This window comes from Sphingobium sp. WR1, from assembly GCF_059693745.1.
On record NZ_JCATID010000001.1, the window covers coordinates 332,826 to 387,415 of the forward strand.

General features: G+C 64.6%; 57 protein-coding genes (1 of these 57 only partly in view). 34 read left to right on the forward strand and 23 right to left on the reverse strand.

Features of this window, described 5'->3' with window-relative positions; translation table 11 throughout:
• Positions 1 to 367, forward strand: partial view of an XdhC family protein gene (locus AC58EF_RS01685; protein ID WP_497273961.1) — the 3' end only. It extends 551 nt beyond the left edge of the window; 367 of the gene's 918 nt are visible here — the last part of the coding sequence; its start codon lies beyond the left edge, outside the window; its stop codon occupies positions 365 to 367.
• Positions 368 to 537: 170 nt separating this feature from the next.
• Here AC58EF_RS01685 and AC58EF_RS01690 read toward each other — a convergent pair whose 3' ends face one another.
• Together AC58EF_RS01690 and AC58EF_RS01695 are read right to left on the reverse strand one after the other, a co-directional pair.
• Positions 538 to 723, reverse strand: coding sequence for a YbdD/YjiX family protein (locus tag AC58EF_RS01690; protein WP_497273962.1), 186 nt, complete (start codon positions 721 to 723; stop codon positions 538 to 540).
• Positions 720 to 2,768: a carbon starvation CstA family protein gene (locus tag AC58EF_RS01695; protein WP_497273964.1), complete on the reverse strand. Its 2,049-nt coding sequence runs from the start codon at positions 2,766 to 2,768 to the stop codon at positions 720 to 722. The genes AC58EF_RS01690 and AC58EF_RS01695 overlap by 4 nt, the downstream gene beginning before the upstream one ends.
• Positions 2,769 to 2,899: 131 nt before the next feature.
• Here AC58EF_RS01695 and AC58EF_RS01700 point away from each other — a divergent pair, with 131 nt between their 5' ends.
• Positions 2,900 to 3,673: a nucleotidyltransferase family protein gene (locus AC58EF_RS01700; RefSeq protein WP_497273965.1), complete on the forward strand. Its 774-nt coding sequence runs from the start codon at positions 2,900 to 2,902 to the stop codon at positions 3,671 to 3,673.
• Entirely contained in the window at positions 3,657 to 4,388 is a 732-nt protein-coding gene (locus AC58EF_RS01705; protein WP_497273967.1) for a metallophosphoesterase family protein, read from the forward strand. Before AC58EF_RS01700 ends, AC58EF_RS01705 begins: the two co-directional genes overlap by 17 nt.
• A 99-nt stretch (positions 4,389 to 4,487) precedes the next feature.
• On the opposite strand, the gene AC58EF_RS01710 is transcribed toward AC58EF_RS01705, so the two are convergent.
• Positions 4,488 to 4,934 carry a pyridoxamine 5'-phosphate oxidase family protein gene (locus AC58EF_RS01710; RefSeq protein ID WP_497273969.1) on the reverse strand — a complete coding sequence of 149 codons (447 nt, stop codon included), beginning with the start codon at positions 4,932 to 4,934 and terminating at the stop codon, positions 4,488 to 4,490.
• Between the two features lie 96 nt (positions 4,935 to 5,030).
• Between AC58EF_RS01710 and AC58EF_RS01715 the strand changes: the two genes are divergently transcribed.
• On the forward strand, positions 5,031 to 5,615 hold the full coding sequence (locus tag AC58EF_RS01715) for a 2'-5' RNA ligase family protein (protein WP_497273971.1): 585 nt from the start codon (positions 5,031 to 5,033) through the stop codon (positions 5,613 to 5,615).
• A gap of 213 nt (positions 5,616 to 5,828) precedes the next feature.
• On the forward strand, positions 5,829 to 8,138 hold the full coding sequence (locus AC58EF_RS01720; protein WP_497273973.1) for a TonB-dependent receptor: 2,310 nt from the start codon (positions 5,829 to 5,831) through the stop codon (positions 8,136 to 8,138).
• Between the two features lie 9 nt (positions 8,139 to 8,147).
• On the opposite strand, the gene AC58EF_RS01725 is transcribed toward AC58EF_RS01720, so the two are convergent.
• Together AC58EF_RS01725 and AC58EF_RS01730 are read right to left on the reverse strand one after the other, a co-directional pair.
• Positions 8,148 to 8,555: an endonuclease domain-containing protein gene (locus AC58EF_RS01725; RefSeq protein ID WP_497273974.1), complete on the reverse strand. Its 408-nt coding sequence runs from the start codon at positions 8,553 to 8,555 to the stop codon at positions 8,148 to 8,150.
• A gap of 72 nt (positions 8,556 to 8,627) precedes the next feature.
• A complete protein-coding gene (locus AC58EF_RS01730) occupies positions 8,628 to 10,148 on the reverse strand; it encodes a fumarate hydratase (protein WP_497273975.1) in 1,521 nt (506 codons plus the stop codon).
• A 737-nt stretch (positions 10,149 to 10,885) separates the two neighbouring features.
• Between AC58EF_RS01730 and AC58EF_RS01735 the strand changes: the two genes are divergently transcribed.
• The 6 genes from AC58EF_RS01735 to AC58EF_RS01760 all read left to right on the forward strand — a co-directional run bounded on the left by AC58EF_RS01735 (position 10,886) and on the right by AC58EF_RS01760 (position 15,769).
• A complete protein-coding gene (locus AC58EF_RS01735) occupies positions 10,886 to 12,784 on the forward strand; it encodes a ribonucleoside-diphosphate reductase subunit alpha (RefSeq protein ID WP_497274177.1) in 1,899 nt (632 codons plus the stop codon).
• A gap of 61 nt (positions 12,785 to 12,845) precedes the next feature.
• Positions 12,846 to 13,214 carry an endonuclease domain-containing protein gene (locus AC58EF_RS01740; RefSeq protein WP_497273976.1) on the forward strand — a complete coding sequence of 123 codons (369 nt, stop codon included), beginning with the start codon at positions 12,846 to 12,848 and terminating at the stop codon, positions 13,212 to 13,214.
• Between the two features lie 64 nt (positions 13,215 to 13,278).
• On the forward strand, positions 13,279 to 14,328 hold the full coding sequence (locus tag AC58EF_RS01745) for a ribonucleotide-diphosphate reductase subunit beta (protein ID WP_497273978.1): 1,050 nt from the start codon (positions 13,279 to 13,281) through the stop codon (positions 14,326 to 14,328).
• Between the two features lie 81 nt (positions 14,329 to 14,409).
• Positions 14,410 to 14,649 carry a hypothetical protein gene (locus AC58EF_RS01750; RefSeq protein ID WP_497273980.1) on the forward strand — a complete coding sequence of 80 codons (240 nt, stop codon included), beginning with the start codon at positions 14,410 to 14,412 and terminating at the stop codon, positions 14,647 to 14,649.
• Positions 14,650 to 14,684: 35 nt separating this feature from the next.
• Positions 14,685 to 14,885 (forward strand): hypothetical protein, encoded by a 201-nt coding sequence (locus AC58EF_RS01755; protein ID WP_497273982.1) that lies wholly within the window; start codon positions 14,685 to 14,687, stop codon positions 14,883 to 14,885.
• Positions 14,886 to 15,184: 299 nt separating this feature from the next.
• Positions 15,185 to 15,769, forward strand: a complete 585-nt coding sequence (locus tag AC58EF_RS01760) for a glycine zipper 2TM domain-containing protein (RefSeq protein ID WP_497273983.1) — start codon at positions 15,185 to 15,187, stop codon at positions 15,767 to 15,769.
• A gap of 4 nt (positions 15,770 to 15,773) precedes the next feature.
• On the opposite strand, the gene AC58EF_RS01765 is transcribed toward AC58EF_RS01760, so the two are convergent.
• A complete protein-coding gene (locus AC58EF_RS01765) occupies positions 15,774 to 16,382 on the reverse strand; it encodes a thermonuclease family protein (RefSeq protein WP_497273984.1) in 609 nt (202 codons plus the stop codon).
• Between the two features lie 143 nt (positions 16,383 to 16,525).
• On the opposite strand from AC58EF_RS01765, the gene AC58EF_RS01770 reads away from it, so the two are divergent.
• The 7 genes from AC58EF_RS01770 to AC58EF_RS01800 all read left to right on the forward strand — a co-directional run bounded on the left by AC58EF_RS01770 (position 16,526) and on the right by AC58EF_RS01800 (position 21,154).
• On the forward strand, positions 16,526 to 16,906 hold the full coding sequence (locus tag AC58EF_RS01770) for a RidA family protein (RefSeq protein WP_497273985.1): 381 nt from the start codon (positions 16,526 to 16,528) through the stop codon (positions 16,904 to 16,906).
• 29 nt (positions 16,907 to 16,935) lie between these two features.
• Positions 16,936 to 17,292: an ArsC family reductase gene (locus AC58EF_RS01775; protein WP_497273987.1), complete on the forward strand. Its 357-nt coding sequence runs from the start codon at positions 16,936 to 16,938 to the stop codon at positions 17,290 to 17,292.
• A complete protein-coding gene (locus AC58EF_RS01780) occupies positions 17,289 to 18,335 on the forward strand; it encodes a glycerophosphodiester phosphodiesterase (RefSeq protein WP_497273989.1) in 1,047 nt (348 codons plus the stop codon). The genes AC58EF_RS01775 and AC58EF_RS01780 overlap by 4 nt, the downstream gene beginning before the upstream one ends.
• A gap of 115 nt (positions 18,336 to 18,450) precedes the next feature.
• Entirely contained in the window at positions 18,451 to 19,185 is a 735-nt protein-coding gene (locus AC58EF_RS01785; RefSeq protein ID WP_497273991.1) for a class I SAM-dependent methyltransferase, read from the forward strand.
• Between the two features lie 97 nt (positions 19,186 to 19,282).
• Positions 19,283 to 19,708, forward strand: coding sequence for an RrF2 family transcriptional regulator (locus tag AC58EF_RS01790; protein ID WP_179044284.1), 426 nt, complete (start codon positions 19,283 to 19,285; stop codon positions 19,706 to 19,708).
• Between the two features lie 136 nt (positions 19,709 to 19,844).
• Positions 19,845 to 20,369: a hypothetical protein gene (locus tag AC58EF_RS01795; protein ID WP_497273992.1), complete on the forward strand. Its 525-nt coding sequence runs from the start codon at positions 19,845 to 19,847 to the stop codon at positions 20,367 to 20,369.
• 125 nt (positions 20,370 to 20,494) lie between these two features.
• Positions 20,495 to 21,154, forward strand: a complete 660-nt coding sequence (locus AC58EF_RS01800) for an MBL fold metallo-hydrolase (protein ID WP_497273994.1) — start codon at positions 20,495 to 20,497, stop codon at positions 21,152 to 21,154.
• Between the two features lie 145 nt (positions 21,155 to 21,299).
• Here AC58EF_RS01800 and AC58EF_RS01805 read toward each other — a convergent pair whose 3' ends face one another.
• On the reverse strand, positions 21,300 to 21,728 hold the full coding sequence (locus AC58EF_RS01805; RefSeq protein WP_497273996.1) for an MAPEG family protein: 429 nt from the start codon (positions 21,726 to 21,728) through the stop codon (positions 21,300 to 21,302).
• Positions 21,729 to 21,936: 208 nt separating this feature from the next.
• Here AC58EF_RS01805 and rpmF point away from each other — a divergent pair, with 208 nt between their 5' ends.
• The 5 genes from rpmF (at position 21,937) to AC58EF_RS01830 (ending at position 25,001) form a co-directional block, all read left to right on the forward strand.
• Positions 21,937 to 22,116, forward strand: a complete 180-nt coding sequence (rpmF, locus tag AC58EF_RS01810) for a 50S ribosomal protein L32 (RefSeq protein WP_066864328.1) — start codon at positions 21,937 to 21,939, stop codon at positions 22,114 to 22,116.
• Positions 22,117 to 22,183: 67 nt separating this feature from the next.
• Positions 22,184 to 23,209, forward strand: coding sequence for a phosphate acyltransferase PlsX (gene plsX / locus AC58EF_RS01815; RefSeq protein ID WP_497274179.1), 1,026 nt, complete (start codon positions 22,184 to 22,186; stop codon positions 23,207 to 23,209).
• Entirely contained in the window at positions 23,206 to 24,186 is a 981-nt protein-coding gene (locus AC58EF_RS01820; RefSeq protein ID WP_497273998.1) for a beta-ketoacyl-ACP synthase III, read from the forward strand. Before plsX ends, AC58EF_RS01820 begins: the two co-directional genes overlap by 4 nt.
• 101 nt (positions 24,187 to 24,287) lie before the next feature.
• On the forward strand, positions 24,288 to 24,572 hold the full coding sequence (gene ihfA / locus AC58EF_RS01825) for an integration host factor subunit alpha (protein ID WP_497274000.1): 285 nt from the start codon (positions 24,288 to 24,290) through the stop codon (positions 24,570 to 24,572).
• A gap of 87 nt (positions 24,573 to 24,659) precedes the next feature.
• Positions 24,660 to 25,001 (forward strand): MerR family transcriptional regulator, encoded by a 342-nt coding sequence (locus AC58EF_RS01830; RefSeq protein WP_497274002.1) that lies wholly within the window; start codon positions 24,660 to 24,662, stop codon positions 24,999 to 25,001.
• Between the two features lie 119 nt (positions 25,002 to 25,120).
• On the opposite strand, the gene polA is transcribed toward AC58EF_RS01830, so the two are convergent.
• Genes polA through AC58EF_RS01850 form a run of 4 tightly spaced genes read right to left on the reverse strand, consistent with a single transcriptional unit; the run spans position 25,121 to position 30,450 of the window.
• Complete coding sequence (gene polA / locus AC58EF_RS01835) at positions 25,121 to 27,907, reverse strand: DNA polymerase I (protein WP_497274003.1); 2,787 nt, start codon at positions 27,905 to 27,907, stop codon at positions 25,121 to 25,123.
• A gap of 41 nt (positions 27,908 to 27,948) precedes the next feature.
• The gene (locus AC58EF_RS01840) at positions 27,949 to 28,674 is read right to left on the reverse strand and encodes an anti-sigma factor family protein (RefSeq protein WP_497274004.1); all 726 of its coding nucleotides are present in this window, start codon (positions 28,672 to 28,674) and stop codon (positions 27,949 to 27,951) included.
• A complete protein-coding gene (locus AC58EF_RS01845; RefSeq protein ID WP_497274005.1) occupies positions 28,664 to 29,185 on the reverse strand; it encodes a sigma-70 family RNA polymerase sigma factor in 522 nt (173 codons plus the stop codon). Before AC58EF_RS01845 ends, AC58EF_RS01840 begins: the two co-directional genes overlap by 11 nt.
• An 8-nt stretch (positions 29,186 to 29,193) precedes the next feature.
• Positions 29,194 to 30,450 carry a glycosyltransferase family 4 protein gene (locus AC58EF_RS01850; protein ID WP_497274007.1) on the reverse strand — a complete coding sequence of 419 codons (1,257 nt, stop codon included), beginning with the start codon at positions 30,448 to 30,450 and terminating at the stop codon, positions 29,194 to 29,196.
• A gap of 213 nt (positions 30,451 to 30,663) precedes the next feature.
• Between AC58EF_RS01850 and AC58EF_RS01855 the strand changes: the two genes are divergently transcribed.
• On the forward strand, positions 30,664 to 31,476 hold the full coding sequence (locus tag AC58EF_RS01855) for a transporter (RefSeq protein WP_497274008.1): 813 nt from the start codon (positions 30,664 to 30,666) through the stop codon (positions 31,474 to 31,476).
• A gap of 5 nt (positions 31,477 to 31,481) precedes the next feature.
• Here AC58EF_RS01855 and AC58EF_RS01860 read toward each other — a convergent pair whose 3' ends face one another.
• Positions 31,482 to 32,630, reverse strand: a complete 1,149-nt coding sequence (locus AC58EF_RS01860; RefSeq protein ID WP_497274010.1) for a serine hydrolase — start codon at positions 32,628 to 32,630, stop codon at positions 31,482 to 31,484.
• Between the two features lie 176 nt (positions 32,631 to 32,806).
• Between AC58EF_RS01860 and AC58EF_RS01865 the strand changes: the two genes are divergently transcribed.
• Positions 32,807 to 33,646, forward strand: coding sequence for an alpha/beta fold hydrolase (locus AC58EF_RS01865; protein WP_497274012.1), 840 nt, complete (start codon positions 32,807 to 32,809; stop codon positions 33,644 to 33,646).
• 148 nt (positions 33,647 to 33,794) lie between these two features.
• On the opposite strand, the gene nadB is transcribed toward AC58EF_RS01865, so the two are convergent.
• Genes nadB through AC58EF_RS01880 form a run of 3 tightly spaced genes read right to left on the reverse strand, consistent with a single transcriptional unit; the run spans position 33,795 to position 36,784 of the window.
• Entirely contained in the window at positions 33,795 to 35,399 is a 1,605-nt protein-coding gene (gene nadB, locus AC58EF_RS01870; protein WP_497274013.1) for an L-aspartate oxidase, read from the reverse strand.
• A gap of 18 nt (positions 35,400 to 35,417) precedes the next feature.
• Positions 35,418 to 35,858 (reverse strand): endonuclease domain-containing protein, encoded by a 441-nt coding sequence (locus AC58EF_RS01875; protein ID WP_497274015.1) that lies wholly within the window; start codon positions 35,856 to 35,858, stop codon positions 35,418 to 35,420.
• Positions 35,858 to 36,784: an ABC transporter ATP-binding protein gene (locus AC58EF_RS01880; RefSeq protein WP_497274017.1), complete on the reverse strand. Its 927-nt coding sequence runs from the start codon at positions 36,782 to 36,784 to the stop codon at positions 35,858 to 35,860. The genes AC58EF_RS01875 and AC58EF_RS01880 overlap by 1 nt, the downstream gene beginning before the upstream one ends.
• Positions 36,785 to 36,930: 146 nt before the next feature.
• On the opposite strand from AC58EF_RS01880, the gene fumC reads away from it, so the two are divergent.
• The 4 genes from fumC (at position 36,931) to gmk (ending at position 40,603) form a co-directional block, all read left to right on the forward strand.
• Positions 36,931 to 38,316 (forward strand): class II fumarate hydratase, encoded by a 1,386-nt coding sequence (gene fumC / locus AC58EF_RS01885; protein WP_497274019.1) that lies wholly within the window; start codon positions 36,931 to 36,933, stop codon positions 38,314 to 38,316.
• 49 nt (positions 38,317 to 38,365) lie between these two features.
• The gene (locus AC58EF_RS01890) at positions 38,366 to 38,716 is read left to right on the forward strand and encodes a hypothetical protein (protein WP_497274020.1); all 351 of its coding nucleotides are present in this window, start codon (positions 38,366 to 38,368) and stop codon (positions 38,714 to 38,716) included.
• A 120-nt stretch (positions 38,717 to 38,836) separates the two neighbouring features.
• Entirely contained in the window at positions 38,837 to 39,880 is a 1,044-nt protein-coding gene (locus AC58EF_RS01895; protein WP_497274022.1) for an acyltransferase family protein, read from the forward strand.
• Positions 39,881 to 39,937: 57 nt separating this feature from the next.
• Positions 39,938 to 40,603: a guanylate kinase gene (gene gmk, locus AC58EF_RS01900; RefSeq protein ID WP_497274023.1), complete on the forward strand. Its 666-nt coding sequence runs from the start codon at positions 39,938 to 39,940 to the stop codon at positions 40,601 to 40,603.
• Between the two features lie 101 nt (positions 40,604 to 40,704).
• Here gmk and AC58EF_RS01905 read toward each other — a convergent pair whose 3' ends face one another.
• The 3 genes from AC58EF_RS01905 to AC58EF_RS01915 all read right to left on the reverse strand — a co-directional run bounded on the left by AC58EF_RS01905 (position 40,705) and on the right by AC58EF_RS01915 (position 43,849).
• Positions 40,705 to 41,688, reverse strand: coding sequence for a class I SAM-dependent methyltransferase (locus AC58EF_RS01905; protein WP_497274181.1), 984 nt, complete (start codon positions 41,686 to 41,688; stop codon positions 40,705 to 40,707).
• A 100-nt stretch (positions 41,689 to 41,788) separates the two neighbouring features.
• On the reverse strand, positions 41,789 to 42,691 hold the full coding sequence (gene lgt, locus AC58EF_RS01910) for a prolipoprotein diacylglyceryl transferase (protein ID WP_497274025.1): 903 nt from the start codon (positions 42,689 to 42,691) through the stop codon (positions 41,789 to 41,791).
• A 66-nt stretch (positions 42,692 to 42,757) separates the two neighbouring features.
• Positions 42,758 to 43,849: a phytase gene (locus AC58EF_RS01915; RefSeq protein WP_497274027.1), complete on the reverse strand. Its 1,092-nt coding sequence runs from the start codon at positions 43,847 to 43,849 to the stop codon at positions 42,758 to 42,760.
• Between the two features lie 87 nt (positions 43,850 to 43,936).
• Between AC58EF_RS01915 and AC58EF_RS01920 the strand changes: the two genes are divergently transcribed.
• On the forward strand, positions 43,937 to 46,318 hold the full coding sequence (locus AC58EF_RS01920; protein ID WP_497274029.1) for a TonB-dependent receptor plug domain-containing protein: 2,382 nt from the start codon (positions 43,937 to 43,939) through the stop codon (positions 46,316 to 46,318).
• Positions 46,319 to 46,388: 70 nt separating this feature from the next.
• On the opposite strand, the gene dmeF is transcribed toward AC58EF_RS01920, so the two are convergent.
• Together dmeF and AC58EF_RS01930 are read right to left on the reverse strand one after the other, a co-directional pair.
• A complete protein-coding gene (dmeF, locus tag AC58EF_RS01925; protein ID WP_497274030.1) occupies positions 46,389 to 47,363 on the reverse strand; it encodes a CDF family Co(II)/Ni(II) efflux transporter DmeF in 975 nt (324 codons plus the stop codon).
• Positions 47,360 to 47,632 carry a metal/formaldehyde-sensitive transcriptional repressor gene (locus AC58EF_RS01930; protein WP_497274032.1) on the reverse strand — a complete coding sequence of 91 codons (273 nt, stop codon included), beginning with the start codon at positions 47,630 to 47,632 and terminating at the stop codon, positions 47,360 to 47,362. The genes dmeF and AC58EF_RS01930 overlap by 4 nt, the downstream gene beginning before the upstream one ends.
• Before the next feature lie 77 nt (positions 47,633 to 47,709).
• On the opposite strand from AC58EF_RS01930, the gene crtY reads away from it, so the two are divergent.
• Genes crtY through AC58EF_RS01950 form a run of 4 tightly spaced genes read left to right on the forward strand, consistent with a single transcriptional unit; the run spans position 47,710 to position 51,919 of the window.
• Complete coding sequence (gene crtY / locus AC58EF_RS01935) at positions 47,710 to 48,858, forward strand: lycopene beta-cyclase CrtY (protein ID WP_497274034.1); 1,149 nt, start codon at positions 47,710 to 47,712, stop codon at positions 48,856 to 48,858.
• A complete protein-coding gene (locus AC58EF_RS01940; protein ID WP_497274036.1) occupies positions 48,858 to 50,339 on the forward strand; it encodes a phytoene desaturase in 1,482 nt (493 codons plus the stop codon). The genes crtY and AC58EF_RS01940 overlap by 1 nt, the downstream gene beginning before the upstream one ends.
• A gap of 4 nt (positions 50,340 to 50,343) precedes the next feature.
• Positions 50,344 to 50,925, forward strand: a complete 582-nt coding sequence (locus tag AC58EF_RS01945; RefSeq protein ID WP_497274038.1) for an LOG family protein — start codon at positions 50,344 to 50,346, stop codon at positions 50,923 to 50,925.
• Between the two features lie 43 nt (positions 50,926 to 50,968).
• Positions 50,969 to 51,919, forward strand: coding sequence for a phytoene/squalene synthase family protein (locus tag AC58EF_RS01950; protein WP_497274040.1), 951 nt, complete (start codon positions 50,969 to 50,971; stop codon positions 51,917 to 51,919).
• 110 nt (positions 51,920 to 52,029) lie between these two features.
• Here the strand turns inward: AC58EF_RS01950 and AC58EF_RS01955 are convergent, their stop codons facing one another.
• The 3 genes from AC58EF_RS01955 to AC58EF_RS01965 form a co-directional block, all read right to left on the reverse strand.
• Positions 52,030 to 53,466, reverse strand: coding sequence for an ammonium transporter (locus AC58EF_RS01955; RefSeq protein ID WP_497274041.1), 1,437 nt, complete (start codon positions 53,464 to 53,466; stop codon positions 52,030 to 52,032).
• A 13-nt stretch (positions 53,467 to 53,479) separates the two neighbouring features.
• A complete protein-coding gene (locus AC58EF_RS01960) occupies positions 53,480 to 53,818 on the reverse strand; it encodes a P-II family nitrogen regulator (RefSeq protein ID WP_004209785.1) in 339 nt (112 codons plus the stop codon).
• A gap of 157 nt (positions 53,819 to 53,975) precedes the next feature.
• Positions 53,976 to 54,551 carry a DUF924 family protein gene (locus tag AC58EF_RS01965; protein ID WP_497274045.1) on the reverse strand — a complete coding sequence of 192 codons (576 nt, stop codon included), beginning with the start codon at positions 54,549 to 54,551 and terminating at the stop codon, positions 53,976 to 53,978.
• Positions 54,552 to 54,590 lie beyond the last annotated feature (39 nt).

The following is a 54,590-nucleotide window of genomic DNA, read 5'->3' on the forward strand; positions in this document are numbered from 1 at the left end:
GCGCGGACGCTTCCTGACGCAGGAGCGCTTCCCCGGCGTGGAACTGGACGATCGTTGGCCCGACGAGGCGGTCGGGAGGCGCCTGCCCGGCGAATCGACCGCGGTCGTGACCTTGAGCCACGACATCAAGATCGATGATCCGGCGCTGGCGGCCGCCTTACGCGCGCCGACCGGCTATGTTGCGGCCTTGGGATCGCGGCGCAGCCACGCGGCGCGGCTGGACCGGCTGGGGGCGATGGGCTTCGATGCGGCGCAGCTGGCGCGGATCGACGGGCCGGCGGGACTGGACATCGGCGCAGTGGGGCCGGCGGAGATCGCCCTGTCGATCGCGGCGGGGATGATCGCGGGCTTCAACGCCGGGGCGTGAATGGAATGCCCCCTGCCGCAAGGGTGGGGCAGAGGGCATATCCCCAGGCTGTCGGGCACCAAGGACGGGCGGCCCGTATCAGAGCCACGAGAAACGGCAATACCCAAAAAGGGGGTAATCTAAATTTTTCATTCGTAAAATTGCAATATCTTGTAATAATATTGCAAAAATCAGCAGCAGCGTCCGCCATTTTTCCCGCCATAACGGGCTTCCTGCCGGTTTCGGAAAAACTGGGTGCGATCCATCACCGGTCGGTCGGGATGATGGTCGGCCATGTGGCGCAGATAGGCGTCATAATCGGACATGCCAACCATCAATCGCGCGGTGCGGCGCAGCGTGTCGAACAGGCCGCTCATTCGGCCGGCACCAGTTGGGCGGGGATTTCGCGCGCGGTGGGCGCCGCGATCCGGCGCGCGGCGAGGCAGGTCTTCACCGTGAAGAAAAGGATCGACAGCACCACCGCCAGGAACAGCGCCACCAGCGCGGCGTCGATCCGGTCGTTGAAGATGATGCGCTGCATCTCCGCCATCGACTTGGCGGGGCCGAGTATCTCACCCGCATCCGCCGCCGCGCTGAATTTCGCGGCATGGGCCAGGAAGCCGACCTTGGGATCGGCGGAGAAGAGCTTGAGCCAGCCCGCCGACAGGGTGCAGACCAACAACCAGGCGGTCGGAACCAGCGTCACCCAGGCGAACCTGTCCTGCTTCATGCGGAAGAGGACGGTGGTGCCCAGCATCAGCGCGATCGCCGCCAGCATCTGGTTGGAAATGCCGAACACCGGCCAGAGCGTGTTCACCCCGCCCAGCGGATCGGTGACGCCCTGATAGAGGAAGAAGCCCCAGGCCGCGACGCAGAGCGCCGTGGCGACGATGCCGGGGACATGGCTTTTCGTCTCCTTGAAGGCGGGGACGGCGAGCGCGATCAGATCCTGCAACATGAAGCGCCCGGCGCGGGTGCCGGCATCGACCGCGGTCAGGATGAATAAAGCCTCGAACAGGATGGCGAAATGATACCAGAAGGCCTTCATCGCCGGGCCGCCCACGACATGGCTGAAGATTTCCGCCATCGCCACCGCCAGCGTCGGCGCGCCGCCCGCGCGGCTGATGATCGTATGTTCGCCGACATCCTTGGCCGTCTGGGTGATAAGGTCGGGCGAGATGGGGAAACCCATAGCGGTGACGGCGGCTGAAGCGCTGGCGGCGTCGGTGCCGATCAGCGCGGCCGGGCTGTTCATGGTGAAATAGACGCCGGGGTCCAGGATCGACGCGCCGACCAGCGCCATGATCGCCACGAAGGCCTCCATCAGCATTGCGCCATAGCCGATCAGCGGCGCATGGGCTTCGCTGGCGATCAGCTTGGGCGTGGTGCCGCTGGCAATGAGCGCGTGGAAGCCCGACACCGCCCCGCAGGCGATGGTGATGAACAGGAAGGGAAAGAGGCCGCCCGACCAGACCGGGCCGTTGCCGCCGACGAACTGGGTGACGGCGTGCATCTTGAGCGGCGGGGCCATGATGACGATGCCGACGGCCAGCGCCGCGATCGCGCCGATCTTGAGGAAGGTCGAGAGGTAATCGCGCGGCGCAAGCAGCAGCCAGACCGGCAGAACGGAAGCGACCGCGCCATAGCCGATCAATATCCAGCATAGCTGGACGGGGGTGAAGGTGAAGGCCGGACCCCAGACCGGCGATTGCGCGATCGCCTGCCCATAGACGATCGCCGCGAGCAGGCCGACCAGGCCCAGGATCGATACTTCGCCGATCCGGCCGGGCCTGATCCAGCGGGTATAGACGCCCATCGCCATGGCCAGCGGCACGGTGGCGGCGACGGTGAACATGCCCCAGGGACTTTCGGCCAAGGCCTTGACCACGATCAGCGCCAGCACGGCGAGGATGATGACCATGATCATGAAGGCGCCGAACAGGGCGATCGTGCCCGCGAGCTGGCCCATCTCCATGCGGATCAACTCGCCCAGCGACTTGCCGTCACGCCGCATGGAGATGAACAGCACCATGAAATCCTGCACCGCGCCGGCCAGCACCACGCCGAAGATGATCCAGAGCGTGCCGGGCAGATAGCCCATCTGCGCCGCCAGCACAGGTCCCACCAGCGGCCCCGCGCCGGCGATCGCCGCGAAATGATGGCCGAACAACACGGTGCGGTCGGTCGCGACATAGTCCAGGCCATCGGCGCGGCGCAGCGCCGGGGTCGGCCGCGCCGGATCGAGCCGCATGACATGGCGGGCGATGAAAAGGGCGTAATAGCGATAGGCGACCAGGAAGCAGCTGACCGCCGCGACCACGATCCAGAGCGCGTTCACCGTCTCGCCGCGCGACACCGCGACCATGGTGAGAGCGATCGCGCCGATGATGGCTGTCAAAATCCAGGGAATATGCCGGGTCACGCCGCCTCGCCGCTATAGGGGGATAGTGGAGCGCACCCTAAGCCCCCGCGCCCGAAAGACAACCGTCCGGGTGGCGGAACGGAAGCGGCGGCCGCCCGTTCCCCTTTCCCCACCCGACGAAGGTGCCCTCCATGACCTGCGACCCCGCCGCCTTCGATCCGCCGCCGGAGGCGAAGCAATTCTATGCCGACAGTCTGGCGGAGCTGGTCGCGTCGGGCATCCCCTTCATGTTGTCGGGCACCTATGCGCTGGGCTGCCATACTGGGATCGTGCGGCCGACCAAGGATCTCGACGTCTTCTGCAAGGCCGGCGACGCGCCGCGCATCCTGGCCCATTTCAAGCATCTGGGCCATGAGGTGGAGTTTGAGGACGAACGCTGGATCGGCAAGGTCTGGAAGGACGGCAATTTCTTCGACGTCATCTACAATATCTCGTCCGCCAGCCTGCCGGTGACGGAGGAATGGTTCCGCGACGTGTTCCATGCCGAAGTCTATGGCACCCGCGTCCGCATCACGCCGCCGACCGAATTTATCCTGTCCAAGCTCTTCATCCAGGATCGCTACCGTTATGACGGCGCGGATGTCGCGCACATGATCCTGAAACAGCATGAGGCGATCGACTGGCAGCGGCTGCTCGACGCGATGGAGCTGCACTGGGAGTTGCTGCTGATCCACCTGCTCAATTTCCGCTTCATCTATCCGACCGAGCGCCACTGCATCCCGCTCTGGCTGTTCGAGGAATTATTGGGCCGGCTGGAAACCCGCGCCGAACTGCCGGTGCCCAAGATTCGCGTCTGCCGGGGGCGGCTGCTGTCCCCGCGCGACTATCTGGTCGACATCACCGAATGGGGTTTCGCCGATGTCGTCGGAAAGGGGCTGGAGGAAAGCCATGACCGCAACAAGTGAAGGCGGCCTGACGGTCGCCGCGATCGGCGACCTGCATGTGACGGATCAGTCGGAACATAAATATCGCGCCATGTTCGCCGAGATTTCGGAGAAGGCGGACATTCTGGCCCTGTGCGGCGACCTCACCAATTTCGGCAAGACGCGCGAGGCCGAGATATTGGCCGAGGATTTGCACGCCTGCACCATCCCCACGGTCGCGGTGCTGGGCAATCACGATCATGAATGCGGCCAGCCGGAGGAGGTGGCGCGCATCCTCCATGGCGCGGGCGTCACCGTGCTGGACGAGCAGGCGGTGGAGATAAGGGGCGTCGGTTTCGCCGGGGTGAAGGGCTTTGTCGGCGGCTTCGGCCGGGGCGAGCTGGGCGCGTTCGGCGAGCCGGCGATCAAGTCTTTCGTCGAGGAATCGATTAACGAGGCGCGCAAGCTGGAAAATGCGCTGCGCACGCTGCGCACCGACCGGGTCGTGGCGGTGCTGCATTATGCGCCCATCCCAGAAACCGTGGCGGGCGAGCCGCAGGAGATATTCCCCTTCCTGGGTTCCTCGCGGCTGGCCGACGCGATCGACCGCTTCGACAATGTCCGTTTCGCCGTCCATGGCCATGCCCATCGCGGCGCCTTCGAAGGCAGGACGCGGCGCGGCGTGCCGGTCTATAATTGCGCGCAGTTCGTCGTGTCCGAACGGTTCGGCAGGCCCTATGCGCTGATCGCGGTATGAAGCCCTGATTGATCGCGCGCCGGGCGGAGTCGATCCCGCAGCCGGCCCGGAGCGGCCGCCCGTTCGGCAATGACGCGCAGTCGTCCGGCCTGCGCGCGATCAATGCATCACGTCGATCTCAAGCTCGCCCTCATCCTCGCCGTCCCAATAATGGGCGCGCTCGGCATGGATGTGGATCATCACCAGCCCCGGCGTGTCGGCGCCCTGCGCGAACCAGTGCTCCAGCTCGGGGTTCCAATGTTCGGCAAACAATGTGCGGTCGCGGATCAGGTCGGCGCGGCCTTCCAGCGCGATGAACAGCGGACGCTGGCCGAACAGGCCGCTCCTGCCGTGAAAGGACAGGCTGACCCGTGGGTCGCGCTCTATGTCCTTCACCATCAGCGTGTCTTCCGTGGTGAAATAATAGCTGTCGCCGCCATGGGCGACGTCATGATCGTTGCTCATGGGGCGGGCGCCGATATTCCCGTCCTCAGTATGGGTGGACAGCATGGCGAAATCGATATGTCGCATCTTTTCGGTCAGGCTGGCGATCGTGTGCTGCACCATATGTCTCCTTTCCTACTCTTGCTGCGCGCCTAACGCAGGATAAGGCCTCATGGTTTCCGGCCGGCGGATTCGACTCCGGCGCAATAAGAACATATCATGAACAAGTTCACCGAGTCGGAGGAATTCCCCATGCATATCAGGACCCGGCCGCTCTATCGCCTGTTCTTCGCCTTGAAGCCACCACCAGTCGTCGCGCGGCAGATCGATCATTTCGCCGAGTGCCTCGATCGGCGCGCGCAGCGCATCCGGCCCGACCATCAGCACGTGACGCTGGGCATCACCGCCGACTGGCCCGATTATCCCTATGAACGGATCAAGGCCCTGCGTCGCGCGGCCGCGGGCATCATGGCCGAGCCGTTCGATCTGCTGCTCGACCGGCTGAGCATGGGTGGCCGATCGGCGGCGCTGCGCCCTTCGCATAGCATCGCCGCGCTGAAACAGTTGCAACAACAGGTCGCCGACGCGATGCGGCGGGCCGATGTGACGCCACGCCCGGACTGGAGCTTCAGTCCGCACCAGACCCTCTTCTACCGCGACGGACCGCCCGACCAGCGGCCGATCGATGGTTTCGGCTGGCGGGTGGAGGAACTGGTGCTGATATGCAGCCATGTCGGCCGCACCCGGCACGAATTGATCGGCAGTTGGCCGCTCCAGGGCAGCGCGCAATATGATTTGTTCTGATGGGGGGCAAACATGCCGGGCATTGCTTGCCCGCATGTCCTGATGTTGCTGCTTTGTCACGGTTGGCAACATATTGCAGATGCGAACCCGCGCATCCGGCGGCTTGTCACCATGCCGCCACAAATCGGCTCTAGCCGCTGCATCATCCCGGACGCGGGGGTGCAGGGGCGCCGGCGTTCTGGTCGCAAATCAACAGATTATCGGGGAATTATCTTGTCCAAACTTTCCTTCGGACGGTCGGCGCTGCTGCTGACCTCGGCTCTGGGCGCGCTGGCCGTGACCGGCGCGGCCCATGCCCAGGACGCCGGACTCAATGCAGGCGCCAGCGCCGATGACGGCGCGTTGGGCGAAATCGTCGTTACCGCCGAACGCCGCTCGGAAAATCTCCAGAAGGTGCCGCTCTCGGTCGGCGTCGTGCAGGGCGATGCGTTGCGCAATCTGACCGCCGGCGGCGGCGACATCCTCGAACTCGCCGCCCGCGTCCCCGGCCTCTATGCCGAAACCACCACCGGCCGCATCTTCCCGCGCTTCTACATTCGCGGCCTCGGCAATATCGACTTCTATCTCGGCGCGTCGCAGCCGGTGTCGATCATCCAGGACGACGTCGTCCTTGAGCATGTCGTGCTGAAGTCGAACCCCGTGTTCGACGTCAACCAGGTGGAAGTGCTGCGCGGCCCGCAGGGTTCGCTGTTCGGCCGCAACACCACGGCGGGCATCATCAAGTTCGACACGAACCGCCCGACCATGGACTGGCAGGGCCGCGCCCAGGCCAGTTATGGCAGCTACAACACGGTGACCTTCGACGGCGGCATCGGCGGCCCGATCGTCGCGGACAAGCTCGCCTTCCGCGTTTCCGCCCTCTACCAGCATCGCGACGACTGGGTCGACAATGTCTATAGCGGCCCCAGCGCCGACGGCACCGTCAGCCCGAAGAAGGACGCGATGGGCGGCTATAATGAGAAGGACGCGCGCCTTCAGCTGCTGATGACGCCGACCGAGAATGTGTCGATGCTGACCAGCGTCCATGCGCGCGACTATGACGGCACCTCGACCATCTTCCACCGCGGCGGCCTGGTGAAGGGCAGCAACAGCGTCTCGGCCGAACCCCGATCGAAGATCGCCCTCGACGAGGCGCATAATAATCCGCAGGCCTACAAGACCTATGGCGCGTCGGAAAATATCGCGATCGACATGGGGCCGGTCACGCTGACCTCGATCACCGCCTATGAAACCACCTCGGGTTACAGCCGTGGCGACACGGACGGCGGCGCGGGCGCCGACTATCCGGTGAACGGGGTCGCCAACGGCTATGGCCAGAGCCAGGGCAATGTCCGCGACCTCGACCAGTTGACCCAGGAAGTCCGCCTCGCCAGCAATGGTGACAGCGCCTTCAAATGGCAAGTCGGCGGCATGTATTTCGACAGCCGCGACACCACCGACTTCTACCAGCGCGCCTATTTCCTGACCGGCACGGCGAACAACCCCAATAACTGGGTGCGCCTGCGCAACAAGAATGAAAGCTGGGGCCTGTTCGGTCAAGCCAGCTATGAAGTCGTCTCCGGCTTCACCATCACCGCGGGCGGCCGCTATACCAAGGATACGAAGGAAACCCGTCTGGTCCGCGCCACCGCCAACGTGGCGGGCGTCTCGACCTACACGGGGCGCCGCTATGTGAAGCTGACCGGCAAGGAACCGAGCTGGGACGTCAGCGCCCTCTATGAAGTGACCCCCGAAGTCAGCCTCTACGCCCGCGTCGCGCGCGGCTTCCGTGGCCCGACCATTCAGGGCCGCTCGGCGGTGTTCAACAGCGACTTCACCACGGCGGATTCGGAAACGATCATGTCCTATGAAGGCGGCATCAAGACGAACCTGCTGAACAACCGCGTCCGCTTCAACCTGTCGGGCTTCGCCTGGAAGGTGAAGGACATTCAGCTAAACGGCAATGACGTGAACGGCAATGGCGTGTTGTTCAACGCCGACGCGGCCAAGGCCTATGGCCTGGAAGCCGACCTCGAAGCGCGCCCGTTCGAGAATTTCACTCTGTCGGCCGGCCTCAGCCTGCTGCACACCGAAATCAACGACAAGAATGTCTATGCGCAGGTCTGCACGCTGAACGGCGTGGTGGTCTGCACCGTTGAGGATCCGACCGTCACCAACGCGCGCGGCGTCTTCGCCCAGATCGACGGCAACCCGCTGCCCAATGCGCCGAAATATACGGCCAACATCGCCGCCCGCTACGATGTGCCGCTGGGCAATGGCGGCAAGATCTTCGCGGCGACCGACTGGAACATCCAGGGCTATACCAACTTCGTCCTCTACAAGACGAAGGAGTTCTACTCGAAGGGCGACTTCGAGGGCGGCCTGAAGATCGGCTACACCGCGCCCGACGGCGCCTATGAGATCGCGGCCTTCGCCCGCAACATCACCGGCGAAAAGAATATGAAGGGCGTGATCGAAAACTATATGGCGCCGGTCTTCAACGAACCCCGCATCATAGGCGTGTCGCTGAGCGGCAAGCTGTAAAATAAAGTCCTAATCCTCCCCATCGTCGGATGGGGAGGGGGACCGCTCGCGTAGCGAGTGGTGGAGGGGAAGCGCGCAACAATGGTGTAGGATATGCACCGTCACATTGTCGAAATCCCTCAGAACATCCACGGCCTTGATCCTGAGAACGCGGATGCCTTGCGCCTGCAACCATGTGTCACGCCGCACATCATGCGTGACCTGCGTGGCGTCATCATGCCCCGTCCCATCCACCTCAATGGCGAGCCGTGCCGAAGCGCAGTAAAAGTCCAGCACATATGGTCCGGCCGGATGCTGCCGCCGGAACTTCAATCCCTGCGGCCGTCCCCTCAACCATTGCCATAACGCCACTTCGGGCGGCGAAAGCGCCCGCCGCAACGCACGCGCCTTCTCAACCGTATCTCTTCTCGGCGGCATCGCATTTCCCCTCCACCACCAGCTTCGCTGGCGGTCCCCCTCCCCATCTTGCGATGGGGAGGATTAAGCGGATCACGCCCCTTCGAGCAGCTTCTCTTTCTTGATCTTCTCCTGCCACACCAGCGGGGCGAGGCGGTGGACATTCTGGCCTTCGCTGTCGACGGCCACGGTGACGGGCATGTCCTCCACGGTGAATTCGTAGATCGCTTCCATGCCCAGATCCGCAAAGCCCACGACCCTGGCTTCCTTGATCGCCCGCGCGACCAGATAGGCCGCGCCGCCGACCGCCATCAGATAGGCGCTCTTGTGCTGGGCGATGCTGTCGGTCGCGGCCGGACCGCGCTCGGCCTTGCCGACGCAGGCGGCCAGGCCCTGTTCCAGCATCATGTCCATGAACTTGTCCATGCGCGTCGCGGTCGTCGGGCCGGCCGGGCCGACCACTTCGTCGCGCACCGGATCGACCGGACCGACATAGTAAATGACGCGGCCCTTGAAATCGACCGGCAGTTCCTCGCCCTTGGCCAGCATGTCGGCGATCCGCTTGTGCGCCGCGTCGCGCCCGGTCAGCATCTTGCCGTTGAGCAGCAGCCGGTCGCCATGCTTCCAGCTCTGCACGACCTGCGGCGTCAGCGTATCGAGATCGACGCGGATCGCTTCCTTGCTGGGCTTCCAGTCGACCTGCGGCCATTCGGACAGTTTGGGCGCCTCCAGATAGGCCGGACCCGACCCGTCCAGCGTGAAATGCGCATGGCGGGTCGCCGCGCAGTTCGGGATCATCGCCACCGGCTTGCCCGCCGCGTGACAGGGATAGTCATATATCTTGACGTCCAGCACGGTCGAAAGCCCGCCCAGGCCCTGCGCGCCGATGCCCAGCGCATTCACCTTGTCGAAAATCTCGATCCGCATCCGCTCGATATCATTCTGCGGCCCGCGCGCTTTCAGTTCACCCATGTCGATGGGTTCCATCAGGCTTTCCTTGGCCAGCGCCACCGCCTTTTCCGCCGTGCCGCCGATGCCGATGCCCAGCATCCCCGGCGGGCACCAGCCGGCGCCCATCTGCGGCACCATCTCCAGCACCCAGTCGACGATCGAATCGCTGGGGTTCATCATCTTGAACTTGGTCTTGTTTTCCGAGCCGCCGCCCTTGGCCGCGACGTCGACGATCACCTTGTCGCCCGGCACCATCTCGACATTCAGCACGCAGGGCGTGTTGTCCTTGGTGTTCTGGCGCGAAAAGGCCGGGTCCTTCAGGATCGACGCGCGCAGCCGGTTTTCGGGGTTGAGGTAGGCGCGGCGCACGCCCTCGTCGATCACCTCCTGCATGGAACGGCTGTTGTCGTCCAGGCGGCAGTCCATGCCCCACTTCACGAAGACGTTGACGATGCCGGTGTCCTGGCAGATCGGGCGATGCCCTTCGGCGCACATGCGGCTGTTGGTCAGGATCTGGGCGATGGCGTCCTTGGCCGCCGGATTGGCCTCCGCGTCATAGGCTTTGCCCAGCGCGCGGATATAATCCATCGGATGATAATAGCTGATGAACTGGAGCGCGTCGGCGACGCTCTCGATCAAATCGGCGGTCTTGATGACGGTCATCTACCCAAAGTCCCTTGTCTGCGGCCCGCCTCTGCACGGCGGGTCTTAGCAGGGGCGGCTATAGGCTTTTGGACCTGCGAGTCCAGTAGCGGCGACCTGCCCCACCCGCCTCCCTTGCACATCGATTGGGGAGGGGGCGGTCGTCCTTCTCCCGAAAGAATCGCCAATGGATTCGCGTGCGGGATTCGGATGCCTTGTCATGGAGATAAAGGGCTGACGGACCGTTTCGCCATGCAACGACCAGTCGCCCGAACAGCATCTTGTGTTACCCTTTTCTGACGGCCTCACGCATTTGCGTGACAAGCCCCAATTTATTTTTTCTCCGTCATCCTCCCCCTTGCCTTTTTCGGACCACAGGAAAGTCCATGCGTCGCTGCGATGCGGCGTGGCGCGCCAGCGATGAAGTGAATCGGATCAGCGGCGAACGGAGTCGCCGAAACGTCATTTACCCCCTTGCGTGTAAAACAGGCTGTGGCACTATCCCTTGTATCGGGTTAACGGGGGTTCCCCAACAGATTGTGATCACGCCACTGGATGCTTATCTGGTGCGGGGGTGTTTTTGTCCCCGCGATCTCCTCGGTTGGGCCCATTTCCGTGCCCGTGCGGGTCGGTTCATGCTAGGATGCGCGCTTGTTTGGCGCCCGGCTTGACCGAATCGAACGGAACAGGAACATCGGGGACTCGCAATGGATTTTCGGGATAGTGGACAGACAGGTGCTGGCGACGTGGCGACGGTGATGGACGAAGTGTTGGAAACAGCGATCGAGACGAACAAGCCGGCGCCCGCCAAGGCGGCCGAGCCTGTTTCCTCCGACCCGGTCTCTTCTTCGACGGTGCTGGAGCGCCGGTTCGAGGTGACGACGGATGCGTCGCGCGACGCGCTGCTGACCGAATTCGGCAAGGAAACGCTGAACGACCGCTATCTGCTGCCCGGCGAATCCTATCAGGATCTCTTCGCGCGCGTCGCCGCCGCCTATGCCGACGATGCGCCCCATGCCCAGCGCGTCTATGACTATATCTCGAAGCTGTGGTTCATGCCGGCGACGCCCGTCCTGTCGAACGGCGGCACCGGACGCGGCCTGCCGATCAGCTGCTATCTGAACTCGGTGGACGACAGCCTGGAAGGCATCGTCAACACCTGGAACGAGAATGTCTGGCTCGCTTCGCGCGGCGGCGGCATCGGCACCTATTGGGGCAATGTGCGCGGCATCGGCGAGCCCGTCGGCCTCAACGGCAAGACCAGCGGCATCATCCCCTTCGTCCGCGTGATGGACAGCCTGACGCTGGCGATCAGCCAGGGGTCGCTGCGCCGCGGTTCGGCCGCCTGCTATCTCGACATCTCCCACCCGGAGATCGAGGAGTTCCTCGAAATCCGCAAGACGTCCGGCGACTTCAACCGCAAGGCGCTCAACCTGCACCATGGCGTGCTGCTGACCGACGAGTTCATGGAGGCCGTCCGCGACGGCGCCGAATTCAACCTGCGCAGCCCCAAGGACCAGTCGGTGCGCGGCACCGTCAACGCCCGCGCCCTGTTCCAGAAGCTGGTCGAGGTGCGCCTCGCCACCGGCGAACCCTATATCGTCTTCAACGATACCGTGAACCGGATGATGCCCAAGCATCACCGCGATCTGGGGCTGAAGGTCTCGACCTCCAACCTCTGTTCGGAAATCACCCTGCCGACGGGTCGCGACCATCTCGGCAATGATCGCACGGCGGTCTGCTGCCTGTCGTCGATGAACCTCGAAACCTGGGACGAGTGGAAGGATCACCCGACCTTCGCGGAAGACATTATGCGCTTCCTCGACAATGTGCTTCAGGACTATATCGACCGCGCCCCGCCGGAAATGGCCCGCGCCAAATATAGCGCCAGCCGCGAACGCTCGGTGGGGCTGGGCGTCATGGGCTTCCACAGCTTCCTCCAGGCGCGCAACATCCCCTTCGAGGGCGCGATGGCCAAGTCGTGGAACCTGCGCATCTTCAAGCATATCAACGCCAAGGTGAACGAGGCGTCGATGATGCTGGCGCAGGAGCGCGGCCCGTGCCCCGACGCCGCCGATCAGGGTGTGATGGAACGCTTCAGCTGCAAGATGGCGATCGCGCCCACCGCGTCGATCAGCATCATCTGCGGCGGCGCATCGGCCTGCATCGAGCCGATCCCGGCCAACATCTACACCCACAAGACGCTGTCGGGCAGCTTCGCGGTCAAGAATCCCTACCTCGAAAAGCTGCTGGTCGCCAAGGCGAAGGACAGCAGCGCCGTGTGGAACTCGATCCTGGAAAAGGGCGGTTCGGTCCAGCATCTCGACTTCCTGACGCAGGAAGAAAAGGATGTGTTCAAGACCAGCTTCGAAATCGACCAGCGCTGGCTGCTCGAACTCGCGGCCGATCGCACCCCCTATATCGATCAGGCGCAGTCGCTGAACCTGTTCATCCCGGCCGATGTTGAAAAATGGGATCTGCTCATGCTCCATTTCCGCGCCTGGGAACTGGGCATCAAGTCGCTTTATTATCTGCGGTCCAAGTCGGTCCAGCGCGCGGGCTTCGCCGGCGGCGTGGAAGCCGACAACACGATCGACGCCCCCAAGTTCGAAATTGGCGAGACGACCGACTATGACGAGTGCCTCGCCTGCCAGTAAGCACATTCCCTCTCCCATCGGGAGAGGGAGGGAGCCGCGCAGCGGCGGAAGGGTGAGGGCGATGCGCAACTATCGCGATTTGCCTTCAGGTTCGGTGGATCGTGCCCGCGCCCTTCGTCGTAACGCCACGGAGGCGGAAAAGCGCCTCTGGACTTCCCTGCGCGAAAAGCTCCCCGGCGTGAAATTCCGCCGTCAGGTGCCGCATGGAGCCTATGTCGCCGACTTCCTCTGCTTCTCGGCCAAGCTGATCGTTGAGGTGGACGGCGCGACCCATGCGGAAAGCAGTGAACAGGACTTGGTCCGCACTCGTTATTTCGAGGCGCAAGGCTACCAGGTTCTGCGTTTCTGGAACCATGAGGTTCTGGGCAATATCGACGGCGTCGTCTCGGCAATCGCGGCGGCGCTGACACCCTCACCCTCCCGCGCCTGACGGCGCGGGTCCCTCCCTCTCCCGGTGGGAGAGGGGAAGAACAGATCGCTCGGAGTAACCCACCATGCCCCTTCTTCAAGCCTCCAAGGTCTATAAGCCCTTCGAATATCCCTGGGCCTATGAGTTCTGGAAGCGTCAGCAGCAGCTCCACTGGTTGCCTGAGGAAGTGCCTCTGGGTGAGGATTGCCGCGACTGGGCGCAGAAGCTCTCCGACCATGAGCGCAACCTTCTGACCCAGATTTTCCGCTTCTTCACCCAGGCCGACGTGGAAGTGCAGGATTGCTACCACGAAAAATATGGCCGCGTGTTCAAGCCGACCGAAATCAAGATGATGCTGACCGCGTTCAGCAACATGGAAACGGTCCATATCGCCGCCTACTCGCACCTGCTCGACACGATCGGTATGCCCGAGAGCGAATATAGCGCCTTCATGCAGTATAAGGAGATGAAGGACAAACACGACTATCTCCAGCAGTTCGGCGTCGACACGGACGAGGATATCGCCAAGACGCTGGCCATGTTCGGCGGCTTCACCGAGGGGCTGCAACTTTTCGCCAGCTTCGCGATGCTGATGAATTTCCCGCGCTTCAACAAGATGAAGGGCATGGGCCAGATCGTGAGCTGGTCGGTCCGCGACGAAACGCTGCATTGCGAGGGCATTATCCGCCTGTTCCACGCCTTCGTGAAGGAACGCGACTGCCTGACCGCCAGCGTCAAGGACGACATCATGGACATGTGCCAGAAGACGGTCCGCATTGAGGACGCCTTCGTCGATCTTGTCTTCGAAATGGGTCCGGTCCCCGGCATGACGCCCAAGGACATCAAGAAATATGTCCGCTACATCGCCGACTGGCGGCTGGGGCAACTGGGCCTCAAGCCCATCTACATGATCGACGAGCATCCGCTCCCCTGGCTGACCCCGCTGCTGAACGGCGTGGAGCACGCCAATTTCTTCGAAACCCGCGCCACCGAATATTCGAAGGCCGCCACCCGTGGCCAGTGGAACGATGTCTGGGACGCCTTCGACCGCCGCCAGAAGATCAAGGGTGGCGAACCGGCCAATGCGGACAGCGATCCCGACATGTTCAAGGCTGCGGGCATCGCGGCGGAGTGAGGTTCCGCCGCCTGACGCCATTGCATCCATAACGGATCAACCTTCCGCCAAAACGGGGCGAACCCCGCTTATGCTTGCGGCATGACCGAGCAAGCCGCACCCCGCTACGCCTATGTCTGCAATGTCTGCGGCAGCGATCATGTCACCCGTGATGCGTGGGCGACATGGGATGTCGACGCGCAGGACTGGATATTGGATGTCGCGTTCGACCATGCCCATTGTCACAATTGCATGGGCCATGCCCGTCTCGATCGCGTCGTCCTGACTGGCCCGACCAGCTTATCGGCGCCGGAAATCGCCCACCGCACCGCTTCGGAGTGAGGCATCCTTAACCGCATGGCCCTATCCTTGGCTCCGTGCTTTTCGGCGTCCGCCTTCGCTCTCTCTTCACCAGCCGCTGGATGGCGCTGCTGTGGGCGCTATTGGTGATCCTGACCGCGATCCAGATCGTCGGTCCCGACGATGACAAGGACGCGCGGAACGGCCAGGACGACAATGGCGCCGCCGCCGACGGCCTCACCAACGAACAGCGGCAGGCCATCGAAGACGCGCTCTGATATCGCCTCCTGCTGCGCCGGAACTTCCCCCGGCAGGCGGAATGCCCGCCCGCCCGGACGGGCGCGTCAATCAATCGGCGCGGAGCGAACGGGCAACGCCCACAGCTGAAAAATCGCGTTTGATTGTCCAGATCGCTGTCGACTTTGCCCGCGCCGCGCTGGGGCGGCAAGCCGGGTTTCAAAGGCCCGCACCCACCTGTCCCCCGACTGAATGCGCGGTTTTGTTCCGTTCATGCAACATTGTCTAAGCCTGCGGGTTCTAAGGCCAATATCAGTTGTTGGAGGGAAGGAGCCTCACCATGAAATTTTCGTTGAAACAGGCGATTGTCGCCGTCTCGCTCGGCGCCATGACCCTGACCGGAATCACCGCCACCCCCGCTCTGGCGCAACCGGGGCGCGACGCGCGCGAGCATCGCCGCGACGTGCGCGATGCACGCCAGGACTATCGTCGGGACGTGCGCGACGCCCGCAGGGATTATCGCCGCGACGTGCATGAAGCGAACCGCGACTATCGCAACGACCGCCGCGACTGGCGTCAGGACCGCCGCGGTTATGTTCGCCCCGGCCGCCCGGTCTATAGCTATGACTGGAACCGGCCCGACCCGCGCTATGGCCGCTATTACCGGCCCGACCGCTATTATCGCAGCGGCTATGCCCCGATCCGCGTCGATCGCCGCACCCGCATCTATCGCGGTTATGACGATCGCTATTATTGCCGCCGGTCGGACGGCACCACCGGCCTCATCGTCGGCGCGGCGCTGGGCGGCCTGCTCGGCAGCCAGATCGACCGGGGCCAGTCCAACGTTGCGGGCATCCTGATCGGCGGCGGCGCGGGCGCACTGCTCGGCCGGGAAATCGACCGCGGCAATCTCAACTGCCGCTGATCGCTCAGCACCAGGGGTGGCGGCTGCCATCCCAATTGCGGGCCAGTCCTTCGGCGACCAGCATGGCGCCGATCGACTGGCCTTCGCGCGTCACGACGCGCAGGGCGCGGCCATAGCGGTCGGCATCGCGATCGCCGCTTTCCAGCGAGAATGGCCCGGCGTTCATCAGCGCCTGCAACCGCCGCGTCGCCTGCGCGCCCCGTTCCCCTTCCGCCGCGCAGCGTGGCCCATGGGTTTCGGGGGTGTCGATGTCGGCGATCCGGTATTTCTCGCCCCGGAACCAGAAAGTGTCGCCGTCGACCACGCAATCGGTCCCACCGCCGCTGTGACAAAGGCCGAAATCGGCCGATAGCCTGTCCGCCGACAGGCTTTGCGCCGGGACATCGACGCTGGGCCGATCGAACCGCGCGATCCAGCCCGGCCCGTACCAGCCGAGCAGCAATCCAAGGCATAATGTATAGATCAGCGCCGGGCCGCTGAAGCCCTTGCTCCGCCGCTGCCCCGCCGGCCGGAACCGCGCCGCATTACCGGCGCGCCGTGCTTCCGCCAGCCATGCCTGCTGCACCCTGTTCTTGCGCGACGGTCCCTGCCGTACGATCCCTTGTCTCGTCATGCCACCGCCTTAGCGAAGCATCGGCAAATGGTCCGTTAAGACTGCTCCGGCTTTCCGCCGTTCCGGCGAAAGCGCTGGACAGGCGCGGGCCAAGGGGGCAAAGGCGCGGACGATCCTTTCGCACCGCAACAGGAATCCCCCTCATGCCCCGCCAGCTCATTTCCTCCGGCTCGCCCTTCGAGGCGCAGGTCGGTTATTCGCGCGCCGTCGTCCAGGGCGACTGGTGCTTCGTCGCCGGCACCACCGGCACTGACCCGGAAACCAAGACCATGCCCGAAAGCGTGGTGGAACAGGGGCGCAATGCGCTCAAGGTGATCGGCAAGGCGCTGGAGGACGCCGGCTTCTCCTTCGCCGATGTGGTCCGCGTGACCTATTACATCACCGACCCGGCCTATTGGGATGACCTCGGCAAGGCGACCGCACCCGTTTTCGGCGAGATCCGCCCCGCGGCCAGCTGCGTCGTCGCCGGCCTCATCAAACCGGAAATGAAGATCGAAATCGAAGTCACCGCCTTCAAAGGGTAATGGGCCAAAGCTAACAGGAGCGCAGCATCATGATCACCATGTATGGCATCAAGAATTGCGACACGATCAAGAAGGCCCGCAACTGGCTGGACAATGAGCAGGTCGCCTACAGCTTCCACGACTATAAGGTGTCCGGCGTCGACAAGGCCAAGCTGGAGGACTGGGTGATGGAGCATGGCTGGGAAACCATCCTCAACCGCTCCGGCACCACCTTCAAGGCGCTGGACGCCGGGGACAAGGCGCATATCGACGCGGACAAGGCGATCCTGCTGATGATGGCCAACCCCTCGATGATCAAGCGCCCCATTCTGGACACCGGCCGCGAAACCATCGTCGGGTTCAAGGCGACGACCTATGAAAATGCGCTGCAAGGCGTGAAGGCATGATCGGGCGGGGGTTGCTGCGCATCGGGTTGATCCTGCTCATGAGCCTCATCCCCCTCTCCACCGCGTCCGCTGAGCCGATCCTGATCGCGCATCGCGGCGCCAGCGGCGAACGGCCCGAACATACGCTCGCCTCCTATGAGCGGGCGATCGATCAGGGCGCCGACTATGTCGAGCCGGACCTGGTGCTGACGAAGGACGGCATCCTCGTCGCCCGCCATGAAAATGAGATCAGCGGCACGACCGACGTCGCCGATCATCCCGAGTTCGCCGACCGCAAGACGACGAAAACCATCGACGGCGTTCAGATGGTCGGCTGGTTTACCGAGGATTTCACCCTCGCCGAGCTGCGCACGCTGCGCGCCCGCGAACGGCTGCCCGACCTGCGCCCGGCCAACAAGCGTTTCAACGATCTCTACCTCATCCCGACCTTCGAGGAGATATTGAAGCTGGTCCGCGCCAAGGAGGCGGAAACCGGCCGCCGCATCGGCGTCTATCCCGAAACCAAGCATCCCAGCTATTTCGCGAAGATCGGCCTGCCGCATCAGGCGGCCCTGCTCGATCTGCTGAGCCGCTACGGCTATCAGACGGAGGCTGATCCGGTCTTCATCCAGTCGTTCGAGGTCGGCAATCTCAAGGCGCTGCGCGCCGCCACCCGCCTGCGCCTCATTCAACTGGTCGATGCGCAGGGCGGCCCCGCCGATCTGCCGGGCACCACCTATGCCGACATGCTGAGCGTGCAGGGGCTGGCCGACATCGCGACCTATGCTGACGGCATCGGCCCGTCGGCCGCGCTGCTCATCGATGCCCAAGGCCCGACCGCGCTGGTCGGCCGCGCCCATGATGCGGGGTTGCAGGTCCATGTCTGGACGCTGCGGATGGAAAACAGCTTCCTGCCCGCCGCCTACCAGCGGCCCGACGATCCGCAGGGCCGCGGCGACTTCGCCGGCTTCGTCCAGGCGATCGCGGCGACCGGCGTGGATGGCATCTTCAGCGATTTTCCGGGGCAGGCGCGCGCGGCGCTTTCCGAAGCCACCCGGCCATAGGCTGCGGCTGCCGAGACGGTATCCTCTTTGCTATCCCTAAGTAGGGTGATTTCATGTGGATTCCCCGTTGTCGCGGGATATGTCTGGTCTGACCCATGAGCGGAGGAGCGAATCTATGACCCACGTTGAGGCTTTAAGTGCATATCGCCAGGGCGCGTATGAACAGGTCGGTGGATGGGTCGCGGACCAGGCCGTCGACGCGCTTGATCTGGTTGCGGCCTTTCATGATCTTCACGACGTTCGGGGCGACGCGATGGAGATCGGGGTTTTCCAGGGTCGCTTCTTTCTCGGACTTATGGCTGCACTGCGGAGCGATGAAGTCGCCGTGGCCATCGACATTTTTGATGATCAGGCGCTCAACATCGACCAATCCGGTCATGCGGATAATCTTCGTGCCATTTTCACGGCGAATATAGAGAAGTTTGCCGGGGCACCGGAAAAGGCACGCATTCTGCCCGGGGATTCGATGTGTGTGCGATCCGCGGATATTCTCGCGGCTTCGGGCGCCAATGGATACCGTCTCATCAGCGTGGATGGCGGGCACACTGCGGAGCATGTCATGAATGACCTCGCATTGGCTTCGCAGGTCATTGTCGGCGGGGGCGTGATTTTCCTGGATGACTTCCACAGCCCGCATTGGCCCGGCGTGTTTGAAGGCTTTGTCCGATATATGGCGTTCGCCAACCGCAATCTTGCACCGGTCCTCTTCGCCGGAAACAAGCTGTTGCTAACCACAATTTCCGATCAACCCATCATGCTGGAATATATGCGGAATAATCTCGTGCTGGGTCCGCACAAGAGTCTGGCCAATGTGAAGTTGGCAGGCTTCGATTATATCGCGTCCAGCTGAATCAGCGGGGGCGGGGGGCTTACTGCGCGATCCATTGGAAATCGTTCTTTTATGAGCCTCACTTGCCAAAGCCTCCCCGCGGGCGAATAACGAATCCATGCTGTCCCAGAAGACCCGTTACGCCATCCGCGCCCTCCAGCATCTCGCCGATCGATACCGCCAGGGGCCGGTGCCCCTGAACGAAATCGCCACGCGGCAGAATATCCCGGCCAAGTTCCTGACCGTGATTCTGTCCGAATTGTCGCGCGAAGGGCTGGTGGCGACGCAGCGGGGCCGGGACGGGGGCTATTGGCTGGCACTGGCGCCGGTCGACATCAGCTATGGCGACATCGTCCGGCTGACGCGCGGCTCGCTGGCGCTCACGCCCTGCGCCAGCCGCTTCGCGCATGAAAGCTGCACCAACTGCCTGCCCGAATCGGAATGTCGCCTGCACCGGGTGATGCTGCGCGTGCGCGACGAAACGGCCAAGGTGCTAGACAGCATCAGCCTGGCCGAGCCGTTCGCGGTCGAGGGGGCGGAATAAGGGCGACTTAAGGCCGTTCGCCCGGTGTGACGGACGATTGGTTGGGGAGCAGAAGATCAGCTGCCAGCCCCTTACAGCTCATTACCAGACATTAGGGAATCTGCGTTAGCCGTCTTGTGCTTTTTTGGAGATTGACATGCGTGCCGCCCTCCTTCTCGCCGTTTTTGCTCTGACCGTTCCTGCCGCTTCTATTGCTCGTGATGATGATAGTGGTCGTTATGGTCCGATGGATGGGCGAGGCGATGGTTATAAGAACAAGATTGCGAAAGACGGATTTTGGGAAATCACGGGCAGCGTCAGCGGCCATAGTCGGGCGACTGCGGCCGATTTCGCGATCTATCGGGCGGCTGAAATGGCTCGGGCAGAGGGCCATCGTTATGTAGAAATACATGATGCCGTAGGTCGTCAGAATCGTTCCACTGGCGCAGAAAGCGTAACGTTATTCGCTCGACCCATTGATGCTCCAGTTCATCCGTCCACCTGTCGATCAGGCAAGCCGAAGCGCTGCTATACGGCCGACGTGGCATTGGTGTTTGCGCGGTTGAGCGGGGAGGATGGCAATCACCCCGGCGTGGCTGCACCTAGCTATATCGACAAATTCGGGCGAACTGTCACTCAAAGTGGCTTTGGAACAGGCGCGGTAGGCGTCCCACCCCAATAATTCAGTCACAGGGTAGCGCGGAGGCAATGTCGAGGGTCGCTTCCAGACTATCACATCCGGGCCTCCCGAAGCGCCGACCCAGCAGGGGTTGCACATGGCTCACCCGTCCGCCACATGCGTAAGCCATGACCACGCCGCCGCTCAAAGCCATCCTCATCCCCGTCACCCCGTTGCAGCAGAATTGCACCCTTTTCTGGTGCACCCAAACGATGCGCGGCGCCTTCGTTGATCCGGGCGGCGATCTGCCGCTGCTCAAGCAGGCGGCGGCGCAGCATGGCGTGACGATCGAGAAGCTGCTCGTCACCCATGGCCATATCGACCATTGCGGCCAGGCGGGGGTGCTGGCGCGCGACCTTCATGTCCCGATCGAGGGGCCGCATGAGGATGACCGTTTCTGGATCGACCGCCTGCCCGCCGATGGCGAGCGCTGGGGCGTGCCGGGCGAAAGTTTCGAGCCGGATCGCTGGCTCAAGGACGGAGATCAGGTGACGGTCGGCGATCTGACCTTCGACGTCATCCATTGCCCCGGCCACACGCCCGGCCATGTCGTCTTCCACCATGCGCCAAGCAAGCTGGCGATCGTCGGCGATGTGCTGTTCCAGGGATCGATCGGCCGCACCGACTTTCCGCGCGGCAATCATCAGGATTTGATCGACGCCATCACCGGCAAGCTCTGGCCGCTGGGGGGAGACACCGCCTTCGTCCCCGGCCATGGCCAGATGAGCAACTTCGCCCATGAGCGGCGGACGAACCCCTTCGTCGCTGATTCGGTGCTGGCGCGCTGATGTGTTGGGAATGTGCTGTCGCACATTCCATCCGCCCCGGCCCGCACCCCCACCCGGCCACCCAACGGGAGTATTCTATGGGCGGCCGGGTGGGGGTGCGGGCCGGGGCGGTATCAAAAATGCGCTCTTCCGCGCATTTTTCCAATCAACGAACAGCCATGACCGGCGGCGCGGGCAATTCCTGCGTCGCCATATAGGCAATGTCCAGCGCCGCGATCGCCATGACCAGCATCACGCCCCAGGTCAGCAGCGCGCCGCCCGCGCGCAGGGCGGTGGGCTTGTCCGCATCCATGCCGAACGCATGGGCGACCCGCGCCCCGACATAGACCAGCGCGCCGATCCACAGCCACAGCGACGCGCCCGTCGCCAGTTCGACCAGCGCGAAGAGAATCAGCACGATCGGCGTATATTCGACGAAATTGGCATGGGCGCGCATCCGCTTGCCCAGCAGCCCATGGCCGGCGTCACCATGCAACACCTTGTCCCTGATCCGAAATCGCGCGCAGCGAATCGCCAGCCACAAGTTCAGCAGCGCGCAGGCGGCGGCAAAGGTCAGCGTGATCGGCAGTAGCATCGTTAAATCCCTGTTGTCTGGTGGTCCGCACCCTAGGGCGCCGGCCGGATGGGGCAAGGAAGGACTTGCGCCTCCGGCAAAAACCGCTATAGGCGCAGGGCTTCGCGATCACCCGGGCCGCATGGGTCTGCGGCGCCGTTGGCGTCGGCATCTGTTCGGAAACCGGCCAGTCGCACAACCAGATTGATATATGGAATAAGGTGCCGACATGGCTGTCCCCAAGCGCAAGACTTCTCCTTCCCGCCGCGGTATGCGCCGCAGCCATGACGCGCTGCGCGTCGAGGCTTTTCAGGAATGCTCGAACTGCGGTGAACTGAAGCGTCCCCATAATCTGTGCGACGCCTGCGGTCACTATAACGGCCGCGAAATCGTCGCCGTCGGGGCGTAAGCCCGTCCTCTACTCCGCAAAGGGGTGAATTAAAGTGTCCAGCCAACCGCGAATCGCAATCGACGCGATGGGCGGGGACGAAGGCGTGCGCGTGATGATGGCGGGGGCCGCCTTGGCCCGCCGCCGCCACGATGGGCTGCGCTTCACCCTGTTCGGCGACGAGGAGCGGATCAAGGCGGCGCTCGACCATCACCCCAATTTGCGGGCGGCGTCGGACATCGTCCATGCCGATACGGTCGTCGACGGCTCCGACAAGCCGAGCGTCGCGATTCGCAAGAAGAACAGCTCCATGGCCAAGGCCATCGCCGCCGTGAAGGCGGGGGAGGCCGGCGCCGCCGTGTCCGCCGGCAATACCGGCGCGCTCATGGCGATGGCGAAGCTGGCGCTGCGCACCATGCCGGGCGTCGATCGCCCCGCGCTGGCGGCGATGCTGCCCACGCTGGGCGACAATGACGTGATCATGCTGGACCTGGGCGCCAACACCGAATGCGACGCCCGCAACCTCGTCCAGTTCGCGGTGATGGGCGCGGCCTATGCGCGCATCGCCTTCGACCTCGACCGGCCGCGCGTCCGGCTGCTCAACATCGGCACCGAGGAGCTGAAGGGCACCGACCAGATTCGCGACGCCGCCACCGTGCTCCGGTCCGCCGGGACGCTGCCGCTCCAGTTCGACGGCTTCACCGAAGGTGACAAGATCGGCCGCGGCGACACCGACGTCATCGTCTGCGACGGCTTTTCCGGCAATGTCGCGCTCAAGACGGCGGAGGGCACCGCGCGCTTCGTCACCGACGTGCTGCGCAGGGCCTTCACCAGTTCGATCCGCTCGAAGATCGGCTTCCTGATCTCGAAGCCGGCGATGCACCTGCTCAAACATCATCTCGATCCCAACAACCATAATGGCGCGGTGTTCCTGGGCCTCAACGGCGTCGTGGTGAAAAGTCATGGCGGCGCGGACGAAAAGGGCGTGGCCAATGCCGTCCATGTCGCCGCGCGCCTGCTGGAAGAGGATATCACGCGCCGCATCGCCGCCGACATGGCGGGGATTGAGGGCCTGTCGGCCGCCGCGTCCAAGCTGGAGCAGCCTGTCAAGTGATCCGCCGTTCGATTCTCCTGGGGACGGGTTCCGCCCTGCCCGCGCGCATCGTCACCAATGACGAACTGGCCCGGACGGTCGACACCAGCGATGAATGGATCGTCGAGCGCACCGGCATCCGCGCCCGCCATATCGCCGGCGAGGGCGAGACCACCGCGACACTGGCGACCGACGCGGCCCGCGCCGCGCTGGACGCCGCCGGTCTTGTCGCGCAGGACATTGACCTCATCATCCTGGCGACGGCGACGCCCGACCAGACCTTTCCCGCCGCCGCGACCAAGGTGCAGGCGGCGCTCGGCATCGACGATTGCGTCGCCTTCGACGTGGCGGCGGTCTGCTCGGGTTTCCTCTATGCCGTCACCGTCGCCGACAGCATGATCCGCTCGGGCGCCGCCCATCGCGCGCTGGTGATTGGTTCGGAAACCTTCAGCCGCATCCTCGATTGGGAAGACCGCACCACCTGCGTCCTGTTCGGCGACGGCGCCGGCGCGATCGTGCTGGGGGTGGAGGAAAGCGCGGCCACCGATCCCATGTCCGCGCGTGGTATCCTGGCGTCGAAGCTGCACGCCGACGGACGCCATAACCAGCTTCTCTATGTCGACGGCGGCCCGTCGACCACGCAGACCGTGGGCAAGCTGCGCATGAAGGGACAGGAAGTCTTCCGTCATGCCGTCACCAACCTCGCTTCGGTCCTGACCGAAGTGATGGCGCAGGCCGGCCTGCCCGCCACGGAGATCGACTGGCTGGTCCCGCACCAGGCCAATGCCCGCATCCTCGACGCCACCGCCCGCAAGCTGAAGCTGCCGGCGGATCGCGTCATCATGACCGTGGATCGCCACGCCAACACGTCCGCCGCATCGGTTCCACTGGCGCTGGACCTCGCCATGCGCGACGGGCGGATCAAACCCGGCGACCTCGTCGTGCTGGAAGCCATGGGCGGCGGCTTCACCTGGGGCGCCTGCGTCCTGCGAGTCTGACACCCCTTCCGGCTATCTTGCCGAATCATTGCGAATCAGTCAGATTCGGGAAGGATCATCGGGGGGATGATCGCTAAAAGCAGGCGAGAGGGAACAGGGAAATGACTGGCACATTGACGCGCGCGGACTTGGCCGAGAGTCTGAATCGCCATGTCGGTCTGTCACGCGCGGAAGCCGCGACGCTGGTCGAATCCATCCTCGACCATATGTCGGCGGCGCTGGAGCGTGGCGAGAATGTGAAGATTTCGAGCTTTGGCACTTTCGTGCTGCGCGATAAGACGCAGCGCATGGGGCGCAATCCCAAAACGGGTGTCGAGGTGCCGATCGAACCGCGCCGGGTGCTGACCTTCCGCGCAAGCCAGGCGATGCGGGACCGGGTGGCCTGATCGACGCCTCGATCTACCACTTTTTCCTCGTTTTTCGTGATTTGGCACAGTTGACCTTTCCGCGGTGATGGGTGCAACATCCCTGTCATGAAAAAAGCGGAGGGGGCATTCCTTACCATCAGCGAGCTGGCCGGCGAGCTTGGTCTGCCCCAACATATCTTGCGCTATTGGGAAACGCGCTTCCCGCAATTGCGGCCGCTCCAGCGATCGGGCAATCGGCGTTATTACCGGCCGGACGATGTGGTGCTGGCGCGCCGCATTCATCATCTGCTCCATGTCGAAGGCTTCACCGTCAAGGGCGCGCAGAAAGCGCTGAGCGATGGCGACGGCATGGCCGCACCGAAAGCCGCGGCATCGACATCGACGGATGATCTGGTCGCGCGATTGCAGGGCATCCGCGCCGCGCTGGCCGCCGCGCTGAAGGTTTAGAGCATCGTGCGCAAAAGTGGGAACCGGTTTCGCGCGAAAAACGATGCGACAACAAAGAACTAGAGCGCGCGACCTGCGTCGGATTTAACGCAGCGCGCTCTACGAATAGCGCTACCCTCTCAATGCGCCGCGCCCCAGCTCGGCCCGGTGCCGATCTCCACGCCCAGCGGGACGCTCAGCTTCACGATCGGCTCGGCGGCCGTTTCCATGACCCGGCGGATCACCGTGCTCGCCGCCTCCACATCGCCTTCGGGCAGTTCGAACACCAGTTCGTCATGGACCTGAAGCAGCATCTTCACCTCGCCCAGGCCCGCCGCCTCCAGCGCCGGCCCCATGCGCGCCATGGCCCGTTTGATGATGTCGGCGCTGGTGCCCTGGATCGGGGCGTTGATCGCGGCGCGCTCGGCGCCCTGCCGTTCATGCTGGATCGAAGCCTTGATGCGCGGGAACCAGGTCTTCCGGCCGAACAGGGTTTCCGTGTAACCCCGTTCGCGCGCCTTCTCGATCGTCTCGTTGATATAGATGCTGATGCCGGGGAAGCGCTCATAATAGCGGCTGATCATGTCCTGCGCCTCGTCCGCGCTGATCTCCAGCCGGCCCGCGAGGCCCCAGCGTGAAATGCCGTAGAGGATGGCGAAGTTGATCGTCTTGGCGCGGCCGCGGGTGTCGCGGTTGACCTCGCCGAAAAGCTGCATCGCGGTGGCGGCGTGAATATCCTCGCCATTCGCGAACGCCTCCCTGAGCGCGGGCACGTCTGCCATATGGGCGGCGAGCCGCAGTTCGATCTGGCTATAGTCCGCCGCCAGGATGACATTGCCGGGTTCGGCGACGAAGGCGTGGCGGATCTGCCGGCCGACCTCGGTGCGGATCGGGATATTCTGGAGGTTGGGATCGGTGGAGGACAGGCGGCCGGTCTGCGCGCCGGTCAGTGAATAGCTGGTGTGGACGCGGCCCGTATCCTTGTTGATCTGGGCCTGGAGCGCGTCGGTATAGGTGGATTTGAGCTTGGATAATTGCCGCCAGTCCAGCACCTTGGCGGCGATCGGCGCGCCCTGCGCCTTCAGTTGCTCCAATATGGTGACATCGGTGGAATAGGCGCCCGACTTGCCCTTCTTCCCGCCCTTATAGCCCATCTTGTCGAACAGGATCGCGCCCAGCTGTTGGGTCGAACCGATGGCGAAGGGCTGGCCGGCAATCTCGTGGATGTCCGCTTCCAGCGCGGCGATGCCGGCGGTGAATTCGGCGGACAGGCGGGACAGCGCCTCGCGGTCGACCTTGACCCCGTGATGCTCCATCTGCGCGATCACGCCGACCAGCGGGCGGTCGACCAGTTCATAGACGCGGTTCGCGCCTTCATTGGCGACGCGGGTCTTGAACCGCTTCCACAGGCGCAGGGTGACGTCGGCGTCCTCGGCCGCATATTCGGTGGCGCGGGGCAGGGGCACTTCGGCAAAGCTGATCTGGCTCTTGCCGGTGCCGACCACCTCCTTGAAGCTGATGCATATATGATTGAGGTGGACGCGCGCCGCCTCGTCCATGCCGTGGCCGGCGAGCGACTGGCCCGCGTCGAGGTCGAAGCTCATGACGATGGTGTCGTCATAGGGCGCGACCTCGATCCCGTGACGCCGCAGCACGGTCAGGTCATATTTCAGATTCTGGCCGACCTTGAGGACGCTATCGTCCTCCAGCAGCGGCTTGAGCTTCGCCAGCACCAGCGCCTTGTCGAGTTGCTGCGGCCGCTCGGCGAACATGTCGGTGCCGCCATGGCCGACGGGGATATAACAGGCCCTGTTCGGCCCGACCGCCAGGCTGATGCCGACCAGCGCGCAGGACACGCAGTCGAGCATGTCGGTTTCGGTGTCCACCGCCACCAGCCCTTCGGCATGGGCGGCGGCGATCCAGCGGTCCAGCGCCTCTTCGGTCACGACCGTTTCGTAGAGGCTGCGGTCGATCGCCGCTTCTTCCTCATGCGTGGGCGCGGCGGGCGGTGCGCTGTCGGTCGCCGCCGCGGCGGTCGCGGCCACCGCAACGGCGGCCGCCGGCGCGCCGAGGCGGTTGAGCAGCGTCTTGAAGCCGTGATGCGAGAGGAAGGCCTGCAACGGCTCGGGCGGGATGCCCTTCAACGTCAGATCGTCCAGCGGCTCGGGCAGGTCCATGGAGTCATGCAGCGCGACGAGCCGCCGCGACAGCCGCGCCATGTCGGCATGGGCGATCAGATTTTCCTGCATCTTCGATTTCTTCATCGCAGGCGCGGCTTCGAGCGCCGCTTCCAGCCCGCCATATTCGGTGATCAGCTTGGCGGCGGTCTTGGGCCCGATGCCGGGGACGCCGGGGACGTTATCCACGCTGTCGCCCATCAGCGCGAGGACGTCGCCCAATTGCTCCGGCTGCACGCCGAACTTGCCCATGACATAGTCCGCGCCGCGCCGCTCATTCTTCATCGTGTCGTACATGTCGACGCCGGGCTGGATCAGCTGCATCAGATCCTTGTCGGAACTGACGATGGTGACATGCCAGCCCGCCGCGACCGCCGCCTTGGTATAGCTGGCGATGATGTCGTCGGCCTCGAAGCCCGCTTCCTCGATGCAGGGGAGGGAGAAGGCGCGCGTCGCATCGCGGATCATCGGAAATTGCGGGACCAGATCCTCGGGCGCGGGCGGGCGGTTCGCCTTATACTGGTCGTACATGTCGTTGCGAAAGGTGTGCGACCCCTTGTCCAGCACCACGGCCAGATGGGTCGGGCCTTCCGCTTTGCCCAGTTCCTCGGCCAGCTTCCACAGCATCGTCGTATAGCCATAGACCGCGCCGACCGGCTGGCCATGCTGGTTGGTGAGCGGGGGAAGCTGATGATAGGCGCGGAAGATATAGCCGCTGCCGTCGACGAGATAGAGATGATTCTGGGTCATGGCCCGAAGGGATAGCGATTAACCGCCATCCCCTCCAGCCTTCAGGACCAGTCGCGCGTCAATGCCTCCGCCGTCGCGTCCATCAGGCGCGGTTCGCCGCTGCCTGTGAGGGCGTAGGACATGTCGCCGCGTCGCCAATAGGCGACCGATTCCGCGCCTTCCCGCACGGCATCGGGCCGTTCGGGCGCGCGGCTGCGGTCGCGGAGCGCAAAGAGCGAGAAATTCTTGCCGCCTTCCGTCTTCACCGCGACCACCAGCGCCGGGCCGCGCTCGGTGGGAAAGAGCTGGACGTCGGTCACGCGCCAGTCGCCCGGCAGATGCGGCATGGCGATGCGGGTGTTGGACGCGATCTCGCGCGCGTCATAGCGGGGCGTTTCCACCTGCGACACCATCGCGGCCCGCATCATCGCGATGCGGTGCGAATTGACCGCATAGTCGACATAATCGGGCGGGCCGGACGGACGCAGGAAGACCATGGCCAGGCTCGCGGCGGCCGCCATCGCGCCGACGGCAGGCAGGGACCGCCGCCACAGCGGCCGGGACGGCAACGCCTTCAACCGCACCGCCGTCTCCGCCATCGCGTCGGGCATGGCGCCGGGGCGGGGCGCCATTAGCCGCAGCGCGCTGCGGGTCGACAGGTCCGCCATCACCCGCGCCGCCTGATCGGGGTTGCGGGACAGATGCGTCTCCACCACGAACCGGCGGGAAAGTTCCAGCTGGTCGTCGACATAGGCGTCGATCTCCAGCGCATTCACCTCATTGCTCATCCTGTCCTCCCACCAGCCGCAGATGCGGCCCGGCCTTGCCAGCCTGTCCCTCACGCAGCGCCGCGCGCGCCCGCGACAGGCGCGACATCACCGTGCCGATCGGCACGCCCAGCACATTCGCCGCCTCCTGATAGCTCAACCCCTCGATCGCGGTGAGGTGCAGTATCGCGCGCTGGGCGTCGGGCAGGGCGGCGAAGCCCCGCGCGATCTCGGCCAGCCGCACATGCTCCTCCTGCCGCGGGTCCACGCTGGCAAGCAAAGTCTCGGCGAAGCGGTCGTTGCGGCGTGTCTCGGCCGCCTGCCGCCGCTTGCCCGAAATGAAGACATTGTGGACGATCGCCAGCAGCCAGCGGGTGCGGCTGCGTTCGGGCCGGTAGGTCGCCTTGCGTTCGATCGCGCGCAACAATGCATCCTGCACGACATCGTCAGCATCCTGTTCGTCGCGGGCGAGCGACCGGGCATAGCGCCGCATCGCCAGCAACTCCGCCTCCATGTCGCGCCGTTCGTCCATTCCGTCGCTTATCCCGTGCCGGCGCGCGGCGGGCAAGTCAGGACCCGCATGACCGGCAGCAACCGATGCTGCAACAGCGCGCCATAGGCGTGGGCGACCACGTCCAGCACATCGTCCCAAACATGCCGCGCCGCCTCGTCCGCGGCCGCCCGCCGCATCGTGGCCAGCCTGCCCGGATCGTTCATCAGCCCGATCGCGGCATCGGCATAGGCCTGGGCGTTGGCGGGCGGCAGCAGCAGACCGGTACGGCCGTGGTCGACCAAAGCGGCGGCGCTCGGCACATCGGCGGACAATATGGCGAGGCCCGACGCCATCGCCTCCAGATTGACGTTGCCGAACGCCTCGGTGACGCTGGGATTGATGAGGATGTCGGCGCTGGCCACCGCCCGGCCCAGCGCCTTGCCGCTCAGATGGCCCAGGAAGGTGGCGTTGGGCAGGCGCTGCGCCAGCCAGGATCGGGCCGGCCCCTCGCCCACGATCAGCGGCCGCACCATATGGCCCTGCGCCCGGATCGCGGCAACCGCGTCGGCAAAGACATCCAGCCCTTTCTCCCGCACCAGCCGCCCGAAGAAGAGCGGGACGAAGTCGCCCTCTCCATAGCCATGGGCGGCGCGGAAGGCCGGGTCGCGTCGGGTCGGCGCAAAGTCATGCGGATCGATGCCCCGGCCCCAGACCAACAGCCTGTCCGCGCCATGGCGCTCCGCCATCTCGTCGCGGATCGGCGCGGTCGGGACCAGGATCAGGTCGGCATCGCCATAGAAGCGATCGAGATAGCGCTCGATCGCCCCGCGCAGGAAGGAAAGGCGATAATAATCGAGATAGGTCTCGAAGCGCGTGTGCAGGCTCGCCACCACCGGGATGCCGCGTGCATGGGCATATGTCTGCGCCTGCCGACCCAGCCGGTCGGGACAGGACAGATGGATGATGTCGGGCGCGAACTGGTCGAGATCGCGCCGCACTCCGCGCGTCAGGCCGATCGCGACGCGATATTCCGGGCGGCCGGGAATGGCGAGCGAGGGAACCGAGCGGATGTCTCCCACCGACTGGAAGGCGGGCAGGGGCGCGGTCGGCGAATAGACGCGCACCTCCATGCCGACCCGGTAGAGGAGATGGGCGACCAACCGGTTGAGCGCGCGGTTCGCGCCATCGCGCACACAGTCATAATTGCCGGAAAACAGCGCGATGCGGACCGGTTTCCGACCGGGAAAGCCGGTGCGGAGCGGGATGACATTGCGGTCGGCGGGAAAATGGAGGGACTGTTTCATGCCCGGCATACGCGGGGCGAGGACGGTTTATTCCATCACATCCCGCCGCGTCCCGCTGATGGGCACGCCGCACTCGCCCTCATCGATCGTGCGCGGCGTCAATTGCCGGCTTGGCCCCTGAAACAGGCTTGCGTTCATATGGGGCAGGCTGGTGTTTGATTATTTTCAGCCGGTTTCTTGGTGTAAGCTCCACATATGGGGCGAGGGGGGAATATGATGGCGCGAATGCTGGCGATGATGTTGGCCGGACTGATTCCCGCGGCGGCCCTGGCCCAGCCGCAGCAGGCCGCGCCGCGGGACTTGTGCGCCGATCGGCCGGGGCTGGGCACGCCGCCCTGCACGGTTGAGCCGGGACGCATGATGGTCGAACTCGGTCTGGGCGACTGGACGCGCGAAAGCGACGCGCAGGAGCGTAGCGACAGCGTCGAGATTGGCGAGCTGGCGCTCCGCGTCGGACTGACCGACAGTCTGGAGGCGCAATTCGGCTGGACCGCCTATGGCCATGTCCGCACCCGCGACCGGGTCAGCGGCGCGATCGACCGCAGCGACGGCGTCGGCGACGTGCGGCTGGCCTTGCTGCAAAATTTCCGTAACCCGGATGGATCGGGCTTTTCGATCGCCGCCATGCCCTATATGACCCTGCCGGCCGGGGGCAAAGCGATCGGTGCGGGCGATTGGGGCGCGGGGTTGCTGATCCCCGTCAGCTTCGATCTGGGCGGCGGTCTGTCCCTGGGGCTGACGCCCGAGGTCGACGCGGCGGTGGACGAGGATGGCGACGGCCGCCATCTCGCCTACGGCAGCGTCGTCGGCCTGGGCGTGTCGCTCGGCGATACCGTGTCGGCGACGGTTGAGACGTCCCTGATGCGCGACGACGACCCGGCGGGGCGCAACACCCAGGCGCTGGGCGGGCTGTCCTTCGCCTGGCAGCCGTCCGACGCCATGCAGCTCGACATCGGCCTCAATGTCGGATTGAACGCGGACAGCCCCGACAGCGAAGTCTATTTCGGCGTCACGCGGCGTTTCTGACGTCTTCAGCGTCTCTCGTGATTGGCTGCCACCGCCTTGGACACGGCCTGCATCAGCGCCCAGCGTTCGGGAATCGACACGGTGGTCGACCCGATCATCACCGCCACCGCATAGCTGGTGCCGTCGGGCGCGGTCATGATGCCGATGTCGTTATAGCCGGTCGAGCGCGGCGGCAGTTCCTGCCCCGTGCCGGTCTTGTGCAGATAGGACCAGCCCGGCGGGACGCCGCCTTTGATCCGCTGCGGCCCGGTCTTGGCTTCCGACATGATCGACATCAGCAGCCGTGCCGAGGCGGAGGACAGCATGTCGCCCTCCTTCAGCTTCGCCAGCGCCCGGACGATCGAGGCGGGGGCCGCACCATCCGGCGGATTGGCCAGATAATTGTCGAGCGCCTTCACCCGCACCGACATGGGCAGACGCGATCGGGCGGCGTAGAAATTGCGGCCGATCGAATAATCCTGCCGCCAGTCCATGCCCGCCGTCGCCGACTGCAACAGCCGCTCGCCCGGGCCAAAGCGGATATCCTTGATCATCCGCCGCGCCAGGAAGCCGCGCACCGCCTCCGGCCCGCCGACCGCGCGCAGCAGCGTGTCGTTGGCGGTATTGTCGCTCTGCGTCATCGCCCGGCGCATCAGGTCCGAATAGCTGGTGGTCCAGCTGCCGTTTTTGAGCATCGCCGCCGACGGCTGGTGGAACAGGGTCAGGTCGTTGCGCGTGATGGTGGCGGTGTCGGCCAGGCGCAGTTTGCCCCGGTCGACCGCGTCGAGGAAGGTCATCGACACCCACAGTTTCGACACGCTCTGCTGCGGGAAGAGGACGTTGCCGTTCCAGGCCACGGTCCAGTCGGCGCCGATGCGGCGGACGGCGATGCCGACCTTGCCATGGAAGCTTTGCCCCAGGTTGCGCACGACATTGACCAGCGCGGGTGGCGGCGTTTCGCGCTGGTCGATGTCGCGATAGGGCTGGGGCGGATTGGCGACCGGGCGGATCGGCCAGCTGTTGGTCGTGGGCTGGGCGCGACCGGGCAGCGGCTTTTGTGGGACAGAGGCGGCGGCTTGCGCCCGGCGCGGTTCCGGCGCGCTCACACAGGCGGACAGCGCCGCCATCAACAGCACCAGGCGCGCTGACCCGCCCCGGCTCATCTTCGATCTCATCGTCTTCCCCGCACTCGCTCGTGACCTAAGGGATGGTCCTGCCATCCGTTCCGGCAAGGCCCGTGCGACGAATGATTCCACAAATGCGATGTAAGGAGGCTGAACGATGCAACCCTTTGATCGAAGGCAGGGATCGCTCAGTTGCGGTTCAGCGGCGGACGGGCAATAGCGACGGCATGACGAACGGACTGGACAGGCGGGCGCTGCTGCTTGGCGCATTGGCAGCGGGGATGACGGCAAGCGGCGGCGCGGTATGGGCTGCGCCCTTCGCTTCGCGGCGGATTGCCATGACCGTGCGCGGCGCAGGACGGGACGTGTTGCTGATCCCCGGCCTCGCCAGCGGTCCCGGCATCTGGAACGGGGTGCTCGGCGCCTTGCCGGACTGTCGCTTTCACCTCGTCCATGTGCGCGGCTTTGCGGGTCTGGCGCCCGAGGCCAATGCCAGCGGCCCGCTGCTCCAGCCGATCGCCGACGAAATTGCGCGCTATATCGCCGCCGCCGGGTTGAAGCGCCCGGCCGTCGTCGGCCACTCGATGGGCGGGACACTGGCGATGCTGCTGGGCCTCCGGGGCATTGCGAGCCGGGTCATGGTGGTCGACATGCTGCCTGCCGGCGCGGCGATGGTCGGCGGCACGGCGAACGGCCTCGGCTTCCTCGCCGACCAGCTCAGCGGCTATCTGACCGGCACGGCGGCGGGGCGTCGCTATCTGGCGCAGATGGTCGCGCAGGCGCCCGGCGCGACGAACAGCGACCCCGACGTCATCGCCAACGCGCTGCGCGATCTCGCCAATATCGACCTCGGCCCGCAGCTTTCGCGCCTCGCCGCGCCGCTGGAGGTGGTCTATGCGGTCGGATCGGACGCGCAGCAGGCTGCCGCGATCACAAGCCGCTTCCGCGCCGCCTATGCGCCCAAGAGGAATGTGCTGCTCAAGGCGATCGGCCCCAGCGGACATATGGTGATGGGCGACCAGCCCGCCCGCTTCAACGCGGCGCTCAAGGATTTTCTCGCCCTTTGACGCCGGTTGAACGGTGACGCGGCGTCCTCCCGGACCCGTGCCAAAAATTTATCCTGACGTTCGTTCGTTTCGAGCGAAGTCGAGAAACAGGAAGCGCAGTTCTGGCCGCCTGTCGATTTCGCTCGAAGCGAACGGAGAGGGACAGCCTCTAAGGCGTCAGCACCGTGTCCACGGCCGTCTCCAGCGTTTCCGGAAAGTCCAGCGTATAGTGCAGCCCCCGGCTTTCCTTGCGGTGGAGGGCGGATCGGACCACCAGCCGCGCGACCTCCAGCAGGTTGCGCAGTTCGATCAGGTCCGGCGTCACGCGGAAATTGCCGTAATAGTCATCGACCTCCTTCGCCAGCAGGTCGATGCGGTGCTGCGCGCGCTCCAGCCGCTTGGTGGTGCGGACGATGCCGACATAGTCCCACATGAAGCGGCGGATTTCCTTCCAGTTATGCTGGACGATGACTTCCTCGTCGCTGTTGGTGACGCGGCTTTCGTCCCATGGCCGGATCGGCGGCGGCGCGGGCAGCGCGTCCCAGTTCGCCCGGATATGCCTGGCCGCCGCCTCGCCGAAGACGAAACATTCCAGCAGCGAATTGGACGCCAGGCGATTGGCGCCGTGCAGACCGCTTTCGCTCACCTCGCCCGCGGCATAGAGGCCGGGCAGGTCGGTGCGGCCGTCCAGGTCGATGACCACGCCGCCGCAGGTATAATGCTGCGCCGGGACGACCGGGATCGGCTCCTTCGTGATGTCGATGTCCAGGTCGAGCAGCCGGGCGTAGATGGTCGGGAAGTGGTGCTTCACGAATTCCGGCTCCTTGTGACTGATGTCCAGATGAACATAGTCGAGGCCCAGCCGCTTGATCTCATGGTCGATCGCACGCGCCACGATGTCGCGCGGCGCCAGTTCGGCGCGGGGATCGAAGCGCGGCATGAAACGCTCGCCGCCGCCGGGCACGCCGGGGGGGAGCTTCAGATGCCCGCCTTCGCCGCGCACCGCCTCGGTGATCAGGAAATTCTTGACCTCCAGATTGTAGAGGCAGGTCGGGTGGAACTGGTTCATCTCCATGTTGGACACGCGGCAGCCCGCGCGCCAGGCCATGGCGATGCCGTCGCCGGTCGCCCCGCGCGGCGCCGTGGAAAAGAGATAGGTGCGCCCCGCGCCGCCCGTGCACAGGATCGTCGCCCGCCCCAGCAGCGCGTCCACCCGCTTGGTCTGCTTGTTGAAGGCATAGACGCCCCAGACATGGCCGTCGCCCGAATAGCGCTCGCCATGGCGGGAGGTGATGAGGTCGATCGCGACCATATCCTCCATCAGGGTGATGTTGGGATTGGCGCGTGCGGCCTTGAGCAGCGCGACCTGCACCGCATGGCCGGTCGCGTCGTCGACATGGACGATGCGGCGATGGCTGTGTCCGCCCTCGCGCGTCAGGTCCCAGCGCTTGCCAAAGGCTTCGCCGCCATTGAAGGGGACGCCGAGATCCGCGAGCCGCTCGATCGCGGCGGGCGCTTCGGAGACGACGAATTCCACCGTCTCGCGATTATTGAGGCCCGCGCCGGCGACCATCGTATCATGGACATGCGCCTCGAAACTGTCACCCGCGTCGAGTACAGCGGCGATGCCGCCCTGCGCCCAGTTGGTGGACCCGCCATCGAGCGCCCCCTTGGCCAGCACCAGCACCTTGCGGTCCTGCGCGAGGTTGATGGCGGCTGTCAGCCCCGCCGCGCCGGAGCCGATGATGACGACGTCATGGGTGGTGGTGGGCATTATTCTACTATTTCTTACCTACTCCCCTCCCGCAGGCGGGAGGGGTTGGGGGTGGGCCTGCGCAAGGATCGCCTGGATGTGCGACACCACGCCTTCGAGATTCGTCATCACATCGTCATTGGCAATACGCAAGATTTTGAAGCCGAGCGAACGGCAATAGCTGTCGCGCCGACGATCGTGCTTGACACTTTGATCGTGGCTCATGCCGTCGAGTTCGATGATGAAATTCAATTCACGGCAGAGAAAGTCGGCGAAGTAAGGCCCCACCGGCATCTGGCGGCTGAATTTATGCCCTAATTTCCGACCTTTCAAACATTGCCAAAGCAATTGCTCTGGGGTGGTGGCGCTATTGCGTGCCTCCTTGGCGCGGGCAGTTGCGCGCTGCTTGAAAGGTCGCGCAGGCCCACCCCCTGGCCCCCTCCCGCCAGCGGGAGGGGGAACTGGATGGGTATCATCCATCACGCCGCCGCCGTCAGGTTCAGGAACACATCCTCCAGGTCGGGGTCGCGCGTCACCACGTCGACGATGGCGAGGCCGTTCGCCTGCACCGCGCTCAGCACCTGGCCCGCATTGGCGCGGTCCTTCATATAGGTGATGGTCAGCGTCCGCTCGCCCGACAGTTCGACCTTCTCGAAACAGGGGGCGTCTGGCGCCACCGTCACGTCGCGGTCGACCGTCACCTGCACCACCTTCTCCTGCGCCATGGCGATCAGTTCGCGGGTCGGCTTGTCGGTGATGACCCTGCCATGGTTGATGATGCCGATCCGGTCGCACAGCTCCTCGGCTTCCTCCAGATAATGCGTCGTCAGCACGATGGTCACGCCCATGGCGTTGAGTTCGCGGACATAGGCCCAGAGCTGCTGGCGCAATTGCACGTCGACGCCGGCGGTCGGCTCGTCCAGTACCAGGATGGGCGGGCTGTGGACCATCGCCTTGGCGACCAGCAGGCGGCGCTTCATGCCGCCCGAAAGGGTGCGGGCATAGGCGTTGGCCTTGTCCTCCAGATGGACCGCGCGCAACAACTCCATCGACCGGCGCCGGTCCTTTGGCACGCCATAGAAACCGGCCTGATTCTCCAGCGTCTCGAGCGGGGTGAAGAAGGGATCGAAGACGATTTCCTGTGGCACGATGCCGATCGAATTCTTGGCGTTGCGCGGATTGACGTCGATGTCGAAGTCCCAGATGCGGACATCGCCCGCCGTCTTGTTCACCATGCCGGCGAGGATGTTGATCGTGGTCGACTTGCCCGCGCCGTTCGGCCCCAGCAGGCCGTATATCTGGCCGCGCGGGATGGTGAGGTTGATCCCGTCGAGCGCGCGCTTGCCGCCCTTGTAGACCTTGGTGAGGTTGCGGATCTCGATGGCGGGGGTGGCGGTGTCGGTCATGGCTGATCTCTATGGGGATCGAAGGCGGCGAAAGGAAGGGGGCTGATTGCCATAGACCCCATCCTTTCGAACAGCCCTTGGATTTTGGCAGTTTGGCCCTACATGGGAGCCAGTATTTGCGACCGATTCTTAACTGGGAGTCCTCAATGTCCGCTACCCGCACCGAAACCGACAGCATTGGCGCCATCGAGGTTCCGGCCGACGCATATTGGGGGGCGCAGACGCAGCGCAGCATCGAGAATTTCCCCTTCGGCGCGACCGAGCGGATGCCGATCGGCATCGTCCATGCGCAGGCGATCGTGAAGCAGGCGGCGGCGCGGGTGAACGCTAAACATGGCCTCGACCCGAAGATCGTCGCCGGGATCGAGAATGCCGCGCAGCAGATCGTCTCGGGCGCGCTCGACGACCAGTTCCCGCTCGTCATCTGGCAGACCGGATCGGGCACCCAGACCAACATGAACGTCAATGAGGTGATCGCCGGCTATGCCAATGAACAGCTGGCCGGCACGCGTGGCGGCAAGAGCCCGGTCCATCCCAACGACCATGTGAATATGAGCCAGTCGTCGAACGACAGCTTCCCGACCGCGCTGCATGTCGCCACCGTGCTGGCGACGCGCGACCGGCTGATCCCCGCGCTCGAAAGGCTGACCGGCGCGCTCACGGCCAAGGCGAAGGCCTGGGATCATATCGTCAAGATCGGCCGCACTCATACGCAGGATGCCACCCCGCTCACGCTGGGTCAGGAATTTTCCGGCTATGCCGCGCAGCTGGTGAGCGGCCGGGCACGGATCGAGGGCGCCCTCAACGGCAATATCCGCAAGCTGGCGATCGGCGGCACGGCGGTCGGCACCGGCCTCAACGCGCCCGAAGGCTGGGCGGACGACATGGTGGCGGCGATCAGCGACATCGCCGGCACGCCGTTCGAAAGCGCGCCCAACAAGTTCGAGCAACTCGCCGCCAAGGACGGCCTCGTCTTCTTCTCCGGCGCGCTCAACACGCTGGCGGTGGCGCTGACCAAGATCGCCAACGATATCCGCTTCCTGGGGTCGGGGCCACGTTCGGGCCTGGGCGAACTGGACCTGCCCGCCAATGAACCGGGCAGTTCGATCATGCCTGGCAAGGTCAATCCGACCCAGTGCGAATCGCTGACCATGGTGGCGGCGCAGGTGATCGGCAATCATCAGGCGGTGACGGTCGGCGGTATGCAGGGCCATTTCGAACTCAATGTCTTCATGCCGCTGATCGGCGCCAATGTGCTGCGCTCCATCCACTTGCTCAGCGTCGGCATGGAAAGCTTCGCCGAACGCTGTGTCGACGGGCTTGTGGCCAATGAGGGGCGGATCGCCGAACTGGTCGACCGCTCGCTCATGCTGGTGACGGCGCTGGCGCCCGAAATCGGCTATGACAATGCCGCCGCCATCGCCAAACATGCCCATAAAAAAGGGCTGACGCTCAAGCAGGCGGGCCTTGAATTGGGGCTGGTTGACGAGCCGACCTTCGACCGGCTGGTGCGGCCCGAAAATATGGTCTGATCCAGATCAACATGGCGGAACCGGCGGGCGTGCGATACATTGATCCGGTATGAAAAAGAAAGCGCCCGCTCCCGCCGCACCGCTGGTGACGATCCGTCCGCCGAAAAAGGCGGGGCTGCTGCGCAAGGTGGCGCGGGTCGGCGCGACCGTCGTGGCGGCGCGGGTGGCTGCGGACACTGGCAAGAAGGGCGTGATCGGCCTGCTCGCCGGCGCCGGGGCGAAGCGACTCATCATGCGCTATCCCGCCGGCGCGTTGTTCGTGACCGGCGCCTATATGGCGGGCAAGCTCTATGAGGCGAAGCGCGAGGCGAACCGGAAGCGCGCGATCAAGGCGCTTCCCGACGGCAGCGCTAAACCGATATTGATGGACGAGGCCCGGAGGCGCCGGAGCAAGCGCTGACGCGCTCTGCGGCAATCCGTGCCGATTCCCCTATGGTTCGATCCCGACCGCTATATTCTCCGTCATGCACAAAACATAAGCTCCTGGCATATTTGCGGGAACATTGCCGATGGAGTTCTGATGCGTGAAGCTGCCGCCGTGGCCGAAAATGATGTCGTAAGCGCGGCGCGGCCGGCACGGGAACGGCAGCTATGGATGGACCTGCTGCGGGGCATCGCCATCCTGATGGTCATCGTCTTTCATTCCGTGACCATATTGGAACGCCAGCGCTATGCCGTTCCGCCGCTCATGCATGACTTCAACCAGCTGTTCGTCCTCTACCGGATGCCGACCCTGGTTTTCCTGTCCGGTCTGCTGCTGACCGCGTCCTTCAACAAGGGGATCGTGCTGTATCTGGTGGGCAAGGGGCGGCGGATTTTCTGGCCGCTGCTGGTCTGGTCGTTTATCTACGCGACGATCATCGGCCCGCCGGTGGATGGCGTCGGGCAGCTTGGCAAATATCTGACCGGGCAATCCTATCTCTGGTTCCTGACCTTCATCCTGGTCTATTATCTGGTGGCCATTCCACTGCGCCGGGTGCCGCCGCTGGCGATAGCGGCCGTCGCCTTCGTCATCGCCGTCCTTGCCCCGGACGGCACCAAGAATGGCGAGCGGCTATTCTACCTCATGTCCTTTTTCTTCCTGGGCGCATGGGTGGGCTGCCACTGGACGATCTGGATGCGTGCGCTTCGGGCGCGCGCGGCATTGCTGGGTTGGGTGGTGGTGATCGCCTCGTCCATCGCCTCGGTCGCCTTTGAAATCAGCTATGGCCCGGTCTATGCCGTCCCGGCGCTTTGCTTCATCCTTACGGTCAGCGCGACGGCGTTTCGGATACAGTCCGAACGCTGGTGCGCGCCGTTGATCTTCATCGGGCAGAATTCGCTGATTTTCTACGTCTCCCATTTCACTATCATCTATCTCGTCATCGGCCTGTGCCGCCGGATGGGGCTGGAGGCCGAAGTCGCTGCGATGGCGGCCTTCCCGACCGCGCTGTGCGCCGGGATGCTGCTGGTGCTGGCCGCGCACAGGAGCCGGATCGTCAATCTGCTGTTCGTCGCCCCGCCGCCGCCGCGTCAGCTTGTCGGGGCGTTGCAGGCGGTGGAGCGGCGCTTCGTCCCGGCCTGACGGCCCGACCGCTCCCTCCCCTCTTGCAAATCGTCGGCGGGGGCGTCACTAGCGGTCATGGCCGACAGCTTTCCTACCGAAACGCCCGATTTCAAGCGCCGTGGCGTGCTTTTCGTTCTCTCCTCGCCTTCGGGCGCGGGCAAATCCACCATCGCGCGCAAGCTGCTCGCCGCCGAACCGGACCTGTCGATGTCGGTGTCCGCCACGACGCGACCGATGCGGCCGGGCGAAGTCGAAGGCAGGGATTATCATTTCGTCGACCTGGAGGAATTTCGCCGGATGACGGCGGACCATGAATTTCTCGAATGGGCGCATGTCTTCGGCCAGCGCTACGGCACGCCCCGCGCGCCGGTGGAAGCGATGCTGAAGTCGGGCAAGGACGTGCTGTTCGACATCGATTGGCAGGGCGCGCAGCAGCTCCACCAGATCGCCGGCGGCGACGTGGTCCGCATCTTCATCCTGCCGCCCTCGATGGAGGAGCTGGAACGCCGCCTGCGCGGCCGCGCCACCGACAGTGACGACGTGATCGAGGCGCGCATGTCCCGCGCCGCGGGCGAGATCGCCCATTGGGACGGCTATGACTATGTGCTCTGCAATGTCGATGCGGAGGATTGCTTCCGGCGGGTGCAGACCATCCTCCACGCCGAACGCATGAAGCGCAGCCGCCAGACCGGCCTGATCGGCTTCATCCGCAAGCTCAGCCGCTATCATCAGGAGGATTGAGGGGAGCTTGTCCCCACCGCCGTTCGTTTCGAGCGAAGTCGAGAAACGGCAAGGGTAAGCTATCCGCTTCTCGACACGCTCGAAGCGAACGGCCGTTCATACTATGTCTCGAATCCCGCCGGGTCGGCCCAATCGGGATGCGTCCAGGCCATGGCCTTGAACAGGGTGCCCATCGCCTGCCCGTCGGTCAGGCGGACGCGCGCGGCCTCCACCTCAGCGGCGCGGGCCGGCGCACTGCGGGCAAGCTGGTCGGCACGCGCGTCGATGCCGAGCTGGCGCAGGAAATCGCCCTGACCCACCGGACCATGGACGCGCAGGCCCGCCTGCCGCGCCATATTGCCCAGCATGGTGAAATCGACATGGGTGGTGAGGTCCACCTCCCCCGGATCGGCGAAGGGATCGGCGAACTTGTGCGCCTTGACTGCCTGCAACGTGTCGCCCAGCGCCGGCCCTTCATAGCCATAATCGATCAGGATCGCCGCGCCGCCCTGCCTGGCGATACGTTGGGCGAGCGCATAGGCGATCTCCGCGCCGACGATCGGCGATTCGATGATCGCGCCGTCGGGCGCTTGCGCCGCCAGCGGCGGCAGGCCCGATTCGATGCGGCGATAGCCGGCGACCGGAATGAAGCGGCCTTCCTCCTCGCGTGCGATCACCACGCGCTCGCGCCATTCGTCACCGACGCGAATGCATTGACGGACGGGGAGGGCATCGAAAAATTCGTTGGCGACGACCAGCAACGGCCCCTTTTCGGGCAGGCTGTCGATGCTGTCATGGTGGATCACATGGGGCAGCAACGCGCTTTGCCGATCGCGCAGGGTGGGACTGGTTTCGACCAGATGCGTCTTGGGCGCGAGCGCCGCGCGCTCCATCGCCCGCAGCGCGTCCGCCGCCAGCGTGCCGCGCCCCGGCCCCAGCTCGACATAGGCGGCGTCTGGCCGCAGTCCCGATCGCATCCACATATCTGCCAACGCCAGCCCGACCAGTTCGCCGAACATCTGGCTGATCTCCGGCGCGGTGGTGAAGTCGCCCTCCGCGCCCAGCGGGTCGCGGGTGGCATAATAATGCTGGTTCGCCTCACCCATATAATGGGCGACCGAGATCGGCCCGCCCGAGGCGATCTGCCGCGCCAGCCGCTGCGCTAGCGGCAGATCGCCGGCTGACGCCTTTTCAGCCGACACTTTTTCAGCTGACACTGGCGCTGCCGGCCACCGGCTCGACGCGCAGGCGGCGGCCCTTGGCGGTGACGATCAGGTAGAATCCGCCCAGGATCATCGGGACGCAGAGCCACTGGCCCATATGCAGGCCGGTGCGCGCGGCGAATTCCATCAGCTGGGCGTCGGCCTCGCGGAAATATTCCACGCCGAAGCGGAAGCAGCCATAGCCGAAGACGAAGATGCCGACGAGCATACCGGGCTTGTAGCGCGCCCTGGTCCGCCAGAAGGCGAAGGCGAGGATCAGGAACAGGACGACGCCCTCCAGCGCGGCTTCGTAAAGCTGGCTGGGGTGACGGGGGAAGGGGCCGCCGGTCGGGAAGATGATCGCCCAGGGCACGTCCGTTTCCTTGCCCCACAATTCGCCGTTCACGAAATTGGCCAGCCGGCCGAAGAAGAGGCCGAAGGGCACGACGCAGGCGACATAGTCATGGATGCGCAGCCAGCTCAGCTTTTCCTTCCACGCCATGTAGAGGATGCCGATCGACACGCCCGCCGCGCCGCCGTGGAAGGACATGCCGCCGTTCCACAGCTTGAAAATGTCGATCGGATTGCGGAGAATTTCGGGCTGGTAGAAGATCACATAGGCCAGCCGCCCGCCGATGATGATGCCGAGCGTCGCGTAGAAGATCATGTCGTCGGCATGGCGGCGCGCCATCGGCGATCCCGGCTGGGCGACCAGCTTCAGCAGATACCAGTAGCCGACCAGGATGCCGGCCAGATAGGCGAGGCTGTACCATTTCAGCGTGAAGAAGCCGAGGTCGAGGGCAACGGGATTAAGCCCCAGATCTTCAAAGCGGATGGCGCTCGAAGCGGCGGCGGCAAGGTCCAGGATCAAATCGGCTTCCCTCTGGTTGGACAGGCCTGATCCCATAGAGCATGGGATTGCCAAGACCAAGAGGGTGCGACAAGGCCGGGGCACATGCCCCGGCCCTTTGCTTCATTGGGGCAGGCCAAGCGCCTTCACGATATCGTCCCACGCGACCAGCTTGAAATTCTGTGCCGCCGCTGCATTGTGGCCGTCCTGCGCGATGAACAGGCCGCCGGGATAGGCCGGGCCGAAATCGCCCAGCATCAGTTCGATGCCGTCGGTTTCCTCCGACCCGCCAATGGCGCCATCGACCACGCGGAAGCGGCCGACATAGCTGTCGTCGCTCATCTTGTAGACGACATAGGCGTTGTCGCCCTGGCTGGAAACGAGGACATAGCCGTCCTTTTCCCCGATCGGCGCAATCGCGACGCCTTCGGCATCCATGACCAGATTCTTGCCGTCCGCCGCCGCGATCTTCGTGGGCGCGGTCGATCCGGTCGCGCGCGCGTCGAAGCGCCACAGGCCGACATCCTCCTCCGCCACATAGAGGATATGGGTGCGGTCATCGACGGCGCAGCCTTCCGACTGGGTGCCCAGCTTCATGGTGCGGACGATCCTGCCGGTCGGCGTCGCGCCGGATGCGTCGATCGCGACCTGGTTGATGGTCCCGTCCTTCAGCACGATGAAGGCGGACAGGCCAGCTTCGTCGCGGCCAAGACAGATGCCATAGGCCTCGCCCCTGCCGCCCTCGACCTTGCCGATCGCGGTCAGCTTCGCCGTGGCGGGATCGAGCCGGAACAGGGCGACCCTGGCATTGGCAAGATCGTTGCGATCCGATGCAGCGACGAGGATGCCCTGCGTGCCGTTGATCGCGACGCCATCCTTCAGATCGACATTGTTGACCCGCCCCGCGTCCAGAAAGTCGCGGGTCTTGCCGTCCAGGCCATAGACGTAAAGGCCGGCCTTCTTGTCGGTGCCGACGATCAGGCTCTGCGCGGGATCGGCGGCGTTGCGCCAGATGGCCGGATCGTCCGCCGCGTCGGCATTGGGCGTGCCGACCGGCGTGGTTTCGCCGCGCGCGGTGACGTTCACGGCGGGGGTGGCGTTGGCGATGCGGGTTTCGACCGGAATTTCCTGCTCGACGGTGGCGCAGGCCGCCAATGTCATCAAAGTGAAACAGGAAATCATCGAACTGTAATATTTATTACGCGATCCGGTCATGAATAACTCCTAGCCGCCCTTTTCGACGGGTCAGATACAAGAAATGATCCGATGGTCAATTTATCTTCACGACATAAGGGGGCTTATATGGTCGCGAATAAGTGGCTTATGCTTGGATGTGCGTCGCTGGCGTTCCTTTCTACTAACGCTTTTGCTCAGACGCCCGCGGCATCGGACGATATTGCCAAGACCGACGGGCCGATCACCCAGGCCGCCGACATCGTCGTCATTGCCGGCATCGGCTATCGCGATCGCACCGACACGCCCGAGCCGGTGCTGAAATATGGCACCGACTATTTCCAGCGTTTCGAACCGCTGACGGCGGGCGATGCGCTCAAGCGCGTCCCGTCGGTCACGTTCCTGTCGGACGTGATCGAAAGCGACGCGCCGCAGATGCGCGGCCTTCCGCCGGGCTATACCCAGATCCTGATCAATGGCGAGCGCGTGCCGGGTTCCTCGGCTGACCGCAGCTTCTTCATGGACCGTATTCCGGCCGAACTGATCGACAGCGTCGAAATCGTCCGCTCCTCCTCCGCGCGCCGCACCGGCGATGCGATCGCGGGCACGCTTAACATCAACCTGCGCGACGGCTATGAACTGAACGGCGGCTATGTCCGCGCCGGCGGCCTCCTCTATGACGACAATGAACTGGAACCCAGCCTCGGCTTCGTCTGGGGCGGCGCGGTCGGCCCCGGCCGCCTGCTGCTGGGCGGCAACCTTCAGGGCCGCCACAATCCGAAGAAGAAGGAAAGCCTGCGCTACGGCGATTCGCCAGAAAACAACCCCGATTATGCCACCGACGATTTCGACAATCGCGAAGACCAGACCGACACCCGCGACGGCAAGGATTACAGCTTCAACGGCAGCTATGAGATCGACGCGGGCGACACCAATTTCAAGCTGAACGGCTTCTATGTGAAGACCGACCGCACCGAAACCGAGCGCAGCTTCGAATATAATGCCGTCACCGGCAATTACGGCCCCGTCTCTGTCGATGACGAGGACGACACGACGCCCCGCCTGCTGAGCGACAACGCGAACGTCGCAAAGATCGACCAGGAAAATTACTCGATCGACGGCAAGCTGACCCAGAACTGGTCGGCGGGCAAAACCTCGCTGCGCGTCGGCTATGCCAAGTTCATCGAGGACCGCACCGAAACCGAATATCAGATCAGCTTCGAAGGGGATGAAGCGGAGTTCGAGGGTGCGCTGACCCAGACCGACATCAAGGACCAGGAATTTTCGGTCAAGCTGGAACATGAAATCCCGCTGGGCGAGACGATGAAGTTCGTGTTCGGCGGCCTCTACCAGGACAAGACCCGCCGCACCGGCATCTTCGAAGCCGAGTCCGACGATAATGAGGAACCGACTTTTGCCTGGGATCAGTTCGCCGGCAATCCGACCTCGCTGGCAGGCCCCTGGGAGGATTTGGAAGCCACCGCCGGCGGCGACAGCCGCATCAAGGAAAAGCGCCGCGACGGCTTCGCCCTGGTCGAGGGCGACACCGGCAGCCTGAAGTGGGAAGCGGGCCTCCGCTACGAACATACCAAGGTCCGCACCACCGACTTTACGGTGGACGAGGATATCGCGAACCAGTCCAACAGCTATGGCAAGTTCCTGCCCTCGGCCTCGTTCAAGCTGTCGCTCACCGATCGCGACCGCATCATCGGTTCGGTCGCCCGCACGCTGCGCCGTCCGCAATTCGACTATATCCTTCCCGCGACGCTGGAAGAGGAAGTGGGCGACAGCGATCTGCTGGGCAATCCCCAGCTCGACCCCGAAACCGCCTGGGGCTTCGACATCGGTTACGAACATCGCATGGGGACGCGCGGTATCGTCGGCGTCAACTTTTTCTACCGCAAGGTCAAAGACCTGATCGAGCTGGTCAACACCGGCGAGTTCGGGTCGGAAACGGATCTGGGCGATCCGGCGAATCCCGAGGACGATGAGATCACCTGGGTCTACCAGCCGCGCAATGTCGGCGACGGCAAGGTCTATGGCATCGAGTTCGACCTGTCGACGGACCTGGGCTTCATCGGCCTGCCCAATACCGGCCTGTTCGGTAACGCCTCCTGGCTGGACAGCGAGATCACCGACGAGCTGGGCAAGCGCCGCTTCAACAACCAGTCGAAATATGTCTATAATTTCGGCTTCATCCAGGACTTCCCGACCTTCGGCGCGGCCTTCGGCGCGACCTATCGCAAGCAGGGCGCGGCCTTCAGCCGGGTGATCTCCGAAGAAGTCACCACCACCTATGGCGCGGAACTGGAAGTCTTCGTCGAAAAGCGCTTCGGCAAGAAGTTCACGATCCGCGCCGTCGGTTCCAACCTGCTGAACGGCGCCAAGAAGGAGGCGTTCAACAAGTTCGACAATCTGGACGACCAGATCGGACGCGACTTCGACGAATATGAGCTGGAAAGCGAAAAGGCCGGACCGGTGTTCCAGATCATGGCGCGCATGGCCTTCTGATCGACCGAACCGGACCATGATGGAAAGGGGCTGCGCGTCGCGCGGCCCCCTTTTTCGTGGGATGGAGCGGTCAGCCGCACTCCACCGTGACATGCTCCATACGCGGCAGGGCGCGCACCCGCTTGCGGACCGCCATGCCGTCCGCCCCCGGGGCCAGGCTGATGATCGCGGCATGGGCATGGGGGCCGATACGCCAGACATGAAGGTCGCGGATGGTCGCGCCCTCCGCCTCCGCCTCGCGCCGCACGGTCGCCATCAGCGCCGGTTCGGCGGTGTCGAGCAGGATGGCGGCGGTGTCCTTCATCAGGCCCCAGGCCCAGCGCGCGATCACGACCGCGCCCAGCAGGCCGACCGCCGGGTCCATCCACCACCAGCCCAGATAGCGCCCGGCCAGCAGCGCGGCGATCGCCAGCACCGACGTCAGCGCGTCGGTCAACACATGGACATAGGCGGCGCGCAGATTATTGTCGGCATGGCCATGCTTGTGGTCATGCCCATGGTCATGACCCAGCAGCAGGGCGCTGATGATGTTGATGACCAGGCCGATGACGGCGACCAGTGTCGCTTCACCGAAAGCGACATGGATCGGCTCGAAGAAGCGCAGCGTCGATTCGACCGCGATGAACAGGGCGGTGACGCCCAGCAGCAGGGCGGAGGCGAAGCCGGCCAGATCGCCGACCTTGCCGGTGCCGAAGGTGTAGCGCGGATTGCGGGCATGGCGCCGGGCATAGCCATAGGCCGCGGCCGCCACCGCCAGCGCGCCGGCATGGGTCGCCATGTGGAAACCGTCCGCCAGCAAGGCCATGGAGCCGGTCAGCCAGCCGAAGACGATCTCCACCACCATCGTCGCGGCGGTCAGCCAGACGACCCAGAGCGTCCGCTTCGCATTCTGGTCGTGGCCGGCGCTCAGATAGATATGGTCGAAATAATGGCTTTCCTCCGCATCGTCCGAAGGGACGGCGGGGGCGGGATCATGGTGATGATGTTCGTGATCATGATGTTCGTGGCTGTGTCCATGCCGGCTATGGTCGTCGTGCATCGTCATTTCCCGTAACGGCGGATCAGCGCCAGCATTTCCTCGGACGCGGCGGTGCGCGCTGCGTCGGACAGGCCGGGGCGGGCGACATGCTCGCGCATATGCTGTTCGATCAGCTCCTCCATCAGGCTGCCGACTGCCCCGCGCACGGAGGCCACGAGCTGGAGCGTTTCCGAACAGCCCGCGTCGCCCGTCAGCTGCCGCTCCACGGCGGCGACTTGCCCCGCGATCCGGCGCACCCGCGCCAGCAATTTGTCTCGATCCGCGATAATGTGCATAGGATACCCCCCTATACTATATTCCACGCGAAGCCAAGGGGGTGGATCGGCGGGCGCGACTTGTCCTAACAGGGGATATGGCGAACGAACCGGACTGCGACCTGGCGATCATCGGCGGCGGCCTGGCCGGCGGGCTGATCGCGCTCGCCTTCGCGGCGCTGCGGCCGGAGGTGCGGCTGCTGCTGGTCGAGCAGGGGGAGCAGGTCGGCGGCAACCATATCTGGTCCTTCTTCGACGGCGATGTCGCATCGAAGGACCGGTGGCTGGTCGATCCGCTGGTCGCGCACCGCTGGGCGCAGGGGCATGAAGTGCGCTTTCCCGGCCATGATCGCCGTCTGGCGACACCCTATAACAGCGTCGAGACTGTCCAGTTCGCTGTCCATCTTGGTCGCGTGCTGGGCGACCGTTTGCTGACCGGAGCCGAGGTGACGGCGCTGTCGCCCAAGGGCGTCACCCTCGCCGACGGGCGGACGATCGGCGCGGGGGCGGTCATCGATGCGCGGGGGGCGGGGGACCTGTCGGCGCTGCGTTGCGGCTGGCAGAAATTCGTCGGCCATGCGCTGCGCTGCGACGCGCCCCACGGGATCGACCGGCCGATCATCATGGACGCGACGGTCGCGCAGCAGGACGGCTATCGCTTCGTCTATCTGCTGCCCTGGGATGATCGGACGATCTTCGTCGAGGACACTTATTACAGCGACAGGCCCGATCTGGACGTGCCGATGCTCGACGCCCGGATCGCGGATTATGCGCGGGCCAGGGGCTGGCGCGCCGATGTCGTCCATCGCGAACAGGGCGTGCTGCCCGTGGTCCATGGCGGGGATTTCGACCTTTACTGGCCGAAGCACGACCCCGTTGCGCGCGCGGGCGTCCGGGCCGGGCTGTTCCAGCCGATGACCGGCTATTCGCTACCCGACGCGGTGCGATTCGCGCTCTGGCTCGCCGACCAGCCGCTGGACAATCTCGCGCCACGGACCCGCGCCTATGCGGCCGCGCACTGGCGGCGGGGCGGCTATTACCGGCTGCTGGGCAGGATGCTGTTCGGCGCGGCGCAACCGGACCAGCGCTGGCGCATCTTCGCGCGCTTCTACCGGCTGCGCCCGGCGTTGATCCAGCGTTTCTACGCCGGGCGATCGACCGTCGCGGACCGCATCCGTATCTTGTGTGGAAAGCCCCCCGTGCCCATAAGGGGCGCCATGCGAACAATGTGGAATCCGCCCGCCTGATGAACAGGACCGCGATCGTCATTGGCGCGGGCTTTGGCGGCCTGGCGCTTGCCATCCGTTTGCAATCGGCCGGTATCGCCGCCATATTGGTCGAGGCGCGCGACCGGCCGGGCGGGCGCGCCTATATGTGGGAAAGGGACGGCTTCACCTTCGATGCCGGCCCGACCGTCATCACCGATCCCGATTGCCTGGCTGAACTGTGGCGCCTGTCGGGGCATGACATGGCGCAGGATGTCAGTCTCGTCCCGGTATCGCCGTTTTACCGGCTCAATTGGCGCGACGGCACGAATTTCGATTATTCGAACAACGAAGCCGCGTTGCGGGTGGAAATCGCCAAGCTCGATCCGAACGATGTCGCCGGTTACGAGCGCTTCTGCGACTATGCCGCCGGCGTCTATGAGGAGGGCTATCGCAAGCTCGGCTCGGTCGCCTTCCTCGATTTCGCCTCCATGGTCCGTGCCGCGCCCGCGCTCGCCAGGCATCAGGCCTGGCGATCGGTCTATTCGGTCGTCGCGGCCCATGTGAAGAATGAGAAGTTGCGCGAGGCGCTCTCCTTCCACACGCTGCTGGTCGGCGGCAATCCGATGAAGACCAGCGCCATCTACGCCCTGATCCACAAGCTGGAGAAGGATGGCGGCGTCTGGTTCGCCAAGGGCGGGACCAACCGGCTGGTGCAGGGGATGGCGACCCATTTCGAACGGCTGGGCGGCACGCTGCGCCTGGGCGACGCGGTGACGCGGATCGAAACCTATGGCGACAGGGTGACGGCGGTCCATACCGCATCGGGCTGGCGCGGGGAGGCGGACGCGATCGCCACCAATGCCGACCTGATGCACAGCTATCGCGACCTGCTGGGCCATCATCCCCGTGGGCAGAAACAGGCGGACAGGCTCAGCCAGAAGCGCTGGTCGCCCAGCCTGTTCGTGCTGCATTTCGGCATCAAGGGCAGCTGGCCCGGCATTCCGCACCATATGATCCTGTTCGGGCCGCGCTATGAAGGGCTGCTGACCGATATCTATGATCATGGCGTGTTGCCGCAGGATTTCTCGCTCTATCTGCATCATCCGACCGTCACCGATCCGTCGATGGCGCCGGCGGGGCATTCGACCTTCTACGCGCTCGCCCCGGTGCCGCATATGGGCAAGCTGCCGATCGACTGGGATCAGTTCGGGCACGCCTATGCCGAACGGATTCTGGACGAGATCCAGCACCGGCTGATTCCCGACATAAGATCGCGCATCGTCACCCGGTTCCACTATACGCCGCGCGATTTCGGGCGCGATCTGAACGCGCATCTTGGCAGCGCTTTCAGCCTGGAGCCGCTGCTGACCCAGAGCGCCTGGTTCCGTGCGCATAATCGCGATGATGTCATTCCCAATCTATATCTGGTAGGGGCCGGCACCCATCCGGGCGCGGGCATCCCCGGCGTGGTGGGCAGCGCCAAGGCGACCGCGGCGCTGATGTTGCAGGATTTGGATTGAGACTATGAAGAGACTGGCGGTGTATTGCGGGTCGGCGACGCCGGCCGATCTGACCTATATCGATGCGGCGCGGCATGTCGGGCGCACCTTGGCGCAGCGCGGCATCGGCGTCGTCTATGGCGGCGGGCGGCTGGGCCTGATGGGCGCGGTGGCAGATGCGGCGCTGGAGGCGGGCGGTGAGGTGATCGGCGTTATCCCCGAGGCGCTGGTCGGCGCGGAGGTCGCGCATCGCGGCTGCACGGAACTGCATGTCGTCCAGACCATGCACCAGCGCAAGCAGCTCTTTACCGACTTGTCGGACGGCTTCGTGACCTTGCCGGGCGGCGTCGGCACGATGGACGAATTGTGGGAGGCGATCAGCTGGGCGCAACTGGGCTATCACAACAAGCCGGTCGGCCTGCTCAATGTAGCGGGCTTTTATGACCAGCTGATCGGCTTCAACCGGCAGATGGTGGAGGCGGGCTTCATCCGCGCGCAACATGCCGGGATCATGATCCACGAAGACAGCATCGAGGCTTTGGTCGACGCCATGGCCGCTTATCAGCCGCACGAAACCATTTTCGCGATGAGGGCGGCGCGGCTCTGAAATTATAATTCCCCTCCCGCTTGCGGGAGGGCATGTCCTGAACATGCCTTCCGATCTTCCCGACCGCGCTGCCCTTGTCGCCCATGCCCGCGACAGCATCGCACGCGGGTCCAAATCCTTCGCCATGGCGTCAAGGCTGTTTGACCGGGTGACGCGCGAGCGGGCCTGGTTGCTTTATGCCTGGTGTCGCAAATGCGACGATATTGCCGATGGACAGGATCATGGCGGGACGCTGACCGGCGTAGCGGATGGCCAGGCGCGGCTGTCGATGATGCGGGTGCTGACCGACAAGGCATTGCATGGCGCGCCGACCGGCGACCCGGCCTTTGATGGCTTCGGCGTCGTGATGCGCGAATGTGCGATCCCGACCCGCTACGCCCATGACCTGATCGAGGGCTTCGCGCTCGACGCGCGCGACTGGCGGCCGCGCAGCGAGGCCGACATGCTGCGCTATTGCTATCATGTCGCGGGCGCCGTCGGTTGCATGATGGCGGTGCTGATGGGCGTCGACCCAAATGATTGGGCGACGCTCGACCGGGCCTGCGACCTGGGCCTTGCCTTCCAGCTCGCCAATATCGCCCGCGACATCAGCGAGGATGAGGCGGCCGACCGCTGCTATCTGCCGGAGGAATGGCTGGTCGAGATGGATATTCCGCCGGGTGAGCATATGAAGCCCTGGGTCCGGCCGCGTCTGGCGATCCTGGCGCGGCGGCTGGCCGACATGGCCGCCGCCTATGAGGAGAGCGCGCGTCACGGCACCGGCGCGCTGCCGCCCCGGGCGGCCTGGGCGGTGTTGGCCGCCGCCGGTATTTACGGCGACATCGCCCGTCAGGTGGCGCGGCGCGGCGAACATGCCTGGGACCATCGCGTCGTGACGTCCAGACGCGACAAGCTGGGCTGGGTCGCGCGCGCGGCGCTTCAGGTGCCCGGCCGCGCGCGAAGATGGCCGGCAGACAGGCCGCGCCCCGCAACGCTCTGGACCCGCCCAGCCTGACCAAAAAAAAAGAGGGCCGATGCTTTCGCACCGGCCCGAGGCATGTTCGCAGGAGGAACAAGGTGAGGCGGGCGGGCCATGTCCCGGTCGGGCGGCCCGCCCTGCCAATCTCAGTAATTGTAGGCGCGTTCGCCGTGGCTGGAGAGGTCGAGACCTTCCTGCTCGGCGTCGGCGCTCGGACGCAGACCCATGGTCTTGTCGATCACGAAATAGAGCACCGCGCTCAGCACGCCCGAATAGACCAGGGTGAAGAGCACCGCCTTGATCTGGGTAACGACCTGCGTGGCGATCGAGTAGCTGTCGGCGTTGAAGCCGGCCGGGAAGACCGTGTAGTCGAACACGCCCTGACCGCCCAGCGACGGCGCGGCGACGATGCCGGTGCCGATCGCGCCGACGATGCCGCCGATGCAGTGGACGCCGAACACGTCGAGGCTGTCGTCATAACCCAGCTTGCCCTTCACGAAGGCAACGAAGATGTAGCAGATCGGCGAGACGGCCAGACCCAGAACGATCGAGGTCATCGGCGCGCCCAGACCAGCGGCCGGGGTGATCGCGACGAGGCCCGCGACCGCGCCGGTGACGGCGCCCAGCAGCGAAGCCTTGCCATGGTGGATCTGTTCGACCAGCGACCAGCTGACCGCCGCCGCGCAGGTGGCGAGCATGGTGTTGATGAAGGCGACGCCGGTGACGGCATTGGCTTCCAGATTGGAGCCTGCGTTGAAGCCGAACCAGCCGACCCACAGCAGCGAGGCGCCGATCATGGTCATGGTCAGCGAGTGGGGTGGCATGGGTTCCTTGGGGAAGCCGATGCGCTTGCCGATGATGAGGCAGCCCACCAGACCGGCGATACCGGCGTTGATGTGGACCACGGTGCCGCCCGCGAAGTCGAGCGCGCCCCAGCCCCAGAGCAGGCCGGCATCGGTCGGCGCGTCAGGCAGGAAGTCCGGGCCGGCCCAATACCAGACCATGTGCGCCATCGGGAAATAGACGATGGTGAGCCACAGCACAACGAAGACGATCAGCGCCGAGAACTTCACGCGTTCCGCGAAGGCGCCGACGATCAGCGCCGGGGTGATCATCGCGAAGGTCATCTGGAAGACCACGAACACCAGTTCGGGCAGGTAGATGTTGTTGCTGAAGGTCGCAGCGTAGGTGGAGCTGCTGACATTCATCAGGAACGCCTTGTCGAGGCCGCCGACCAGCCATGGCAGCGGGCTGTTGGTCGAGGTGAAGGCCATCGAATAGCCCCAGCAGGCCCAGACCAGACCCGCGACGGACACGATCATGAACACCTGCATCAGGATGCTCAGCATATTCTTGGTGCGCACCAGGCCGCCGTAGAAGAGGGCAAGGCCGGGGACCGACATCATCAGCACCAGCGCGGCGGAGATCAGCATCCAGGCGACGTCGCCCTTGTTGACCATGCCGGCCATGGCGGCGGCGTCCGGCGCCTTTATCGGCCCGGCGGCGGCAAGCGCCGGAGATGCGGCGAGCAGGGAAAGGCCAAGCGCCCCCGCCACTCCGCAGAGTTTCTTGGAAAAGGTCATCATTCCCCCCTTGTTACAGCGCGGTTTCGCCGGTTTCGCCGGTGCGGATGCGCACCGCCTGCCCGACGTCGAGGACGAAGATCTTGCCATCGCCGATGGCGCCCGAATTGGCTGCGGCCTGGGTCGCTTCCACGACGCGCGGCGCGAGATCGTCGTCGCAGACCACCTCGATCTTGATCTTCGGAACCATGTTGGTCGAATATTCGGCGCCGCGGTAGATTTCGGTCTGCCCCTTCTGGCGACCAAAGCCCTTCACTTCGCTGACCGTCATGCCGGCGATGCCGAGCGAGGAAAGCGCCTCGCGGACATCGTCAAGCTTGAACGGCTTGATGATAGCCATGACAAGTTTCATGTCGCCCCCTGTTACTGGTGTGCGGGGACATACTCAGCAAGAGGCGTGCCAAATCGTTGAAGTCAGGATGAGGCGGGGTTTTGGCGCGACTCCGCGACTGGCAGCGCCAAAAAATTGGGCAGGACGGAAACCTTGCCTAAAAATTAAGCAGAAGCGCCTACCAATGTGAGCCTTCCGCCGCGGCGTCGGCTTCCTCGGGCCGCGTTTCACGGCCGAGCGCCGCGTTCCGGTGCGGAAAACGGCCGAAGCGGGCGATGGTCGCATGATGCGCGCGTGCGTAATCGAGCGCCTTTTCGTCGCCCGCGCCCTCGAACAGGCTCAGCGACAATTGTTGATCCTCCAGCGCTTCGCTATGCTCGAAGGGCATGTAGAAGAAGAGGCGGCCGGCGCCGCCGATCTGGATGTCATAGCCAAGGGCAATGGCGCCGCGCGCCACTTCCCGCGCCAGCACGTCGGTCGCGAAGGCTTGCGCGGTGCCGCGGAACATGTTGCGGGGCATCTGGTCGAACAGCAGCACTGCAGCGAGCGCATCGTCGGCGCGGTCGAGAAAGGCCTGCGGAGGCAGCGCCTGTTTGTCCGCCCAGAGCGCCGCGAACCGGGCGGTGCAGATCTTGTCGAGCGCGGGATCATGGCCCCACCATCCCGCTTCGCCTACCTGGTTGAACCAGAAATCGAGCAACGCCGCAGCCCAGTCGGCGGTCACGGCATCATGGCTGTCGGTCAGCATGTTCATGTCCCCTTAATCGACAGAGAAAGGCGTGGTTCCGCCATT

What these genes read in the sequence shown, in the direction of transcription:
- AC58EF_RS01690 (WP_497273962.1), bottom strand. Translation starts at nt 723, where the DNA reads ATGAGCGGCCTGTTCGACACGCTGCGCCGCACCGCGCGATTGATGGTT.
- AC58EF_RS01700 (WP_497273965.1), top strand. Translation starts at nt 2,900, where the DNA reads ATGACCTGCGACCCCGCCGCCTTCGATCCGCCGCCGGAGGCGAAGCAA.
- AC58EF_RS01705 (WP_497273967.1), top strand. Translation starts at nt 3,657, where the DNA reads ATGACCGCAACAAGTGAAGGCGGCCTGACGGTCGCCGCGATCGGCGAC.
- AC58EF_RS01710 (WP_497273969.1), bottom strand. Translation starts at nt 4,934, where the DNA reads ATGGTGCAGCACACGATCGCCAGCCTGACCGAAAAGATGCGACATATC.
- AC58EF_RS01715 (WP_497273971.1), top strand. Translation starts at nt 5,031, where the DNA reads ATGAACAAGTTCACCGAGTCGGAGGAATTCCCCATGCATATCAGGACC.
- AC58EF_RS01725 (WP_497273974.1), bottom strand. Translation starts at nt 8,555, where the DNA reads ATGCCGCCGAGAAGAGATACGGTTGAGAAGGCGCGTGCGTTGCGGCGG.
- AC58EF_RS01730 (WP_497273975.1), bottom strand. Translation starts at nt 10,148, where the DNA reads ATGACCGTCATCAAGACCGCCGATTTGATCGAGAGCGTCGCCGACGCG.
- AC58EF_RS01735 (WP_497274177.1), top strand. Translation starts at nt 10,886, where the DNA reads ATGGACGAAGTGTTGGAAACAGCGATCGAGACGAACAAGCCGGCGCCC.
- AC58EF_RS01740 (WP_497273976.1), top strand. Translation starts at nt 12,846, where the DNA reads ATGCGCAACTATCGCGATTTGCCTTCAGGTTCGGTGGATCGTGCCCGC.
- AC58EF_RS01745 (WP_497273978.1), top strand. Translation starts at nt 13,279, where the DNA reads ATGCCCCTTCTTCAAGCCTCCAAGGTCTATAAGCCCTTCGAATATCCC.
- AC58EF_RS01750 (WP_497273980.1), top strand. Translation starts at nt 14,410, where the DNA reads ATGACCGAGCAAGCCGCACCCCGCTACGCCTATGTCTGCAATGTCTGC.
- AC58EF_RS01760 (WP_497273983.1), top strand. Translation starts at nt 15,185, where the DNA reads ATGAAATTTTCGTTGAAACAGGCGATTGTCGCCGTCTCGCTCGGCGCC.
- AC58EF_RS01765 (WP_497273984.1), bottom strand. Translation starts at nt 16,382, where the DNA reads ATGACGAGACAAGGGATCGTACGGCAGGGACCGTCGCGCAAGAACAGG.
- AC58EF_RS01770 (WP_497273985.1), top strand. Translation starts at nt 16,526, where the DNA reads ATGCCCCGCCAGCTCATTTCCTCCGGCTCGCCCTTCGAGGCGCAGGTC.
- AC58EF_RS01775 (WP_497273987.1), top strand. Translation starts at nt 16,936, where the DNA reads ATGATCACCATGTATGGCATCAAGAATTGCGACACGATCAAGAAGGCC.
- AC58EF_RS01780 (WP_497273989.1), top strand. Translation starts at nt 17,289, where the DNA reads ATGATCGGGCGGGGGTTGCTGCGCATCGGGTTGATCCTGCTCATGAGC.
- AC58EF_RS01785 (WP_497273991.1), top strand. Translation starts at nt 18,451, where the DNA reads ATGACCCACGTTGAGGCTTTAAGTGCATATCGCCAGGGCGCGTATGAA.
- AC58EF_RS01790 (WP_179044284.1), top strand. Translation starts at nt 19,283, where the DNA reads ATGCTGTCCCAGAAGACCCGTTACGCCATCCGCGCCCTCCAGCATCTC.
- AC58EF_RS01795 (WP_497273992.1), top strand. Translation starts at nt 19,845, where the DNA reads ATGCGTGCCGCCCTCCTTCTCGCCGTTTTTGCTCTGACCGTTCCTGCC.
- AC58EF_RS01800 (WP_497273994.1), top strand. Translation starts at nt 20,495, where the DNA reads ATGACCACGCCGCCGCTCAAAGCCATCCTCATCCCCGTCACCCCGTTG.
- AC58EF_RS01805 (WP_497273996.1), bottom strand. Translation starts at nt 21,728, where the DNA reads ATGCTACTGCCGATCACGCTGACCTTTGCCGCCGCCTGCGCGCTGCTG.
- rpmF (WP_066864328.1), top strand. Translation starts at nt 21,937, where the DNA reads ATGGCTGTCCCCAAGCGCAAGACTTCTCCTTCCCGCCGCGGTATGCGC.
- plsX (WP_497274179.1), top strand. Translation starts at nt 22,184, where the DNA reads ATGGGCGGGGACGAAGGCGTGCGCGTGATGATGGCGGGGGCCGCCTTG.
- ihfA (WP_497274000.1), top strand. Translation starts at nt 24,288, where the DNA reads ATGACTGGCACATTGACGCGCGCGGACTTGGCCGAGAGTCTGAATCGC.
- AC58EF_RS01830 (WP_497274002.1), top strand. Translation starts at nt 24,660, where the DNA reads ATGAAAAAAGCGGAGGGGGCATTCCTTACCATCAGCGAGCTGGCCGGC.
- polA (WP_497274003.1), bottom strand. Translation starts at nt 27,907, where the DNA reads ATGACCCAGAATCATCTCTATCTCGTCGACGGCAGCGGCTATATCTTC.
- AC58EF_RS01840 (WP_497274004.1), bottom strand. Translation starts at nt 28,674, where the DNA reads ATGAGCAATGAGGTGAATGCGCTGGAGATCGACGCCTATGTCGACGAC.
- AC58EF_RS01845 (WP_497274005.1), bottom strand. Translation starts at nt 29,185, where the DNA reads ATGGACGAACGGCGCGACATGGAGGCGGAGTTGCTGGCGATGCGGCGC.
- AC58EF_RS01850 (WP_497274007.1), bottom strand. Translation starts at nt 30,450, where the DNA reads ATGAAACAGTCCCTCCATTTTCCCGCCGACCGCAATGTCATCCCGCTC.
- AC58EF_RS01855 (WP_497274008.1), top strand. Translation starts at nt 30,664, where the DNA reads ATGATGGCGCGAATGCTGGCGATGATGTTGGCCGGACTGATTCCCGCG.
- AC58EF_RS01860 (WP_497274010.1), bottom strand. Translation starts at nt 32,630, where the DNA reads ATGAGATCGAAGATGAGCCGGGGCGGGTCAGCGCGCCTGGTGCTGTTG.
- AC58EF_RS01865 (WP_497274012.1), top strand. Translation starts at nt 32,807, where the DNA reads ATGACGAACGGACTGGACAGGCGGGCGCTGCTGCTTGGCGCATTGGCA.
- nadB (WP_497274013.1), bottom strand. Translation starts at nt 35,399, where the DNA reads ATGCCCACCACCACCCATGACGTCGTCATCATCGGCTCCGGCGCGGCG.
- AC58EF_RS01875 (WP_497274015.1), bottom strand. Translation starts at nt 35,858, where the DNA reads ATGGATGATACCCATCCAGTTCCCCCTCCCGCTGGCGGGAGGGGGCCA.
- AC58EF_RS01880 (WP_497274017.1), bottom strand. Translation starts at nt 36,784, where the DNA reads ATGACCGACACCGCCACCCCCGCCATCGAGATCCGCAACCTCACCAAG.
- fumC (WP_497274019.1), top strand. Translation starts at nt 36,931, where the DNA reads ATGTCCGCTACCCGCACCGAAACCGACAGCATTGGCGCCATCGAGGTT.
- AC58EF_RS01890 (WP_497274020.1), top strand. Translation starts at nt 38,366, where the DNA reads ATGAAAAAGAAAGCGCCCGCTCCCGCCGCACCGCTGGTGACGATCCGT.
- AC58EF_RS01895 (WP_497274022.1), top strand. Translation starts at nt 38,837, where the DNA reads ATGCGTGAAGCTGCCGCCGTGGCCGAAAATGATGTCGTAAGCGCGGCG.
- gmk (WP_497274023.1), top strand. Translation starts at nt 39,938, where the DNA reads ATGGCCGACAGCTTTCCTACCGAAACGCCCGATTTCAAGCGCCGTGGC.
- AC58EF_RS01905 (WP_497274181.1), bottom strand. Translation starts at nt 41,688, where the DNA reads ATGGGTGAGGCGAACCAGCATTATTATGCCACCCGCGACCCGCTGGGC.
- lgt (WP_497274025.1), bottom strand. Translation starts at nt 42,691, where the DNA reads ATGGGATCAGGCCTGTCCAACCAGAGGGAAGCCGATTTGATCCTGGAC.
- AC58EF_RS01915 (WP_497274027.1), bottom strand. Translation starts at nt 43,849, where the DNA reads ATGACCGGATCGCGTAATAAATATTACAGTTCGATGATTTCCTGTTTC.
- AC58EF_RS01920 (WP_497274029.1), top strand. Translation starts at nt 43,937, where the DNA reads ATGGTCGCGAATAAGTGGCTTATGCTTGGATGTGCGTCGCTGGCGTTC.
- dmeF (WP_497274030.1), bottom strand. Translation starts at nt 47,363, where the DNA reads ATGACGATGCACGACGACCATAGCCGGCATGGACACAGCCACGAACAT.
- AC58EF_RS01930 (WP_497274032.1), bottom strand. Translation starts at nt 47,632, where the DNA reads ATGCACATTATCGCGGATCGAGACAAATTGCTGGCGCGGGTGCGCCGG.
- crtY (WP_497274034.1), top strand. Translation starts at nt 47,710, where the DNA reads ATGGCGAACGAACCGGACTGCGACCTGGCGATCATCGGCGGCGGCCTG.
- AC58EF_RS01940 (WP_497274036.1), top strand. Translation starts at nt 48,858, where the DNA reads ATGAACAGGACCGCGATCGTCATTGGCGCGGGCTTTGGCGGCCTGGCG.
- AC58EF_RS01945 (WP_497274038.1), top strand. Translation starts at nt 50,344, where the DNA reads ATGAAGAGACTGGCGGTGTATTGCGGGTCGGCGACGCCGGCCGATCTG.
- AC58EF_RS01950 (WP_497274040.1), top strand. Translation starts at nt 50,969, where the DNA reads ATGCCTTCCGATCTTCCCGACCGCGCTGCCCTTGTCGCCCATGCCCGC.
- AC58EF_RS01955 (WP_497274041.1), bottom strand. Translation starts at nt 53,466, where the DNA reads ATGACCTTTTCCAAGAAACTCTGCGGAGTGGCGGGGGCGCTTGGCCTT.
- AC58EF_RS01960 (WP_004209785.1), bottom strand. Translation starts at nt 53,818, where the DNA reads ATGAAACTTGTCATGGCTATCATCAAGCCGTTCAAGCTTGACGATGTC.
- AC58EF_RS01965 (WP_497274045.1), bottom strand. Translation starts at nt 54,551, where the DNA reads ATGAACATGCTGACCGACAGCCATGATGCCGTGACCGCCGACTGGGCT.